Annotated in this window: 55 protein-coding genes, 2 tRNA genes, 1 CRISPR repeat array and 1 riboswitch (1 of these 59 cut by a window edge); of the genes, 22 read left to right on the top strand and 35 right to left on the bottom strand. The window is 72.5% G+C overall.

Features of this window, described 5'->3' with window-relative positions; translation table 11 throughout:
* The first annotated feature begins 270 nt into the window (after positions 1–270).
* Entirely contained in the window at positions 271–1,056 is a 786-nt protein-coding gene (locus K1J57_RS13445) for a DUF4239 domain-containing protein (protein WP_220564766.1), read from the top strand.
* Between the two features lie 61 nt (positions 1,057–1,117).
* On the opposite strand, the gene K1J57_RS13450 is transcribed toward K1J57_RS13445, so the two are convergent.
* The 7 genes from K1J57_RS13450 to K1J57_RS13480 all read right to left on the bottom strand — a co-directional run bounded on the left by K1J57_RS13450 (position 1,118) and on the right by K1J57_RS13480 (position 8,856).
* Positions 1,118–1,831 (bottom strand): hypothetical protein, encoded by a 714-nt coding sequence (locus K1J57_RS13450; RefSeq protein WP_220564767.1) that lies wholly within the window; start codon positions 1,829–1,831, stop codon positions 1,118–1,120.
* A gap of 271 nt (positions 1,832–2,102) precedes the next feature.
* A complete protein-coding gene (locus tag K1J57_RS13455) occupies positions 2,103–3,755 on the bottom strand; it encodes a cation acetate symporter (RefSeq protein ID WP_220564768.1) in 1,653 nt (550 codons plus the stop codon).
* Positions 3,752–4,384: a hypothetical protein gene (locus K1J57_RS34160; protein WP_370634656.1), complete on the bottom strand. Its 633-nt coding sequence runs from the start codon at positions 4,382–4,384 to the stop codon at positions 3,752–3,754. The genes K1J57_RS13455 and K1J57_RS34160 overlap by 4 nt, the downstream gene beginning before the upstream one ends.
* Complete coding sequence (locus K1J57_RS13465) at positions 4,381–5,211, bottom strand: LytTR family DNA-binding domain-containing protein (RefSeq protein ID WP_220564769.1); 831 nt, start codon at positions 5,209–5,211, stop codon at positions 4,381–4,383. Before K1J57_RS13465 ends, K1J57_RS34160 begins: the two co-directional genes overlap by 4 nt.
* Positions 5,208–6,224 (bottom strand): sensor histidine kinase, encoded by a 1,017-nt coding sequence (locus tag K1J57_RS13470; protein ID WP_220564770.1) that lies wholly within the window; start codon positions 6,222–6,224, stop codon positions 5,208–5,210. Before K1J57_RS13470 ends, K1J57_RS13465 begins: the two co-directional genes overlap by 4 nt.
* Positions 6,225–6,688: 464 nt before the next feature.
* Complete coding sequence (locus tag K1J57_RS13475; protein WP_220565512.1) at positions 6,689–8,368, bottom strand: cation acetate symporter; 1,680 nt, start codon at positions 8,366–8,368, stop codon at positions 6,689–6,691.
* Positions 8,369–8,472: 104 nt separating this feature from the next.
* Entirely contained in the window at positions 8,473–8,856 is a 384-nt protein-coding gene (locus tag K1J57_RS13480) for a DUF485 domain-containing protein (RefSeq protein WP_220564771.1), read from the bottom strand.
* A 404-nt stretch (positions 8,857–9,260) separates the two neighbouring features.
* A riboswitch (guanidine-III (ykkC-III) riboswitch) is annotated at positions 9,261–9,324 on the top strand.
* A 36-nt stretch (positions 9,325–9,360) separates the two neighbouring features.
* Between K1J57_RS13480 and K1J57_RS13485 the strand changes: the two genes are divergently transcribed.
* Positions 9,361–9,675, top strand: coding sequence for a multidrug efflux SMR transporter (locus tag K1J57_RS13485; protein ID WP_220565513.1), 315 nt, complete (start codon positions 9,361–9,363; stop codon positions 9,673–9,675).
* A gap of 778 nt (positions 9,676–10,453) precedes the next feature.
* Here the strand turns inward: K1J57_RS13485 and K1J57_RS13490 are convergent.
* From K1J57_RS13490 to K1J57_RS13525, 8 genes are all read right to left on the bottom strand, one after another.
* Positions 10,454–11,257, bottom strand: coding sequence for an HAD family hydrolase (locus K1J57_RS13490; RefSeq protein WP_220564772.1), 804 nt, complete (start codon positions 11,255–11,257; stop codon positions 10,454–10,456).
* Positions 11,258–11,265: 8 nt separating this feature from the next.
* The gene (locus K1J57_RS13495) at positions 11,266–12,123 is read right to left on the bottom strand and encodes an STM4011 family radical SAM protein (RefSeq protein ID WP_220564773.1); all 858 of its coding nucleotides are present in this window, start codon (positions 12,121–12,123) and stop codon (positions 11,266–11,268) included.
* A complete protein-coding gene (locus K1J57_RS13500; RefSeq protein ID WP_220564774.1) occupies positions 12,123–13,442 on the bottom strand; it encodes an STM4012 family radical SAM protein in 1,320 nt (439 codons plus the stop codon). The genes K1J57_RS13495 and K1J57_RS13500 overlap by 1 nt, the downstream gene beginning before the upstream one ends.
* On the bottom strand, positions 13,439–14,284 hold the full coding sequence (locus K1J57_RS13505; RefSeq protein ID WP_220564775.1) for an STM4013/SEN3800 family hydrolase: 846 nt from the start codon (positions 14,282–14,284) through the stop codon (positions 13,439–13,441). The genes K1J57_RS13500 and K1J57_RS13505 overlap by 4 nt, the downstream gene beginning before the upstream one ends.
* 8 nt (positions 14,285–14,292) lie before the next feature.
* Positions 14,293–15,414 carry an STM4014 family protein gene (locus K1J57_RS13510; protein ID WP_220564776.1) on the bottom strand — a complete coding sequence of 374 codons (1,122 nt, stop codon included), beginning with the start codon at positions 15,412–15,414 and terminating at the stop codon, positions 14,293–14,295.
* Positions 15,411–16,472 (bottom strand): STM4015 family protein, encoded by a 1,062-nt coding sequence (locus K1J57_RS13515; RefSeq protein ID WP_220564777.1) that lies wholly within the window; start codon positions 16,470–16,472, stop codon positions 15,411–15,413. Before K1J57_RS13515 ends, K1J57_RS13510 begins: the two co-directional genes overlap by 4 nt.
* A 5-nt stretch (positions 16,473–16,477) precedes the next feature.
* A complete protein-coding gene (locus K1J57_RS13520) occupies positions 16,478–17,527 on the bottom strand; it encodes an STM4015 family protein (RefSeq protein ID WP_220564778.1) in 1,050 nt (349 codons plus the stop codon).
* Positions 17,528–18,254: 727 nt separating this feature from the next.
* Entirely contained in the window at positions 18,255–18,986 is a 732-nt protein-coding gene (locus K1J57_RS13525; protein ID WP_255647030.1) for a GntR family transcriptional regulator, read from the bottom strand.
* 370 nt (positions 18,987–19,356) lie between these two features.
* Here K1J57_RS13525 and K1J57_RS13530 point away from each other — a divergent pair, with 370 nt between their 5' ends.
* Genes K1J57_RS13530 through K1J57_RS13545 form a run of 4 tightly spaced genes read left to right on the top strand, consistent with a single transcriptional unit; the run spans position 19,357 to position 20,467 of the window.
* Positions 19,357–19,875, top strand: a complete 519-nt coding sequence (locus K1J57_RS13530) for a hypothetical protein (protein WP_220565944.1) — start codon at positions 19,357–19,359, stop codon at positions 19,873–19,875.
* Complete coding sequence (locus K1J57_RS13535) at positions 19,875–20,093, top strand: hypothetical protein (RefSeq protein ID WP_220564780.1); 219 nt, start codon at positions 19,875–19,877, stop codon at positions 20,091–20,093. Before K1J57_RS13530 ends, K1J57_RS13535 begins: the two co-directional genes overlap by 1 nt.
* On the top strand, positions 20,090–20,320 hold the full coding sequence (locus tag K1J57_RS13540) for a hypothetical protein (RefSeq protein ID WP_220564781.1): 231 nt from the start codon (positions 20,090–20,092) through the stop codon (positions 20,318–20,320). Before K1J57_RS13535 ends, K1J57_RS13540 begins: the two co-directional genes overlap by 4 nt.
* Before the next feature lie 3 nt (positions 20,321–20,323).
* Positions 20,324–20,467 carry a hypothetical protein gene (locus K1J57_RS13545; protein ID WP_220564782.1) on the top strand — a complete coding sequence of 48 codons (144 nt, stop codon included), beginning with the start codon at positions 20,324–20,326 and terminating at the stop codon, positions 20,465–20,467.
* A 214-nt stretch (positions 20,468–20,681) separates the two neighbouring features.
* Positions 20,682–21,076: a CRISPR direct-repeat array (repeat unit 29 nt; unit sequence CTGCTCCCCGCGCACGCGGGGATGGTCCC).
* A 41-nt stretch (positions 21,077–21,117) separates the two neighbouring features.
* Here the strand turns inward: K1J57_RS13545 and K1J57_RS13550 are convergent.
* The 8 genes from K1J57_RS13550 to K1J57_RS13585 form a co-directional block, all read right to left on the bottom strand.
* The gene (locus tag K1J57_RS13550; protein ID WP_220564783.1) at positions 21,118–21,915 is read right to left on the bottom strand and encodes a hypothetical protein; all 798 of its coding nucleotides are present in this window, start codon (positions 21,913–21,915) and stop codon (positions 21,118–21,120) included.
* A 1,245-nt stretch (positions 21,916–23,160) separates the two neighbouring features.
* Positions 23,161–24,255 (bottom strand): STM4015 family protein, encoded by a 1,095-nt coding sequence (locus K1J57_RS13555; RefSeq protein ID WP_255647031.1) that lies wholly within the window; start codon positions 24,253–24,255, stop codon positions 23,161–23,163.
* 2 nt (positions 24,256–24,257) lie between these two features.
* A complete protein-coding gene (locus K1J57_RS13560; RefSeq protein WP_220564784.1) occupies positions 24,258–25,277 on the bottom strand; it encodes an STM4015 family protein in 1,020 nt (339 codons plus the stop codon).
* Between the two features lie 168 nt (positions 25,278–25,445).
* Positions 25,446–26,444, bottom strand: coding sequence for an STM4015 family protein (locus K1J57_RS13565; RefSeq protein WP_220564785.1), 999 nt, complete (start codon positions 26,442–26,444; stop codon positions 25,446–25,448).
* A gap of 67 nt (positions 26,445–26,511) precedes the next feature.
* Positions 26,512–27,504: an STM4015 family protein gene (locus K1J57_RS13570; protein WP_220564786.1), complete on the bottom strand. Its 993-nt coding sequence runs from the start codon at positions 27,502–27,504 to the stop codon at positions 26,512–26,514.
* A gap of 175 nt (positions 27,505–27,679) precedes the next feature.
* Entirely contained in the window at positions 27,680–28,702 is a 1,023-nt protein-coding gene (locus K1J57_RS13575) for an STM4015 family protein (RefSeq protein WP_220564787.1), read from the bottom strand.
* Between the two features lie 102 nt (positions 28,703–28,804).
* Complete coding sequence (locus K1J57_RS13580; protein WP_220564788.1) at positions 28,805–29,842, bottom strand: STM4015 family protein; 1,038 nt, start codon at positions 29,840–29,842, stop codon at positions 28,805–28,807.
* A gap of 240 nt (positions 29,843–30,082) precedes the next feature.
* A complete protein-coding gene (locus K1J57_RS13585) occupies positions 30,083–30,574 on the bottom strand; it encodes a MerR family transcriptional regulator (protein WP_220564789.1) in 492 nt (163 codons plus the stop codon).
* Positions 30,575–30,651: 77 nt separating this feature from the next.
* Here K1J57_RS13585 and K1J57_RS13590 point away from each other — a divergent pair, with 77 nt between their 5' ends.
* The 4 genes from K1J57_RS13590 (at position 30,652) to K1J57_RS13605 (ending at position 34,367) form a co-directional block, all read left to right on the top strand.
* Positions 30,652–31,269: a class I SAM-dependent methyltransferase gene (locus tag K1J57_RS13590; RefSeq protein WP_220564790.1), complete on the top strand. Its 618-nt coding sequence runs from the start codon at positions 30,652–30,654 to the stop codon at positions 31,267–31,269.
* 52 nt (positions 31,270–31,321) lie between these two features.
* Positions 31,322–32,107, top strand: coding sequence for a class I SAM-dependent methyltransferase (locus K1J57_RS13595; RefSeq protein ID WP_220564791.1), 786 nt, complete (start codon positions 31,322–31,324; stop codon positions 32,105–32,107).
* 137 nt (positions 32,108–32,244) lie between these two features.
* Positions 32,245–33,480 (top strand): phosphatidylserine/phosphatidylglycerophosphate/cardiolipin synthase family protein, encoded by a 1,236-nt coding sequence (locus K1J57_RS13600; RefSeq protein ID WP_220564792.1) that lies wholly within the window; start codon positions 32,245–32,247, stop codon positions 33,478–33,480.
* Positions 33,481–33,593: 113 nt separating this feature from the next.
* Entirely contained in the window at positions 33,594–34,367 is a 774-nt protein-coding gene (locus tag K1J57_RS13605) for a class I SAM-dependent methyltransferase (protein ID WP_220564793.1), read from the top strand.
* A 156-nt stretch (positions 34,368–34,523) separates the two neighbouring features.
* On the opposite strand, the gene K1J57_RS13610 is transcribed toward K1J57_RS13605, so the two are convergent.
* A complete protein-coding gene (locus K1J57_RS13610) occupies positions 34,524–34,754 on the bottom strand; it encodes a calcium-binding protein (RefSeq protein ID WP_220564794.1) in 231 nt (76 codons plus the stop codon).
* A 101-nt stretch (positions 34,755–34,855) separates the two neighbouring features.
* Complete coding sequence (locus tag K1J57_RS13615) at positions 34,856–35,140, bottom strand: hypothetical protein (protein WP_220564795.1); 285 nt, start codon at positions 35,138–35,140, stop codon at positions 34,856–34,858.
* Positions 35,141–35,322: 182 nt separating this feature from the next.
* Here K1J57_RS13615 and K1J57_RS13620 point away from each other — a divergent pair, with 182 nt between their 5' ends.
* On the top strand, positions 35,323–35,928 hold the full coding sequence (locus tag K1J57_RS13620; protein ID WP_255647032.1) for a DUF4352 domain-containing protein: 606 nt from the start codon (positions 35,323–35,325) through the stop codon (positions 35,926–35,928).
* A 579-nt stretch (positions 35,929–36,507) separates the two neighbouring features.
* Here K1J57_RS13620 and K1J57_RS13625 read toward each other — a convergent pair.
* Positions 36,508–36,580: transfer RNA gene (locus K1J57_RS13625), tRNA-Arg, on the bottom strand.
* 433 nt (positions 36,581–37,013) lie between these two features.
* Between K1J57_RS13625 and K1J57_RS13630 the strand changes: the two genes are divergently transcribed.
* Entirely contained in the window at positions 37,014–38,126 is a 1,113-nt protein-coding gene (locus K1J57_RS13630; protein WP_255647033.1) for a D-alanyl-D-alanine carboxypeptidase family protein, read from the top strand.
* 81 nt (positions 38,127–38,207) lie between these two features.
* Here K1J57_RS13630 and mscL read toward each other — a convergent pair whose 3' ends face one another.
* The 4 genes from mscL to K1J57_RS13650 form a co-directional block, all read right to left on the bottom strand.
* Entirely contained in the window at positions 38,208–38,615 is a 408-nt protein-coding gene (gene mscL, locus K1J57_RS13635) for a large conductance mechanosensitive channel protein MscL (RefSeq protein WP_220564796.1), read from the bottom strand.
* A 166-nt stretch (positions 38,616–38,781) separates the two neighbouring features.
* Positions 38,782–39,435, bottom strand: a complete 654-nt coding sequence (locus K1J57_RS13640; RefSeq protein ID WP_220564797.1) for an SAF domain-containing protein — start codon at positions 39,433–39,435, stop codon at positions 38,782–38,784.
* Between the two features lie 379 nt (positions 39,436–39,814).
* On the bottom strand, positions 39,815–40,156 hold the full coding sequence (locus K1J57_RS13645; protein WP_220564798.1) for an FmdB family zinc ribbon protein: 342 nt from the start codon (positions 40,154–40,156) through the stop codon (positions 39,815–39,817).
* Positions 40,157–40,328: 172 nt separating this feature from the next.
* Entirely contained in the window at positions 40,329–40,937 is a 609-nt protein-coding gene (locus K1J57_RS13650) for a 5-formyltetrahydrofolate cyclo-ligase (RefSeq protein WP_220564799.1), read from the bottom strand.
* Positions 40,938–41,075: 138 nt separating this feature from the next.
* Here K1J57_RS13650 and galU point away from each other — a divergent pair, with 138 nt between their 5' ends.
* The 7 genes from galU to K1J57_RS13685 all read left to right on the top strand — a co-directional run bounded on the left by galU (position 41,076) and on the right by K1J57_RS13685 (position 46,545).
* On the top strand, positions 41,076–42,029 hold the full coding sequence (gene galU, locus K1J57_RS13655; protein ID WP_220564800.1) for a UTP--glucose-1-phosphate uridylyltransferase GalU: 954 nt from the start codon (positions 41,076–41,078) through the stop codon (positions 42,027–42,029).
* Between the two features lie 130 nt (positions 42,030–42,159).
* Entirely contained in the window at positions 42,160–43,386 is a 1,227-nt protein-coding gene (gene glp, locus K1J57_RS13660) for a gephyrin-like molybdotransferase Glp (protein WP_220564801.1), read from the top strand.
* Positions 43,387–43,486: 100 nt separating this feature from the next.
* Complete coding sequence (gene moaC, locus K1J57_RS13665; RefSeq protein WP_220564802.1) at positions 43,487–43,990, top strand: cyclic pyranopterin monophosphate synthase MoaC; 504 nt, start codon at positions 43,487–43,489, stop codon at positions 43,988–43,990.
* The gene (locus tag K1J57_RS13670; protein ID WP_220564803.1) at positions 43,983–44,495 is read left to right on the top strand and encodes a molybdenum cofactor biosynthesis protein B; all 513 of its coding nucleotides are present in this window, start codon (positions 43,983–43,985) and stop codon (positions 44,493–44,495) included. The genes moaC and K1J57_RS13670 overlap by 8 nt, the downstream gene beginning before the upstream one ends.
* Positions 44,496–44,702: 207 nt before the next feature.
* Positions 44,703–45,422 (top strand): GNAT family N-acetyltransferase, encoded by a 720-nt coding sequence (locus K1J57_RS13675; RefSeq protein WP_220564804.1) that lies wholly within the window; start codon positions 44,703–44,705, stop codon positions 45,420–45,422.
* 392 nt (positions 45,423–45,814) lie between these two features.
* On the top strand, positions 45,815–46,402 hold the full coding sequence (locus tag K1J57_RS13680; protein ID WP_220564805.1) for a hypothetical protein: 588 nt from the start codon (positions 45,815–45,817) through the stop codon (positions 46,400–46,402).
* A 69-nt stretch (positions 46,403–46,471) separates the two neighbouring features.
* Positions 46,472–46,545 (top strand) — tRNA-Ala (locus tag K1J57_RS13685).
* An 840-nt stretch (positions 46,546–47,385) separates the two neighbouring features.
* On the opposite strand, the gene K1J57_RS13690 is transcribed toward K1J57_RS13685, so the two are convergent.
* Positions 47,386–48,111, bottom strand: a complete 726-nt coding sequence (locus K1J57_RS13690) for a response regulator transcription factor (protein ID WP_255647034.1) — start codon at positions 48,109–48,111, stop codon at positions 47,386–47,388.
* A gap of 930 nt (positions 48,112–49,041) precedes the next feature.
* Between K1J57_RS13690 and K1J57_RS13695 the strand changes: the two genes are divergently transcribed.
* A complete protein-coding gene (locus K1J57_RS13695; RefSeq protein WP_220564806.1) occupies positions 49,042–49,566 on the top strand; it encodes a hypothetical protein in 525 nt (174 codons plus the stop codon).
* 6 nt (positions 49,567–49,572) lie between these two features.
* On the opposite strand, the gene K1J57_RS13700 is transcribed toward K1J57_RS13695, so the two are convergent.
* From K1J57_RS13700 to K1J57_RS13710, 3 genes are all read right to left on the bottom strand, one after another.
* Complete coding sequence (locus tag K1J57_RS13700; protein WP_220564807.1) at positions 49,573–49,887, bottom strand: sec-independent translocase; 315 nt, start codon at positions 49,885–49,887, stop codon at positions 49,573–49,575.
* 219 nt (positions 49,888–50,106) lie between these two features.
* Positions 50,107–50,313, bottom strand: coding sequence for a cold-shock protein (locus tag K1J57_RS13705; RefSeq protein ID WP_220564808.1), 207 nt, complete (start codon positions 50,311–50,313; stop codon positions 50,107–50,109).
* A 298-nt stretch (positions 50,314–50,611) separates the two neighbouring features.
* Positions 50,612–52,261 (bottom strand): dolichyl-phosphate-mannose--protein mannosyltransferase, encoded by a 1,650-nt coding sequence (locus tag K1J57_RS13710; protein ID WP_220564809.1) that lies wholly within the window; start codon positions 52,259–52,261, stop codon positions 50,612–50,614.
* Between the two features lie 107 nt (positions 52,262–52,368).
* Between K1J57_RS13710 and rsmI the strand changes: the two genes are divergently transcribed.
* Positions 52,369–53,271: a 16S rRNA (cytidine(1402)-2'-O)-methyltransferase gene (gene rsmI, locus K1J57_RS13715; protein ID WP_220564810.1), complete on the top strand. Its 903-nt coding sequence runs from the start codon at positions 52,369–52,371 to the stop codon at positions 53,269–53,271.
* A gap of 66 nt (positions 53,272–53,337) precedes the next feature.
* Positions 53,338–54,003 (top strand): AIM24 family protein, encoded by a 666-nt coding sequence (locus K1J57_RS13720; protein ID WP_220564811.1) that lies wholly within the window; start codon positions 53,338–53,340, stop codon positions 54,001–54,003.
* Positions 54,004–54,079: 76 nt separating this feature from the next.
* Here the strand turns inward: K1J57_RS13720 and secD are convergent, their stop codons facing one another.
* Positions 54,080–55,787, bottom strand: partial view of a protein translocase subunit SecD gene (secD, locus tag K1J57_RS13725; RefSeq protein WP_255647035.1) — the 3' portion only. The gene runs 926 nt beyond the window's last position; 1,708 of the gene's 2,634 nt are visible here — the last part of the coding sequence; the start codon falls outside the window, past its right edge — the gene reads right to left on this strand; its stop codon occupies positions 54,080–54,082.

Raw genomic sequence — 55,787 nt, forward strand, 5'->3', positions numbered from 1 at the left:
TTCGGGCGGTGGGGTGTTCCGGTGGGCACAACGGGAGGCGGTGGGGCGGGGCCGTCCCGCTCCCGGGTTTCGGCGGGCGCGTTCGGGAGGTGGGGTGTTCCGGTGACGGGTGCGGCGTGCGGGGTTCCGGTCCTGGTAGCAGGGCCCGTCCGTTCGGTCCGCAACGCCAACCGAACATTTGCGGGTGTTTCCACGAACTCCCACAAGGGGATTCCGGTACGTGCTAATCATGTGACCGACAGTGACGAAATCTGCCCTCGGGAACCCCAAATGCTCACCCTGCTCCTCATCCTCGCCGTCCTGGCCGTCATGGTCGCGGGGGCCGTTCTGGCCGCCGGCCGCTTCCGGGTCGACGACGGGGAATCGGGCGGTGCCGTCGGCATCGTCGTGGCCCCCTGCGTCCTGGCCCTCTACCTCGGCTCGGCCGCCATGGGCGTGGTCATCGGATGGGAGGGCTACAAGGGCGCCGAGGACGGGGTGATGGCGGAGGTCGGCTCCGCCCAGTCCCTGTACTGGAGCACCGTCGCCCTGCCCGAGGACGAGTCCGAGGAGGTCCGCGATCGGCTGCGCGCCTACCTGAGCGCCGTGATCGAGGACGACTGGCCCGCCATGGAGGCGGCCGAGGGGCTCAGCGCGGAGGGCGACGCCGCCTATGCCGCCCTGGCGGCGTCGGTGCGGTCCCTGTCGGTCTCCGACACCGGCGACGGGCTGGACCGGCTCACCGCCCGCCAGGAGCTGAACGCCCTGGGGGAGGCCCGCCTGGAGCGCGCGGACGCGGCCACCGAGGGCATGCCCCCGCTGCTCACCGGCATCGCCGCGCTCTCGGCGATCGCCGTCGCGGTGCTGCCCTTCGCCATGCTCCGGCGCGGCTCCCGGATCGCCTACTTCTGGGCCGCGGCCAACCTGGCGTTCGTGTTCGCCACGGTGGTGCTGCTGTTCTACATGGGCCACCCGTTCAGCGGGCTCCTGGCCCACGACGCGGGCGGGTTCGAGGAGGCCCTGGCCGGCCTCGACGCCATCGACCAGGCCCTGGCCACCCCGGTGTCCGCCCACTGACCGCCACCGTAACGCAGGCGGTGGCCGCCGACAGCGGTCGGCGGCCACCGGTCACCACCGGCTACTGCCGGCCCGCGCGGGCGGCCGCCCCCGCGGACGCGCCCGCGGCCACGGCCACCACGACCAGCAGGACCGCCGACGTGCGCATCGAGCCGAAGGCCGGGGAGACGGTCGCCCCGCCCCCGGTCATGTCCGCCACCGGCAGGGCGGCGGCCGCCTCCACGGGCACCTCGCGCCGGGCGGCCACCGGGGGCTCCTCCTCAGGGGCCGCGGCACCGGGGCTCGGGGAGGCGGCGGGCTCCGCGCCGGGGGCGGGCGTCTCCCGCGGCGGCGCCGGCCGCTCCTGGGGGCTCTCGGGCGTGCGCGGCAGCCGGGGCTGCGGCTCCGGAACGCCCGGGGGCTCCTCCGCGGGCGGCTCCTCGGGGGAGGGCGGCACCGGCTTCGGCGGCACGGGCTCCGGCGGGACGGGCCGCGGCTCACGCGGCGGGCAGTCCGGGGCCCGCCCCGAGTGGACGACCACCCGGGTCCCGTCGGCGCAGATCAGGACATGGGACACGGGGGTCCGGCCGACCTCCACCTCGACGCGGTCGGGGCCGCTCACCACGTTCACGCCCGGGGCGTCCACCCGCACCCCGTCCTCCCCGGCGGAGACCGATACGGGCCCCTGGGAGACCGCGGTCCCGGGGTCGGGGACGGCGGCCCGGGCCGCAGGGGCGCCGCCGATCAGCAGTAGGCCCGTCACCAGGGCGGCAAGGGTGCGGCGGGGGGACCTCATATCACTCCTCGTGCTCGTTGTATGACACTCGGAGATCGTACGGGTTCACGGCGGCCGACGGGGCCGGAACACCACGGCGGGGGATGAGGGGGGTGAAGGGCCCGGGGAGGCCGAGGAGACAGAGGAGACAGAGGGGGCCGGGCGGGCGGGTGTCGGGTGGAATCGGGGGGCGAGCGGAAGGGGCGGGAGGGCGTAGGGGAATCCTGGACGGATGCGGACGAGAGCGGGTGGAGTCGGCTGCGGCCGGGGGTGAGGGGGCGGGCTCAGGGGCTCAGGGGGAGTGCAGGCGCAGGACCGCGTGCTCGGCCCAGTCCGGCGGCCGGGTCAGCCAGGACACCACCGCCATCGTCGCGAACGCCAACGGGATGGTCCACGCCGCCGGCTGTGCCAGCAGCACCGTCGCCCACCCCGGCGGGGTCGGCAGCAGGAGCGACCACCCCACCGCCCCGGTGGCCGTCACCCCGCCCACGGCCAGCCCCGCCGCCGCTCCGGGCAGGGTGAGCCTGCGCCACCAGATCCCCAGCACCAGCAGCGGGCAGAACGTCGACGCCGCCACCGTGAACGCCCACACCACCAGCACGTTGATGTCGATCTTCTCGGCGGGCAGGGCCAGCAGCACCGCCACGCACGCGCCCACCGCCACCGCCAGCCGCAGCCGCGGCACGCTCCCCTGGAACAGGTCGTGCGACAGCCCGCCCGCCAGCGCCAGCAGCAGCCCCGACGACGTGGACAGGAACGCCCCGAACGCCCCCGCCGCCACCAGCGCCGTCAGGATCGTCCCCACCGCACCCGGCACCGCCTGCGCGGGCAGCACCACCGCCACCGTGTCCGTCCCCTGCAACAGCACCAGATGCGGGGTCAGCACCCGGCCCAGCAGCCCGTATACCACCGGGAACAGGTAGAACAGGCCCAACAGGGCGATCACCCCCACCGCCACCCGGCGCGCGATCCGCGCCGACGGACTGGTGTGGAAGCGCATGATGACGTGCGGCAGCCCCATGCAGCCCAGCGTGATCGCCAGCAGCGTCGACCACGTTTCGAACAGCGGGTACCCGCCCGAGTCCAGCAGCGGCGTGCTCCAGCGCTCCCCGCCCAGGTCCGGCAGGCCCTCCGGGTGCGGCACCGCCGCCCCCGCCGGGAACACGAGCCGGGTCCCCTCGGCCACCGTGTGGTCGCCGGCCTCCAGGTCCACCCGCGCGCCGTCCGGGGCGGTCACCGTCACCGGCTCGTCCAGGCCGAACGTGGTGTCCACCGTGAACTCCACCGGCGTCGTCTGCGCGAAGTGCGTCCCCCACTCCGGGTGCAGCGCCTGCGCCCGCAGGTCGGCGCCCGCGTGCGCCACCAGGTAGACCGCCGGGATCGCGATGAACAGCAGCTTGACCACGTAGTGGAACGCCTGCACGTACGTCGCCGAGCGCATCCCCCCGGCCGCGATCGACCCGCTCACCACCATCCCGGCCAGCACCACGCCCACCCAGTACGGGGTGCCGCTGACCAGCGCCAGCACCACCCCGGCGCCCTTGAACTGCGGCACCAGGTACAGCAGCATGATCACCAGCACGACGCAGCCGCACAGCTTGCGCAGCCGGGGCGCGCCCAGCCGGTACTCGGCGAAGTCCGGCACCGTGAACGCGCCCGACCGGCGCATCGGCCCCGCCACCAGGGCCACCACCGCCACGTAGCCCGCGCAGAACCCCACCGCGTACCACATGGTGCCCAGGCCGTTCTTGAGCAGCAGCCCGGACAGGCCCAGCACCGAGGCGGCCGAGAGGTACTCGCCGGCGATCGCCAGAGCGTTCCAGTTCGGCGACACCCGGCGCGAGGCCACCAGGAAGTCGGAGGTGGAGCGGGCCGCGCGGACCCCGTAGATGCCGATGACGAGGCTGGTGACCAGCACCAGGCCGATGGCCAGGACGGAGATCACGGCTCGTCGGGGGCCTTTCTGTCGGGGGCTTTTCCGTCAGGGGCTTTTCCGTCGGGGTCCTTCCCGTCGGCGGGCGGGTGCTCCGTGGCGGTGTGCTCCGGGGAGCGGGGGGAAGGCGGGGGGTGCGGGGCGGTGGGGTGCTTCGTGGTGGTGGGCCCTGTGGTCTCGGGCTTCGAGGTCTCGGGCCCTGTGGTCTCGGGCTCCGTGGTCTCGTGTTCTGCGGCCGTGTGCTCCGGGGGGTGCGGGGCGGGCTGTCGGGAGGCCTGTTGTGCGGCCGCCCGCGCGGACCGCGCCTCGGCCTGTTCGGCCGACCGCACGTGCCACAGCGCCAACAGGAACAGCAGCGGGTACACCGCCGCCACGACCAGCGCCCACGACAGCGGGACACCCGCCACCCGCGACTGCGTCAGCTGCGGCCACAGCGCGAACGCCCCGCTCATCCCGAACAGCAGCAGCGACAGCAGCCCCACCGTGCGCACCGCCGTCCGGCGCTGGCGGTGGAAGAGCCGCCGCGCAGCCTCGGTGTCCACCGGCCCGGGGATCGGCAGCAGGTGCTGGGCCGGGCGGTTGCCCCGGGCCAGCGCGATCCGGGTCTGCGGGCTGGTCAGCTTCTCCCGCCGCGGGCTCATGGCGTCCGCCGCGCCGAACCGTCGGGTTCACCGTCCCGCGGCCGGGGGGCGGGGGCGGTGGTCTGGGCGTTGGCGGCGCGTCCCAGCTGGTCCCGGCGGGCCGCCTCCAGCAGCCGGGCGCGCAGGTGCCGGCCGTGCCTGCGGCTCACCGGCACGTCCCCGGCCGGGGTGCCCGCCACCAGCCCGGAGGAGGACGTCACCCGCAGGTCGCGCACCCACGGGATGGCGATGAGGAAGCCCCGGTGCACCCGGACGAACCCGGCCGACGCCCACACCTCCTCCAGGTAGGACAGCGACAGCCGGATGAGGTGGCCGCCCTCGGCGGTGTGCAGGCGCACGTAGTCGCCCTGCGCCTCGACGAACTGCACGTCGTCGCGCTTGACGAACACCGTCCGGCGGCCCGTGTCGATCTGCACCACGTGCAGGTCCTCCGCCGGGGGAGCGGCCGCCTCGGGGCGGCGCAGCTGCGCGATCCGCCCCACCGCCTCGGCCAGCCGCTCCGGCCGGATCGGCTTGAGCAGGTAGTCCACGGCGCCGATGCCGAACGCCTCCACCGCGTGCGCCTCCGACGCCGTCACGAACACGATCGACGGCGGCTCGGACATGACGCTCAGCACCCGGGCCACGTCCATGCCGTCCAGCCCCGGCATGAGGATGTCCAGGAACGCCGCGTCGATGCTCTCCACCCCGAGCAGGCGCACGGCCGCGGCGCCGTTCTCGGCCACCAGCACCTGCGCCACCTCGGGCATGTCGCCGAGCAGCGCCGCCATCTCCTGGCGGGTGGACGCCTCGTCCTCCACCACCAGGACGCGGAGCGCGGACTTCACTGCGCCACCACCCCCCTGGTGAACCTCGGAACGCGCACGGTCACCTTGGTCCCTTCCCCCAACGCGGTCTCGATCACCAGACCGTACTCGGGTCCGTAGACGGCGCGCAGCCGCTGGTCCACGTTGGCCAGGCCGATGCTGCGCGACTCCGGGCCGGTCCCCGCCAGCAGGGCGCGGGCCAGGTCCGGGTGCATGCCCACGCCGTCGTCCTCGATCTCGATGACGCACAGCGGCCCCTCGCCGAACCCCGAGACGCTGATGTGTCCGCGCCCCTCCTTGCGCTCCAGGCCGTGCCGGATCGCGTTCTCCACGATCGGCTGCACCACCAGGAAGGGGATCGCCACCGGGAGCACCTCCGGGGCCATCCGCACGGTGATGTCCAGCCGGTCGTGGAACCGGGCCCGCTGGAGTTCGAGGTAGGTCTGCACCGCCTCCAGCTCGTCGGCGACCGTGGCGTAGTCGCCCTTCTCGGAGAAGCCGTACCGCAGGTAGTCGGCGAAGTCCGACAGCAGGTGCCGGGCCCGGTCCGGGTCGGTGCGCACCAGCGCCGCGATGACGGCCAGCGCGTTGTGCACGAAGTGCGGGGAGATCTGGGCGCGCAGGGTGCGCAGGTCGGCGGCGGCGATCCGGGCCCGGGCCCGGCGCAGCGCCGCGTGGTCCAGAGAATCGGAGACGAGGGCGGCCGCCGCCTCCACGTCGGCCTCGACCGGGTCGCCGGAGGCGAGCAGGGCCCCGGAGATCTCGTCGGCGACGTTCAGGGGGACGGCGCAGACCGTGGTCCCGTCCTTGAGCCGGGTCCGGACGTTGCTGCCGTATTCGAACACCTGGGAGAGCAGGGAGTCCACCTCCTCCGGCTCCGGACGCCTCCCGTGGCCGGCCACCGGGCCGTCCAGGTCGGCCAGGACGACGCCCTCGGCACCGAGGAGCCGCCGCAGCCGCTTGGCCGCGGCGGGCACGCTCCTGCCGTGCAGCCCGTCCCGGAGGTCGACGCCCAGAGCGTGGACCTGGCGCATCAATTCGACGCTCGCCAGCGTCTCCGACGACTCGGGACGGCGACGTCGGGAGGGGGACAACCACGACGGCCACCGGTACGACACATGACGACGATATCCCAGCAAAGTGTGTCGGCGCTCACGTTGTCCGGGTCACCTTTCGGTCGCTGTGGGGAGCTCGCTCGGGATGTGGGGAGGGGACGGACGGGAGGGGACGGACGGGAGGAGAGCTCGGGAAGGAGAGGGCGGGATGGTGCGGGGTGGTGCGGGATGGGGAGGGCGAGGGGTGGCATGGAGCGGGCCCGCCACCCGTGGGGGTGACGGGCCCGGTGGGAAGGGGAGCCGGGGCGGTGGCCGATGACCCGGAGGCAGGGTGCACCCCCGGACGGGAGTGCGGCCACCGATGGCGTCCCGGATCCTCTGTGGGTCCATGGGGCGGGGTCATGGGGCCGGAACCCCGGTGAGGGGTTCCGGCCCTGGGCGGGCTAGTGGTCGGCGGCCTTCTCCGCGCCCGCGCCGGACAGCGCGCGGACCTGGATCTGGGCGAACTTCGCGAAGTCCTGCTCCTTGGAGGTGAGCGTGCCGATGATCGCGCAGAGCAGGCCGATCGGGACCGAGAACAGCGCCGGGTTCGCGATGGGGAACCAAGAGAAGTCGGCGGTCGGGATGAGCGAGGTCTCGGCGCCGGAGACCACCGGCGAGAAGAACACCAGGCCCACGGCGGCGATCAGGCCGCCGTAGATGCCGGACACGGCGCCCCGGGTGTTGAAGCGCTTCCAGAACAGGCTGAGCAGGATCGTCGGCAGGTTGGCCGAGGCGGCGATGGCGAAGGCCAGGGCCACCAGGAAGGCCACGTTGAGGCCCTGGGCGAAGACCGCCAGGATGACCGCGACCAGGCCGATGCCGCCCGCCGCGAGCTTGGCGACCCGCACCTCCTCGGTGTCGGTGGCCTTCCCCTTGCGCAGGACCGAGTTGTAGAAGTCGTGCGCCAGCGAGGAGGAGGACGCGATGACCAGGCCGGCCACCGTCGACAGGATTGTTGCGAACGCCACCGAGGCGATGAGCGCGAGCAGTACCGCTCCGACGAGCTCCCCGCCGAAGTGGGCGCCGACCGCCTGGGCCAGCTGCGGGGCGGCGGCGTTGCCCGCCGCGTCCTGGGCGGTGATCGCCTCGTGCCCCACGATGGCCGCCGCGCCGAAGCCCAGGACCAAGGTGAACAGGTAGAAGGTGCCGATGAGGCCGATGGCCCAGTTGACCGACTTCCGGGCGGTGACCGAGTCGGGCACCGTGTAGAAGCGGATGAGGATGTGCGGCAGGCCCGCCGTGCCCAGCACCAGGGCCATGCCCAGGCTGATGAGGTCGAGCTTGTTCCACAGGGTCTGGACCGGGTCGCCCGCGACTTCCACGCCGTAGCGCAGGCCCGGCTCCAGGAACGCCGCGCCCTGGCCGCTCGCCTCGGCCGCGTCGCTCATCAGGGCGCCGAAGTTGAAGCCGTAGATCGAGAGCGTCAGCAGCACCAGGAGCGCCGCGCCCGTCATCAGCATGACGGCCTTGACGATCTGGACCCAGGTGGTGCCCTTCATGCCGCCGAAGGAGACGTAGATGGTCATCAGCATGCCGACGACCACGATGCCGACGATCTTGGCGGCCTCACCGGACATGCCCAGGTAGGTCTCGCCCGGCTGGATGCCCATGAGGAGGGAGATGAGGGCGCCGGCGCCGACCATCTGCGCGAGCAGGTAGAAGATCGACACGGTGACGGTGGAGACCGCCGCCGCGGTGCGCACCGGACGCTGCTGCATGCGGTAGGACAGCACGTCGCCCATGGTGTAGCGGCCGGAGTTGCGCAGCAGCTCGGCGACGAGCAGGAGCGCCACCAGCCAGGCGACGAGGAACCCGATGGAGTAGAGGAAGCCGTCGTAGCCGAACAGGGCGATCATGCCCGCGATGCCCAGGAAGGAGGCCGCGGACATGTAGTCGCCCGCGATCGCGAACCCGTTCTGGGTGGCGTTGAACCCGCGGCCGCCGGAGTGGAAGTCGGTGGCGTTGTGGGTGCGGCGGCTGGCCCACACGGTGATGTAGAGGGTGGCCGCGACGACCAGGCTGAACAGCACGATGGTGACGGCGCGGCTGGTGTCGCTGACCGCGCTCGTCTCGGCCGCCAGGTTGGTGAGGGCGGGGGAGGAGGAGAGGGAGGGGAGGGAGGAGAAGGTGGGTGCGAGGGTGCCGCTGAGGGCGAGGTCGGAGCCGAGGCTCAGGAGAGGGGCGTTCACCGGTCCTCCGCCTTCTCTTCCAGGGCCTTGCGGACGTCGGCGGCCGCCGGGTCGAGGTTCTTACGCGAGTACGACGAGTAGGCGATCGCGATCCCGAAGGTCGTCACGAACTGGAGCACGCCGAAGACGAGGGCGAGGTTGAACTGACCCAGGACCGGGGTGCTCATGAGGTCGCGTGCGAACGCCGACATGAGCACGTAGAGCAGGTACCAGGCCATGAAGGCCAGGCTCATCGGGAAGATGAAGCGGTACAGCCGCTGCTTGAGCAGCACGAACTTCGGGTCGCTGTGCATCGCGATGACGTCGGCTTCCGACAGCCCCCCGTTGGCGGGGGACGAGGTCCCCTCCGCCGGGGGTTCGGGCGGTTGCTTCGTGGCCATGTGTGGGTCGTACCTCCGGGGGATGGCAGCGGGGCGGGACGGACGGTGCGCTGGTGGAGCCGGTGCTCTTCTCAGGTGTCACATCCGTATTTCCTGGGTGTGACGTGCGTTACTCGGCACTGTAAGGAGTCGCACTGTCCGACCAGGAGGGGGCGCGCGGGCGTGCGCGCCGAACGCGGGGGCGGCGCGGCGAGCGGTCGTCGACCGTGCGGTGAACGGTCGTGATACGGGACGAACGGTCGGCCAGCGGTTGGGGGTGGGGAGGGGTGGGGGGAGGGGAGGGGAGCGTTCGGGGCGGCGGGCGGGTGGCGGGGGGTGGTGAGGGGGATCTCCACGGGGGGTGGAAGGGCGCGGGCGGAGGGGCCGTTGTAGCTTGTACATGACCAACACCGCGCCAAGGCGCGGTTCCGGTTCCCAGAGGACCCCGGACGAGGTGCGCCGTACCCGGTCAGGACAAGACGGCGTCGGAATGACCGTTCTCGTCGTGGAGGGTTGGAACCGATGATCGCCTGGATCGTGCTGATCGTATCCGGACTGTTGGAGACCGCCTGGGCCATCTCGCTCAGCGCGTCGAAGGGATTCACCCGCCTGTGGCCGACCGTGACCTTCGGTGTCACGCTGGTCGCCAGTATGGGCGGCCTGGCCTATGCCCTGCGCACCATCCCGGTGGGCACGGGGTACGCGGTGTGGGTGGCCATCGGCGCCGTCGGCACCGCGCTGGTGGGCATGTTCTTCCTGGGTGAGGGGTTCAGCCTGCCCAAGGCGCTGTGCCTGCTGCTCATCGTCGCCGGTGTGATCGGCCTCAAGCTGCTGCACTGACCCGGTTCGCCGGGCGGGAGTACTGAGTCGGTGGGGCGGCCGGACCGGCCCGTTGTTGGTCCGTGTCGGTGCGTGCCGGTCCATCGGCTTGGGAAGGCCGTTCGGGGCCGGAGGCTTGTTCTTGTCCTTTGCCCGTGTGTGCGCCGGAGGCGCAGACACGGGCAAAGGTGTTCTCGGGGTGGGTGTGTGCGGCCTTCGCCCCCTGGGGCGAGGTGCGCGGTCTTGTGCCCGGTCTGGGGCTGAGGTCGCGGGAACGTGCGGGTTTCACCCCCGGCACTGACCGGTACCGCGGTCATCCGCGGGAGTAGGCGGCAGCGTGGAGCCCCCTCACCGCCGCCGGCGCCCCCAACCTTTCCAGCCGGTGCGGGTGTGCGCGCTCCGCGTGCACCCGGCTCCGGCATATACACCCCCACCGCTGGGGGCGTGCGCCCAACGCACCGGTCTGGAAAGCTGCCGGGCGCCGACTGCGGCCGGGGCCGGGCCCACCCGGCGCGGACCGCCGTTCCCAAGCGGCTGAGCTCTTGGAAACCTACAACTACCTCGGCGAAGACCCCCTATGGCCAGGGACCCCACTGGCCTGACACGGCTGGAGCGGAGGTTTCCAATCGGGTGAGAAACCCCCTGGGGCAGAGGTGCTGCGACGCCTTCCGGCTGTGGCGGAGGTCCCGGTCGGGTGGGGAACCCTTGGGACGAGGGTGCTGCGATGGCCTCCGGGGGTGGCCGGTCTCCGGGTGGGGGATCCCGGGGCGGAGGAGCTGCGATGCCTCCGGGGGTGGTGTCAGGTGAGGAGTTGTTCGACGATGCGGCCTACGCCGTCCTCGTGGGCGGGGGGTGCGGTGCGCAGGCCCAGGGCGGGGTCGAGGAGGGCGGGGTGGCCGCTCGCCATGGCGTAGCCGGCGCCGGCCCAGGAGAGGGCGGGCAGGTCGTTGGGCATGTCCCCGAAGGCCACGACCTCGTCCGCCGACACCCCCCAGCGCTCGCACACCATCGCCAGGGTGCTGCCCTTGTCCACGCCCGAGGCGCTCATCTCCAGCAGGCCGAAGCCGCCCGAGTAGGTGACCTCGACCATGGTGCCCACGGCCTGGGCGGCCGTCTCGTGCAGGATGTGCACCGGGACCCCCTGGGAGCGGACGAGGAGCTTGGTGATGGGGCGCGCCCGCTCCAGGAGGGTGTCGGTGGAGTCGACCACCTCGCGCACCCAGTCGCGTGGCACCCAGGGCTCCAGGTCGTAGTGGGGGTCGTGGTAGAAGTCCGTTCCCGTCTCCACGCCGAAGCCCACGCCCGGCAGGGCGCCGCGCAGTTCACCGATGACGGTTCCGGCCGTGGCGGTGTCCAGCGCCCGGATGAGGGGGTCGGCCCCGGGCAGCTGGGCCACCGCGCCGTTGCCGCAGAGCACCGCGGAGCAGGTGAAGAGGGAGGCGATGTGGTGGGTGGTGCGCGGCGGGCGCGCGGTGGACAGGACCAGCTTCACGCCGGCGGCCACGGCCGCGGTCAGGGCTCGGCGGTTGCGTTCGGAGACACGGCCGTCGAGGCCGAGGAGGGTGCCGTCGAGGTCGGTCGCGATGACCCGGGGAAAGACCATGTTCCGGATTATGTCCGGATCCGGTGACGCTCCGGTATCGGGATGCGTTCCAGTACGCCGCCGCGGAACACGTCGTAGAGGTCGAGCGACTCCAGGTGCACGTAGCCGATGTGGCAGTCGCAGGTGGCGAGCGGGCAGCCGCTGCGGCCCAGCTTCTCCCGGAACGAGCCGTCGTAGAGGTTGCCCATGGGGATGTCCACGAAGTGGCAGCGCCGCACGTTGCCGTCGCCGTCCACGGAGAGCACGCTGTCGCCCGTCCGGCAGGGCACGCCCAGGCTGGGGTGCGGGTGGCGGCTGTAGTGGAAGTGCGGGTCGAGCGCCTGCCATCGGGCGGCCTCGTCGTCGGTGTAGGTCCGGCCCTCGGCGGCGTTGACCCACAGGTACACGTCCTCGGGCAGGTCGGCGCGCATGCGCCGGGCCGCTTCGAGGTGCTCGGGCTCGCCCACGACGCCCACGCTGAACCGCACCCCGAGTTCGACCAGGCGGCGGGCCTTGGCGACGAAGCGCTCGTGGGTGACCTGGCCGGGGTGGTAGGTGGTCCACAGCGCCGTCGAGGAGAGGTCGCAGTCGGCCAGCCATTCGAGGCGGCCGCTCAGGTTGGTCTGGATGGCCACCCTTTCCACGTGCTCCAGGGCGCTCAGCCGGACCAGGGCCCTGCGGTACCAGGACCGCACCAGCCCCTCGCCCCAGGGGGTGAACAGCACCGAGATACGGGTGTCGGCGGCCGCCACCCAGTCCTCGAACCGCTCCAGGGCGGCGCGGTCGGCGCGCAGCGTCTCCGGGTTGTCGCGGCGCTTGGCGAACGGGCAGTACGGGCAGTCGTAGTCGCAGCTGGCCAGCGGCCCCCGGTACAGAAGGGTCAGCATCAGCGGGCCTCGTATTCGGTCATGAGGGCGTTCACCCGGTCGGAGAAGAACAGCGGTCCGACGGCGTCGGAGTGCGCGAGGCCCTCCTCGGTGAGCAGTAGATCGTCGCCCTCGGCGAGCCAGCCGCGCCGGTCCAGGGCGGCGAACAGGTCCGGGAAGTCCTCCCGCGGGTGGGAGCCGAACCGGGACGTGTAGTCGGCGGCGGCCATGCCCTCGGTGCGCAGCAGCGACTGGAGCAGGTGGCGGCGTCGGCGTTCGTCGTCGTCCAGCAGGAAGCCCACCTCGGCGCGGGCGAAGTCGGCGGCGTCGCGCCCGATGTAGTCGGCGATGATCGAGCGCACCTGGCCGATGCCGACGGCGTAGTCGAAGGAGTAGTGCGCGGCGGTGGTGTAGGAGCGGGCGCCGCAGCCCAGGCCCACCATGCCGTCGGTCTGGCAGCAGTAGTCCGGGCCCTGGGCCTGGGGGGCGTCGGCGCGTCTGAACATGCGCATCGACACCTGTTCGTAGCCGCGTTCGCGCAGGTGGTCGCGGCCCTGCCGGTACAGGCCCAGCCGGTGGTCGTCCCAGGAGCGGCCGCGCCGGCCCAGCCCGGTGAGCGGGCGCACGTAGAGCGGGTAGAGGTAGACCTCCTCCGGCGCGTGCTCCAGCGCCGTGTCCAGGGAGTAGGCCCAGGTGCGCTCGTCCTGGCGGTCGATCCCGTAGATGAGGTCCACGTTGAGGTCGGCCGTGGTGTGCGCGCGGATCAGTTCGAGCGCCCGGTCGACCTCGGCGCGCTTCTGCGGGCGCCCGGCGGCGTGCGCCTCGGAGTCGATGAAGCTCTGCACGCCCATGCTGATCCGGGTGACCCCGCGCTTCTCGAGCACCGCGAGGCGGTCGGCGGTGGCGGTGGCCGGGGAGGTCTCCACCGACATCGGGACGGCCGTGAGGTCCACCCCGAAGGCCGACTCCAGCACGTCGTACACCCGGGTCAGCTCGTCGGCCTCCAGGTAGGTGGGGGTGCCGCCGCCCAGGGCGGCGCGGGCGAACCCGGCGCCGTCGGGCAGGGTGGCGGCCACGGTCCCCGCCTGGCGCTCGAACGCGTCCAGGTAGGCGGAGACCTGTTCGGCGGGCGGGGTGGAGCGGGTGAACAGGTTGCAGAACCCGCAGCGCATCTCGCAGAACGGGATGTGCAGGTACAGCGACAGCGCCCGCACGTCCTCGTCCCGCCACAGGTCGGCCAGCAGGGGGCGGTCGGCGAAGGGGCGGTAGGCGCTCTTGTGCGGGTAGGCGTACACGTAGGAGCGGTACGGGGAATCGGTGGCCAGGGGCAGGGTCGTCACGCGGTGGCCTCCTCGGCGGTGGTGTATCCGTGCGGCAGGAAGAAGTGGGCGTAGGGCACCGTCCACACGACCTCGTGGCCGATCCGGTGCCCGGTGTGCCCGTCCTCGCCGTAGGCGGTGCCGTGGTCGGAGCACACGATCGCGAAGCAGGGGCGGCGGGCCGCCATCGCCTCCAGTACCGGGGGCAGGTGACGGTCGACGTACTCCAGGGCGGCGGCGTGGCTCTCCCGGGTGTCCCCGGCCTCGCGGGTCGCCCCCGGCAGGTGGAACCAGTTGGGCTGGTGCAGGGCCGCCACGTTGAGCAGCAGGAACAGCGGCCGCTCCCCGGACCGGGCGACCTGTACGGCCCGCGCCGCCTGGTTCTCGAAGGAGTGCGGGTCGGCGACGCCGAACGACTCCTCCCAGTGGCTCTCCTGGAACATGTCCGGGATGACCGAGCCCACGGCCGACCTGCGGTTGAAGAACCCGGTGCCGCCCACACAGGCCGTGCGGTACCCGGCGGCCGCCAGCCCCGAGGCCAGGTCGGGGGTGTCGAACGTCCACGTGCGCGGGGCGGTGGACACGCTCCCCGGGAAGGCGGCGGCGAACAGCCGCGGGTGCGGTCCCGGCGCGGCGGGCGTCGGCAGGAACCCGGCGAGCATCGCCAGGTGCGAGGCGTAGGTGAAGCTGCCCGGGGCGTGCCGCTCCTCCCACCGGCCGCCCGGCAGGAGCCGGGCCAGGTGGGGGATGCGCCCGGCCTCGGCCAGCTCGACGGCCACGTCGTAGCGCAGGGTGTCCAGGGTGAGCAGCAGGATGTCGTGCGTGCCCACCACGGCGTTCATGTCCGGAAGGGTGGTGTCCATGTTCTCTCTCAGGATGCGCTGCCGACCGGTGCGGGCGGGACGGGGCGGCGGCCGGTGTCCAGGGCGTGCAGCTGCTCGGCGTAGGTGTCGCGGCCCTCGTGCAGGACCCCGGGGATGAGGTCGCCGAACGCGTTGACCTCGCACACCGCGAACGACCGCCAGCCGGGGGTGGCCATCAGGTCCACCCCGGCGTGCAGGGTGTCGAAGCACCCGGCGGCGGCCTCGGCCACGGCCATCGCCGCGTCCCAGGCGGCCGGGCCGACCTGGGCCTTGAGGGCCTCCAGGTCGCCGCGGGCGTTGCCCAGGTGCAGGTTGGTCATGGGGGTGGCGGAGGAGCGCACCACCACGTGGTGCGCCTTCCCGGCGGTGACCACGACCCGCAGGTCGATGGTCTTCCCGGCGAACCCGGCCTTGGGCACCCACCGCTCCACGTGCAGCCCGTCCGGGGCGAGGGCGTCCACCACGGCGGCGACGTCCTCCTCCCGGGTGTAGGTGCACGGCTTCAGGCTGTTGAACAGGGCGGGGCGGCCGTCCCCGTCCCGGGTCAGGTGCGCGGAGGTGATGGCGCGGACGCGGCCTCCCGGGGCGGTGGCCAGGGCGATCACCCCGGAGGCCGAGGAGCCGTGCGCGGGCTTGACGAATACCCGGGGCCAGCGGTGCCGCTCCATGGCGGCGCGCAGCTCCCGGTAGTCGCGGACCGGGGTGTCCGGAGCGGGCGGGACCGGGACCCCGGCGGCCTCCAGGCGGGCGTGGCAGCGGCGCTTGTCGCACATGACGACCAGGTCGTCCACGTTCTGGAGCAGGTGCGCGCCGGGGGCCGCCGCGACCGCGTCTGCGAGGCGGGCCAGGGCGGCTCGGAACCCGGCGTGGTGGTCGCCGGTGCCCTCGGCGCGGTAGAGGTCGGGGTCGTGGTCCCAGCCGCGCAGCAGGCGCTCGGTGGCGACGTCGCCGCCGGGGGAGTCCACCCGGACCAGGGCGCCGGCCGGGACCTCCACGGGGCCCGACGCCAGGTCGTACCAGGGCAGGACGGTCGGCTCGGGCCACCCGGAGGCCGCGGCGGCGGCCCGGAACAGGTCCAGGCGCCGGTTGCCGGGGACGCCGACCACCACGAGGGGGCGTTCGCGGATCATTCGGACACCACCGTGTAGTAGTGGAGCTCGGTCGTGTCGCAGTGGTCGTACACCTCGGGCTCCTGGGGCGCGGACAGGTTCACGTCCACCCCGGGCAGGGCGGCGCGGATGCCCGCCTGCACGTCCTCGGAGAGGAAGTGGTGGTGCAGGCCCAGGCGTTCCAGGTGGGCGAAGGCGCCGGCGTGCTCGATGATCGCGCGGCCGCCCTCGTCGGTGAGGTCGCCCAGGTCCAGGCCGAGCGAGCGCACCCGGGCCAGGACCTCCGAGCCCGCCAGCGGCGCGACCCAGGAGTCCGCGCCGCGGGTGTTGAGCAGGCCCAAGTGCTCCAACTTGGGGAAGGCACCGCCGGACAGCAGCGGTGCGAGGTCGTCGGGGGTGGCGCCGCCGCCGTAGTCCTCGTCTCCCAGCCACAGCTCCAGGCTCCGCAGCCCGGGCAGGTCCGAGGCGCACACGTCCCGCACCACCTCCGGGCGCAGGCCGCCGCTCTCCACCGTCAGCTCGCGCAGCCACCGGTGCTCGGGCAGGCGCAGGCCCAGCTCCCGGGAGCCCCCGCGCACCACCAGGCGGCGCAGCTTGGGGAAGGCGGCGACCAGCGGCGCGAGGTCGCACAGGTCGATCCAGGAGATCTCGTTCTCCTGCTGGAGGACCTCCCCGAAGAACAGCGACCGGACCTCGGGCCACCCCCCGGCGCGCCGCACGAGCTCCCCGACGACCCGCTCCGCGTCCATGTCGTCCTCGTCCTCGACCAGGTTGCCGACCACCAGGGCGCGGAGCTTCTTCCCGGGGACGAGCGAGGTGAAGCGGTCGAGGTACTCGGGCAGCGTCTCGAAGGGCCTGCGGTAGCGCGGCGAGACCGTGCGCAGCCGCCAGGCGTACGAGCCGGGGTCGGCCAGCGCCCGGAAGAGGGGCTCGTAGGACGGCGGCAGCTCCTCGTGGAGCTCCCCCCGGTTGTGCGCCCAGCGCATGGCGGTGTCGAAGTCGTCGCGGATGCCCTCCCAGGAGGCGAACTCCGCGACGGGCAGCCCCGCGAACTCCTCGATGTGGTGGCTGTTGGGCATGCGGATCACTCCGAGACGGCGCAGTAGTAGAAGAGTTCGTCCTCGTCCTCGTCCTCGGGCTCCCTGGGATCGGACAGGTCGACGTCCACCCCGGGCAGGGCGTCGGCGACCAAGGCGCACATCTCCTCGGAGAGGAAGTGGTGGTGCAGGTCCAGGCGCTCCAGGTGGGCGAAGGCGGCGGCCCGGTCGACGATCCCCTGCGCCCCGTCGTCGGTGAGGGTGCCCAGGGAGAGGTCGAGTTCGCGGACGCCGGAGAGCACGGGGGCGTCGGCCAGCGCGTGGACCCAGTCGTCCAGGCCCCGGACGTTGCGCACGCCCAGGCGCTCCAGGCGGGGGAAGGCCTTCCCGGACAGCAGGGGCGCGAGGTCGTCGGGGGTCGCGCCGCCGCCGTAGTCCTCGTCGCCCAGCCACAGCTCCAGGTTCCGCAGCCCGGGCAGGTCCAGGCCGACGATCCGCCGCAGGAGGTCCGGGTCCAGGCCCCCGCTCTGCACGACCAGCTCCTCCAGGTGCTCGTGCCGCCCGAACCCGATGCCGAAGCCGTCGGCGCCGCCGCGCACCGTCAGGTGCCGCAGCCGGGGCAGCGCGGCGACCAGCTCCGCGATGTCGTACTTCCTGATCCAGGAGACCGACCGCTCCGCGGGGAGGATCTCGCCGACGAACAGCGAGCGCAGCCCGGCCAGCCGGCCGGTGCGCTCCAGGAGGACGTCGACGGTCTCGTCCATGCGGGTGTCGTAGTCGTGGCCGGGCAGGTCGGCCAGGATGAGGGCGGTCACCTCCTCGACGGCGACCTCCGCGAAGAACCGGTCCAGGTAGCCGGCGACGGTCTCCAGGTGCGGCAGGCGCACCCGGCCGGCCTCGTCGCCGCGCCACACCTGGGGGGAGGAGGCGGTACGCAGCCGCCACGCGACCGACCCGGCGGCGGGCAGAGCGGGCGCGGGGGAGGGGGGAGCCCAGTCGTCCCGGACCGGGTACTCGGACCCGCGCAGAACTTCCCAGGAGGGGAAGTCGACGACGGGAAGCCCGCCGAACTCGGTGATGTGGTGATGGATGGGCATGGGGACCTCGGGGCCGGGACGGTGGAGGGAGCACGGCGGAACGCACTCCGCCAGCTGGGGTTTCGGGGGGTTCCAGGTTTAGCAGCCCCCGGCGACGTTCCGCCCCCCGGAGGGGTGGATGCACGAAAGCCCCCGCCCCACCAAGGGACGCATCCGCTCGCACCCCGGAGGAAGAACCCCGCCCGGCCGCCCCGCCCCGGACCCGAAAGCGGATAGGTGAATCAGCTGTTGTTGCTGTGCTTGGCCGCTACAGTGAGCAACACGTTCCCGGGTGGAATGTCCGTTTCTTGAGAACTCATGAATCCGACCGGTTGACGTCGCAATCCGTGCAGGTCAACAAGTCTGCTCCCCGCACACGCGGGGATGGTCCCATGGCGCACCACGGGGCGCCATTCATTCCGAACTGCTCCCCGCGCACGCGGGGACGGTCCCGGAACGGGCGGCACCCGCCAAGGGGTGCCGCCCTGCTCTTCACAGCCGTGACCGGCTGCTCCTCGCGCACGCGGGGATAGTCCCGTTCGCGTCGGCGCAGAACGCCGCGACGAACACTGCTCCCCGCGCATGCAGGGATGGTCCCTTGACCGGGCGGAGCGGCTTCGGCCGGGTGTCCTGCTCCCCGCGAATGAGAGTCGTGGCTCCCTCAGCGACCTCCACGCAGTTCTCCGTCGTGGCTCCGGAGTAGGAGGGCTTGTGCCAGATAGGGGATCGCATCGTTCACCCTCGCGGGTCAGAACTGGTCGCTGCCGACGGCCTGACCGATCGGGAAGGTATGCCGGGAGGCGGCGCAGATCGTCTCCAGGGCGTGGATGGGGACGTCGTCAGTGGAGTGGCTGACGCGCAGCACCTGCACCACCCACTCGCCGGGGATGTCGAGCAGGTCGGCCTCGTAAGGGGTCGCCGGACGCGCGGTCAGCGTCTCGACGGCGTGGTCGAACCGGTGCCCCAGGTCCTCGATGGCGGCCTGGAGGGTGGGCAGCACGAAGCCCTCACCGTCCAGGCGGGTGTTCTCACCGACGTCCACACGGAAGTACGAGGTCGAGATCCGGACCGGGACGCCGTTGGCCCAGAACATCTTGCGGCGGGCGATCACGTTGTCCCCGGGCTCGACCCGGAGACCCAGCGCGACGTGCTCGTTCGCGGGCTCCTGCCCGACGAACAGCATCTTTCGCTCGGGGGTGAGCCCCTGCTGCTCGGCCTCGGTGAGGTAGAGCGACTTGGAACCCCGTGTGCTGGGCGGGGTCGGCAGCGCCCGCTGGACGAGTACGCGCGGTCTCGGCTCGGTGGGGCCGGTGGGGGCCTTGTGGTCGGCTCCGGCCTTCTTCATCTGGGAGACCCGGCCCGGGGAGACCCCCAGATGTCGGGCGATGTCCTCCTGGAGCATGCCGCCCTGCTGAGCCTCGATGATCGCGGCCCTGCGGATACGGGACAGTTCGACGCTCTGCCCCTGCAAGGTGGTCATGGCCGCTGACGCCGCACGGGCTCTGTCCAGCGGATCGGACATGGCGGCGATGTCGTACAAAGTCCTTGCATCCAAGGCGAATCCTCACTTCGGGGTGCTCCACGGTCGACTTTAGCCCCCCTATTGCATCGGGTGAAAGGGTGGGTTACTGTCGTCACATGCGAGGCTTTAGCCCCTATAAAGCCAGCGATTGAGCACTGGCTGGTAGGCGGTGGAGCAATCGGCGATCACACCTCCAGTGTGCCCGACCCTGCTCGGCCCGAGCGTGGCACCGGGCGGTCCGGCTTGGCGGTCATGACCGCGCGGTGTCCCTCCCGACGATTGCAGCGCCGGGACTCCTGTCCGGCGCCCTTACCGGAGGTGTGCGCGTATGGCGCGATACCGCTACCTGAACTGCTCCGAACCCGTGGCCGCCCGTTGGCCGGCAGGCGAGGCCCTGCGTCGGCGGCGTCCCCGCCGGGCCGCCCGGGCCCGCGCCTACGTCACCCACCCCGCCCGGGACCTGGCCCCGCTGGCATTGGCGGTCCGCCGGTGGCTCGCCCGGCAGAACCCCACCCCGCCGACGTTCCCGCCCTTCCTCCCCGCCGAGGACACGACGCCCCTCCGTCCGCGGGTCCCGGCGCCCCGCACCAGCCCGGACTCCGACCCGGGCTTCGCCGCCGCCCTGGCCACCCGCCCCCGCATCCGGGCCCTGCGCGAAGGGACCCGCTCCCACTCGCGCACCCGACCGGAGTCCACCACCGCCAAGAGCAGGGCCGCCGCCCGGCTGCGGGTGCGCACGGCCACCATCCGGTCCACCACCCGCCGGACCTCCGACCGGGACGGATTGTGGAAGGACTCCCTGGCCGCCGCCCGCATCCTCAAGCGCAACCTCGGAAGGGCGGCCTGATGCGGCACGTGTGCGACATCCGCCAGGTGTCCTCGATCCAGACCCTCGGCTTCTGGGCCCACACCCACCGGGTGCCGCTGCGCTACCTCGGGCCCACCCTGGAGGGCCGCGCGGTCTACGCCGCCACCAGCGGCCACACCACCCGCGTGGCGATCACCGCCGGACGCGACCCCCACCCGCACCCGCTCGTCTGGCGCAGCCCCCTGGAGGACCTGTGACCACCCACCCCGCCGAGCCGGATCCGCGGGTGCGGGTCCTGGACGACCTCATCCACGGCCGCTGGGTCCTCACCCTCGAACCCGCACCCGACGGCGGCACGGAGGTGGTCGCCTACCGGCCGCCGGGCTGGACCGGACCGGATCCGCACGAGCGCCTGGCCGCACCCGACCACGCCGGGATGCGGGAGCTGCTGGCCCGCCGCCACACGACCGAAGCGAGGGAGTAGGACATGGACGATCCCGCCTACGATCCGGCCCGGGACCCGATCCCGGACGACCTCACCGACGAGGAGAAGGAAGCGGTCCGCCGCCAGGGCGAGTTCCTCGCCTGGCAGCGCTCCCAGCGTGGTGGTACCGGCCCGGAGGGGGACTGAGCCGCTCTCGGAGCGATAGGGACCGTATCTGCTCGCGACCGAGAGGAGGCCGCCCCGTTGCTCCGGCCCCGGACCTGAAAGCGGATGGGCGAATCAGCTGCTGGCGCTGTGCTTGGCCGCTACAGTGAGCAGCACGTTCCCGGGTGGAATGTCCGTTTCTTGAGAACTCATGAATTCGGCTGGTTGACGTTGTAATCCGAGCAGGTCACCGAGTCTGCTCCCCGCGCACGCGGGGATGGTCCCTTCGCCGGGCACTGGCCCGACGAGATGAGCGGCTGCTCCCCGCGCACGCGGGGATGGTCCCAAGTTGTTGACGTTTTTGATCATGGCAGCCATCTGCTCCCCGCGCACGCGGGGATGGTCCCCGCGCGAGGATGAGCGCGCGGTCTTCCCACGTCTGCTCCCCGCGCACGCGGGGATGGTCCTATGCAGGCGTCGTTGGGGACGACCGCGACCCACTGCTCCCCGCGCACGCGGGGATGGTCCCCCACCGGTAACACCGGTGCCGGCCGCTATGGTCTGCTCCCCGCGCACGCGGGGATGGTCCCAGCGACTACATCAGCCCCTCGGAGCTGACCGGCTGCTCCCCGCGCATGCGGGGATGGCTTCGGGCTGGCCCCGAAGCGCTCCGGTTCGTGTCCGGGAAACCCCTATCCCGCGTACCAGGGCGGCTCGCGGTCCAGGTGCGCGGGAAGCTCCGTCTCGGCGGGGTCCCAGGTCAGCTTGAGGTCACGGCGAAGCCGGTGCAGCTCATGGTCCGGAAACCGGCGCTGCTGCCAATACCCATCAACGTAAGGAACCGACACCCGCCCCGCGCGCCAGTAGTCGGTCGGTATCCCACCCACCACCACTTGCTTGCTCGGCGGAACCTTCCCGGCCTCGACCAAGGCACGACACGAACCGCAGGCCGAGACGGTACGGTCCGCCCCGCCCTCCGGGTTGAACCGGACCTTGTCCGTGAGCGGCCCGTGCGCGGGATCGAAGAAACAGGGCGCACCCCGGTGCGGCCTGGGCCCGCCCCGGCCGAGTGCTTCAGCGACCGCAAGAAGGTACCGGGCTTCGGCGATGTGACCGCTCGCCCTGGTGATCCCGTCAGCGGTCCGCACGGGAGCCTCCTGGTTGAAAAGCACCTGTTCGGCGGCCCAGAGGTGCCCGGTCAACACATCGCGGTCAACGACATCCCCCGCCCCGGACAGCCGCTTCGCCTCCTCGGCGGCCTGTGACCATTCGGCGGTCAGCACCGGAAGATAAGCCGCGACGACCTCCGCGTCCTTCGGCCCCTCACGAAGCTTGAACAGCACGAACCCCACCGCCGCCACCACGACGGCGACCACCACGGCGCCGGCCGTGACCAGGGCGGCCCCTATCCCTGGCCCGAGCCAGAACACGATCAGGAACGCACCCACCGCCAGCACCACCGCGGCCGCGGCCGTGGTCTGCACGACCACGGCCAGATTCAACTCCCGACGTCTGCTCACCCCAGCACCCTAGGCGATATGCGTATTTGCTCCACCGATCGTTCTGACCGCCCCCCAGCCGTTCGTCCACCCGACCGGGACCCTCAACCACCCCCGGAGGGCGTCGCTCGGCCTCCATCGCAAGGGGCGAAGGCGGCACGTACCTGTGGGGCCTGACCGAAGAGGGTTGCTCACCCACCTGGAGCCCTCAGCCACTGCCGGAGGGCGTCGCTGGGCCTCCGCCGCAGGGGGTGAGGGCCGCACGTGACCTCCTGCCCCGACCCCAGGGGGTTCGGGTAGGGCGGTACTCGGCCCGGGCTCCAGGGGGTGAGGCGGACTGTGAGGTTTCCAGGACGTCCGCCATGTGGGAACGGCGGTCTGTGGTCGCAGCCACAGGTGACTGGTTTCCAAGAGCTGAATCGCTTGGGAAGGTACAGCCGCGGAGCGTGGATCCGTCCCCGCGCAGTCGGCGTTCGGCAGAGTGCCGGGCGGTTTCGTTGGGCGCACATCCTCAGTAGTGGGGGTGCGCTTTCCGGGGACGGGTCCGCGCGAGGCGCGCACACCCGCACCGCCTGGAAAGGTTGGGGGCGCCGGCGGCGGTGCGGGCGCTCCACGCTGTCGCCTACTCCCGCGCGTGACCGCGGTACGGACGGGAGTGGGGGTGAAAGCCGCACGCACCCGCGACATCAGCCAGAGGGGGGTTGGGGAGGAAGGACCGCGACCCCCACCCCAGGGGGTGTGGCCGCACGTTCCCGCGACCCCGGCCACAGGCCGGACACCAGACCGCGCACCTCCGGCTCAAGGGGGTGAAGGCCACGCGCTCCCGCGACCTCAGCCAGTGGGGGGTTGGAGGAAGAACCGCTGCCTTTGCCCCAGGGGGTGTTGCCGCACGTCCCCTCCACCCCGGCCACAGCCCGGGCACCGGACCGCACACCTCCACCCACGGGGTGAAGACCACCCGTACACGCGGCATCAGCTATATCCATCCGGAGACGTAGAGGCGGTCCGGCTCCGCCCACCGGGCGAACGCCGCCGGGCACGCAGCCAGGTACCCCCGGGAGCCGTCCACTCCCTCAGAGAGTTCCCCGCCAGGACTCCCTCTCGCGCACAGCCACCCGCACCCAGCAGCCAGGCGAAGTCCGCAGAAGGAAATGACCGCCGCCCGAACCACCCTGTGCGGCTGGTGGGCGTGAGCCCGGACGCGGACCGCGCCCCACTCACCACCCCACCCACCACCTACTCGGTGACGGCCGTGTACCGGTGCGGCCCGTCCTTCCACTGCGCGGGCTCGCGTCGCCCGGACACGTCCACCACCGTGCCCCGCCGCCGGAACACCCCGGCCACCTGCTTCTCCACCTCTTCCGACAGGTAATGGTGGTTCAGGTCGAGGTGCCGAAGCCTTCGGAAAGCGGACGCACCGTCCACCAACGCCTGCGCGCCCTCGTCGGACAGGTCCCCCAGGGACAGGTCGAGGACGTCCAGCTCCCGGACCACCGGAGACCCCGTCAGCACCGGGATCCACTCATCGAGCCCCGGGACGTTGCGCAGACCCAGGTGCCGCAGCCGGGGGAACGCCCCACCCGACAGCAGCGGCTCCAGGCCCTCCGGCGTAACCCGTCCGCCCGCGTGCCACTCGCTCCCGAACCACAACTCCAACCGGTGCAGCGCGGGCAGCTCCGAGGCGCACACGTTCTCGACCACCTCCGGGCGCAGCCCCGCACTGTGCACGGTGAGGCGTTCCAGCGACCGGCTCTCCAGCCGTAGCCCCAGCTCCTCCGAACCGCCGCGCACCACCAGTTCGCTCAGCCCGGGCAACACGGCCACCAGCGGGGCCAGGTCGCACAGCCGGATCCAGGAGAGCTCCTGCTCCTCCGACGTGACCTCGCCGAAGAACAGCGACCGCAGCCCGGCCAGTCTCGGGGCCGCTCCGACCAGCGCCTCGACGACCGGTTCGGCGAGCATGCCGTAGGAGTCGTCGTACTCGGACAGGTAGCCCACGATGAGCGCCCGCAGCGCTTCCAGGGGCACCTGTTCCGTGAACCGGTCGAGGTAACGGACGATGTGCTCGCGGGCGTATCCGTCCTCGTCGTCCTCCGCCTCGCCCGCCTCGCCCGCCTCGCCGTCCGCCCCCTCGGGATCGTCCCTCCACGGCTCGGAGACGGTCAGCCGCCACGCGAAACCGCCAGGGTCGGCGAGCTCCGCCTCACCCGCCTGGCGCGGGTGGACGACACCCTCCTCCTCGTCCGGCACCGACAGCGGGTCCGTGAACTCCACGACCGGCAGCCCGCCGAACTCGGCCACCCGGCTCAGGTGCGACCGCGGCCCGAGCACGGTCACTCCGTCACCGCCGGGAAGCGCCAGTCCCCGTCCTGCTCCTGCCGGTCGCCGACGTTGATCTCCACACCCGCCTCTGCGAAGGCGGCGCCGACGCGGGCCTCCATCTCCTCCGACATGTAGTGGTGCTCCAGGTCCAACTTCCCCAGCTCCCGGAAGACCGGGGTGTCCAGCAGCACCTGCGCGCCCTCGTCGGTGAGGGTGCCCATCGACAGGTCCAGGGAGCGCACCCGCCCCACCACGGGCGCCTCGGCCAGGGCGCGCACCCACCGGTCGGTGTCCTCGGCGTTGCGCAACCCCAGGTGGTTCAGCTGCGGGAACGCCTCGCCCGACAGGGTGCGGGCCAGGTCGGCCGGGGTGGTGTCGCCGCGGTAGTCGTCGACGCCCAGCCACAGCTCCAGGTTCTCCAGCGCGGGCAGCTCGGCGGAGTCGATGCTTCGAGCGATCCTGGCCGGCAGGCCGCCGCTCTCCACGGTGAGGGAGCGCAGCGCGTCGTGCCGCCCGATGTCCAGGCCCAGCTGGCTCTTCTCGTGCATGTAGGGATCGCCGGTGCCGCGCACCGCGAACTCGGTGAGCCACGGCAGGGCGGCCAGGACCGGGGCCAGGTCGGGCTGGTGGATCCAGGAGATCTCCTGCTCCTCGGCGGTGAGGTCCCCGATGAACAGGGACTCCAGGCCGGTGAACGCCGCGGCGTGCTCCACGAGGGCGTCGCGGGCCGGGGCGCCGGGCTCCGGCGATTCGGAGGAGCCCGAGGCGCCGATCACCATGGCCCGGACCAGGGCCGTGTCCGCCTCCTCCACGAAGGAGGCGAAGTATTCACGGAACTCCTCCTCCGGCTCGTAGCTGTCGACCCCCAGCCACCAGGCGTAGTCGCGCACGGTGCGCAGTGCGGCGAGCCGCGCCAGGGCGTCGGGGGCCGGGCGCCGGCCGTACCGATCCGGCTCCGCGGCCATCCCCGCCGGGGAGATGTACTCGAACACCGGCAGTCCGCCGAATTCGCTGAGGTGATCGCCGATCATCAGGGTCGCTCCTGGTACAGGGGTATCGGGTGAGTCATGTGTAGCAGCCTGCGGTGACGGATCGGGGCGCCGACCCGCCGCCTATCCGACCCCCACCCCGCCGCCATCCGACCTGTCACTCCCAACTCGCCTCCACCAGGCTCACCGCGCCTGCCTCACCTCCTCCACCTACTCGGAGACCGCCGGGTAGAGCCGCCCCGGCGCCTCCCCCATACGCTCCTCCGCGTCGACCTCCGTCCCCGCGGCGGCGAAGACCTCGCGGACCCGGGCCGCCGTCTCCTCCGTCATGTAGTTGTGGTGCAGGTCGAGGCGGCGCAGCCCCCGGAATCCCGGGGTCTCCATGAGCACCCGCGCGCCCTCGTCGGTGAGGGTCCCCAGGGACAGGTCCAGCACCTCCAGACGCTCCAGGACCGGGGAGCCCGCGAGCGCCAGCACCCACTCGTCCGTCTGCTCGGCGTTGCGCAGGCCCAGGGACCGGACTCCGCCGAGGACCCGCCCGTCGAGCAGCGGGGCGAGGTCGTCGACCGTGACGGACCCGCCGTACTCCTCCACGCCCGGCCACAGCTCCAGGTGCTCCAGGGCGGGCAGGCCCGCCCCCATCACGCTGCGGGCCGTGGCGCCGGGCATGCCGCCGTTCTGGAGCGTCAGCGACCGCAGTGAAGGGTGCTCGGTCACGCCCAGGTTCAGTTCGTCCCCGCCGCCGCGCACCGTCAGGTCGGTCAGCCCCGGGTAGGCGTCCAGCAGCGGCACCATGTCGCACTGGACGATCCACGAGATCTCGCTGTCCCCGGTGGTGTACTCCGTGAAGAACAGCGACCGCAGCCCGGTGAGCCGGTCGGCGTGGTCGACGAACAGGTCCCGGTACCCCGCGGTGCTCTCGGACACCTCCAGCCCGAACCCGCCCGCGATGAGCGCCCGCACCCGCGCGGGGTCCACCCGGCCGAAGAACGCCTCCAGGTGTTCATCGAAGTCCTCCTCCCGGCACCGGCACCAGGGCCCGTGCTCGGCACAGCCGGGGTCGTGCGGCGGGCCCAGCCGCCAGGCGACCGACGCGGGGTCGGCGAGGGCCGCGGCGAAGCGCGGCTCGTCGGGACGGTGCCGCAGTTCGTCGAACGCCACCACGGGCAGCCCGGCGAACACGGGGGTGTAGTCCCAGAAGTCGACCATGTCCTCGTCCTCCTCCTGCTCTGCCTGCTCTTCCTGCTTTGCCTGCTTCGCCTGCTCCGCTCTCAGGTCATTCGCCGACGGCCGGGTAGGGGTGGCCGTGGCGGGCGTCCACGCGCTCGGACACGTCGACCTCGACCCCGGCGGCGGTGAAGGCCTCGACGACGCGGGTCCCCATCTCCTCGCTCATGAAGTGGTGGTGCAGGTCGAGGCGGCTCAGTCCGCGGAATCCGGGGACGTCGAGGAGGATCTGCGCCCCCTCGTCGGTGAGCGTGCCCAGGGACAGGTCCAGGACCTCCAGGCGCTCCAGGACCGGGGAGCCGGCGAGCGCCCGAACCCAGGGGTCGGTCTCCTCGGCGTTGCGCAGGCCCAGGGACCGCACGCCGGCGTGCACCTCGCCGCTCAGCAGCGGGGCGAGGTCCGCCGGGGTGGCGTCGCCCTCGTAGTTCTCCATGCCCAACCACAGCTCCAGGTGTTCCAGGGCCGGGTAGCGGGAGGCCAGCACCTGCCTCATCAGCGCCGCAGGGAGCCCGCCGCCCTGAAGGGTCAGCGAGCGCAGGGAGCGGTGCTCCTCCACCGGCAGGGAGAGCTCACCGGTCCCGCGGACGTCCAGGCGCTCCAGGCCCGGGAGGGCGTTCAGGACGCCGGACAGGTCACCGTGGTTCAGCCAGGAGACCTCGTACTCCTCCGCGGTGACGTCGCCGTAGAACAGCGAGCGCAGGCCGGTCCAGCGCGGCGCGCAGGCCAGCACGGCGTTCCGGACCGGCTTCGGATCGGCGGCGTTCATCGTGTCCTCGAGACTGCCGAGGACCAGGGCCGTCACCGCGGCCGGGTCCACGTCGGCGCAGAACCGCTCGTAGTACCGGGTCACGTACTCGCCCTCCTTGGACTCCAGGCGCCCGGCATCGGCCAGCCGCCAGGCGTACGCGCCCGGTGTCCGTGCGGCCGCTAGCACCGCGAGCGGGTCCCCGGCCCTGGCGCCCCAGGCGGCCAGGGCCTCCTGGGAGCGGTACTCGAACACGGGCAGTCCCGCGTACTCCGTCAGGTGGGAGCCGAAACTCAAGTCAGGGCCTTTCCAGGTCGTCGGGGGTGGTCACAGGGGAGGTTCCGGGGGCAAAGCCGGGTACAGGCTCGGATACAGGACCGGACACCCGGCCGGAGGCGAACGCGGACACCGGACCGGGCGCGGGGGCAGGCCCGCTCCCGCCCCCGGACCCGCGCCCGCCCCCGGGACGGGTTCACTCGGTGACCGTGGGGTAGATGTCGCCCTTGCTCCCCTTGAAGCGTTCGGAGGCGTCGATCCGGACGCCCGCGGCGGTGAAGGCCTCGACGACGCGGGCCTCCATCTCCTCGGACATGTAGTGCTGGTGCAGGTCGAGGCGGCTCAGCTCGCGGAAACCGGGCACGTCGAGGAGGATCTGCGCCCCCTCGTCGGTGAGCGTGCCCATGGAGAAGTCCAGGGCCTCCAACCGCTCCAGGACCGGGGCGTCGGCCATGGTCCGGACCCAGAGGTCGGTGTCCTCGGCGTTGCGCAGGCCGAGGGACCGCACGCCGACGTGCACCTCGCCGTTCAGCAGCGGGGCGAGCACCCGGGGAGTGGTGTCGCCGCCGTAGTTCTCGATCCCCAGCCACAGGTCGAGGTGCTCCAGCGCCGGGTAGCGGGAGGCCAGCACCTGTTCCACCAGCGCCGCCGGGAGCCCGCCTCCCTGGAGGGCCAGCGAGCGCAGGGAGCTGTGCTCCTCCACCGGCAGGGAGAGCTCACCGGTTCCGCGGATGGTCAGGCGCTCCAGACGCGGGAAGGCGGCCGGGATGACGGACAGGTCGCCGTGGGTGAACCAGGAGGCCTCGTACTCCTCGTACGTGAGGTCGGCGTAGAACAGGGAGCGCAGACCGGTCCAGCGGGGCGCGCACGCCAGCAGGGCGTCCCGGATGAGCTCGGGCTCGTCCATGTCCATGGTCTCCTCGTAGTTGCCGACCACCAGGGCCGACACCTTCTCCGGGGGGACCTCGGAACAGAAGCGCTCGTAGTACCGGGTCACGAACTCGCCCTCCCGGGGCTCCCAGCCCTCGGAGTCGCGCAGCCGCCAGGCGTACGCCCCAGGGGTGCGCAGGGCGGCGAGCATCGACAGCGGGTCCGTCATCTCGCGGTGCCCCCGGGGGTACTTCTCGGTCCAGGCGCGCTGCGCGGCCATTCCCTCGGGGGAGCGGTACTCGAACACCGGCAGTCCGCCGTACTCGGTCACGTGTTCGTTGAAGGCCAAGGTCGGCGCCTTTCGGGTGCGCGGTTCGGGGGGCGGGGGTGCAGAGAAGTCCAGGGTGCTTCGGGGAGGCTCAGGGTGGCGCGGGGCGGGGGAGGAGACCTCTCACTCGCCGACGGCGGGGTAGTACCGGAGGGTCCAGTCCTCGTCCTCGTCGTCCTCGGGGTCGTACTCCTCGTCTTCGTCTTCCTCGTCGTAGTCGTCGTCGGGTTCCTCCCGCTCGGACACGTCGGTCTCGACGCCGGCGGCGGTGAAGGTCTCCAGGACGAGCCGCTCCATGTCCTCGGACATGTAGTGGTGATGCAGGTCGAGGCGGCGCAGTTCGCGGAAACCCGGGACGTCGAGCAGGACCCGCGCGCCCGCGTCGGTGAGGGTGCCCTTGGACAGGTCCAGCTCCTCCAGGCGCTCCAGGATCGCGGAGTCGGCGAGCGCGCGGACCCACCGGTCCGTGTACTGGGCGTTGCGCAGCCCCAGCGACCGGACCCCGGTGTGGACCTCGCCGTTCAGCAGCGGGGCGAGGTCCTCGGGAGTGGTGTCGCCGCCGTAGTCCGGTACGCCGATCCACAGCTCCAGGTGCTCCAGGTTCGGGTAGTGGCCCGCGACCACCCGCCGGGTCAGCTCTGCCGGGAGGCCGCCGCCCTGGAGGACCAGGGAGCGCAGCGCGGGGTGTCCGTCCACCGCCAGGGCCATCCCGCCGGTGCCGCGCACGGCGAACCGCTCCAGGCCGGGCAGGGCGTCCAGGACCGGGCCGAGGTCGCCGTGGTTCAGCCAGGACACCTCGCTGTCGCTGTAGGTGAGGTCGGCGAAGAACAGCGAGCGCAGCCCGGTGAGCCGGGGCGCCTGCGCGACCAGCGCGTCGCGCACCGTCGCGGAGTCGTTCACGTTGATCGTGTCCTGGATGTTCCCGATGACCAGGGCCGTGACCTCCGGCGCGGCCGACTCGGCGGCGAACCGCTCGAAGTACGCCCCGACACCGCCCCGGTCCTTCGACGTCTCGGAGCCGTCGTCGTCGGCGAGCCGCCAGGCGTACGCCCCCGGGGTGCGCAGGGCGGCGAGCACCGCCAGCGGGTCGGCCGCCGTGTCCTGCGGGCGGTACTCGAACACGGGAAGCCCCGCGAACTCGGTCAGATAGGAGTTGAACATGAGGGGGTTCCTCGGAGTAGGGGGGAGCAGGGAACCCAGGAATAGCAGAGCCGGGTGACGAACGCGGACCGGCCGGTCGGTCCCGTGCCGCCGTGTGCCCGGTCCCCGCGGCCCTCACCGTGCCCACCGTCCTCACCGTGTGCCGGGTTCCCGCCGCCCCGCCGTGTGCCCGGCCCCCGTCGCCCTACCGCGCCCGCCGCTCCCACGGTGTGCCCGGCCCCCGCCGCCCTCACCGCGTGCCTACCGCCCCACCGTGTGCCCGGCCCTCCCCGCCCCCGCCCGCACCGCGTGCCCGGCCCTCCCCGCCCGGGCGTGGCAGCCGGACTCCACCGCCTCCTCCAGCATCCGCCGCAGGTTCGGGCACTCCAGCACGTCCCCGGACTCGCACGCCACCGCGTGCGCCACCATCTCCCGGGCCGCCCGCAGCCGCTCCAGGCGCTGGTCCAGTTCGGCCAGGTGCTCGGCCAGCGCGGCCCCGCGCCGTTCGGAGTCGGCCCCGCCCAGCTCCCGGATCCTCTCCAGGCTCATCCCGGCGTCCTGTGCGCTCAGCACCAGCGCCACCTGCAACCGCTGTTCCGGGGCGTACCGGCGCTGCCCGCCCACCCGGCGGACGGGGACCAGCACCCCCATCGCCTCCCAGTGCCGCAGCACGTGCGGACCCAGCCCGAACTCCGCGGCCAGGTCCCCGATGGACAGTTCCCCGCCGTTCCGCTTCCCGGTGCTTGACCTCATGTCCACATGAAGTTCCACACTGGGGTCCCGTGTCAAGGGGTGTTGAACGGGCATCCCGGAGAAAAGGGGAGACGACCATGGACGAGCACACGGAACGGGTCCGCGGCGACTGGAACCGGATGGCGGCCGGATACGACCGGGGCGAACGCGTGCAGCGGCTGGTCCTCGGCGGCACCCGGGCCCGGCTGTGCGGCCTGGCCCGCGGCCGGACCCTGGAGGTGGCCGTCGGTACCGGCCACGACCTGCCGTACTACCCCGACGGGATCGAGCTCACCGGCCTGGACCTGAGCCCCGCCATGCTCGCCCGGGCCCGCCGCCGGGCCGCCGCGCTCGGCCGCCCGGTCACGCTGGTGGAGGGCGACGCCCAGGAGATGCGGTTCGACGACGGGGCGTTCGACACCGTCCTGTGCGCGCTGTCCCTGTGCGCCATCCCCGACCAGCGCCGGGCGCTGGCCGAGATGTACAGGGTGCTGCGCCCCGGCGGGCGGCTGCTGCTCGTCGACCACATCGAGTACACCAAGGCCCCCTGGCGCCGGCGCGAGGCCCGCAAGGAGCGGCCGCGGCGGCTGCCCCGCGCGGTGGCGCTGGAGGTCGGGTTCGAGGTGGACCGGCACGACCGGACCGCCCTGGGATTCCTGGAGAGGGTCGTCGCCCACCGCCCCGGGCCGGCGGGGGAGGGGCCGATCGCCGGATGACACGCGGTGTCGTGGCGGGACATCCGCGCCTCCCCGGTGTGAGAGTGGTGCCATGGCCACACACAGTGAACTGCGCGATTTCTGGGAGCGCCGCCTCGAGGGCGACTGGACCGAGAGCGGTGTCGGCTACCGTGCCCTGGGGCGTCCCTTCAACACCTGGATGTACAAGGTCCGGGAGGAGGTGTTCCTGCGCCGGGTGGGGCGCCTGGGCCTCATCGACCCGAGCGTCCTGGACGTGGGCAGCGGCACCGGCTTCTACGTCCGGCTCTGGGACCGGCTGGGCGCCGCCGACGTCACCGGCTGCGACATGACCGACGCCGCCGTTGCGCGGCTGCGCGAGCGCTTCCCCGACCACCGGTTCGTCCGCCAGGACGCCTCCGACCTCGAGGCGTTCGAGGACGCCTCCTTCGACGCCGTGTCCTGCATGGACGTCCTCTTCCACATCACCGACGACGACCGCTACACCTCGGCGGTCGGCGAGTTCGCCCGGGTGCTGCGCCCCGGCGGGACGCTCGTCATCTCCGAGAACTGCCTCCAGCGCCCCGAGCAGCGCGGGGAGCACCAGGTCAACCGCACCCTGGAGTGGATCGCCGGGACCCTCGACAAGGCCGGGTTCGACCTGCGCCTGCGGGTGCCCATGCTGGTGCTCATGAACGCCCAGGTGGACGCGGCCGCGCCCTGGCGCAAGGCCTGGGGCGGGGCGCTGCGCGCCGCCACCCTCACCGCCCCCACCGGGTGGCTGGCCGGGGCCGCCCTCTACCCGCTGGAGCGCCGCCTGGTGCGCGAACGCAGGGAGAGCCCCACCACCGAGCTGCTGGTCTGCCGCCGGCGCGGCTGACACGAATCCGGACATGACGGGGTGTGCCGTCCCGGGAGGGTGGCCGCGCGTTACGGTGGGGGTCCACCTTGTGCCGGGAACGGCGGTCACGGGGACCGGACGCCCGGCGCGGCGGACGTCCTGCTCGGGAGGCGACTTTGCGACGCTCCACCATCAAGTCCGCGGTCAAATGGGGGCTGCTCGGCCTCCTGGCGACCCAGATCGCGGTGGCGGCGACGCTCATGGGCGTCAACCACTGGCGGCGGAAGGTGCGCCCGCACCGGGCGTACTTCCCGCGCACCGCCCCGGAGGCGCTCCCCGTCGGCGACACCACCGCCACGGTGTACACCTACGGCGAGGACCTGTACGAGGACATGCTCGCGGCGATCCGGGGGGCCCGGCGCCGGGTCCTCTTCGAGTCCTACATCGTCAAGGACGACCGGGCGGGGAACGAGTTCAAGCAGGCGCTCATCGACGCCGCGGAGCGCGGCGTCGAGGTGTACGTCATCTACGACGGGTTCGCGAACCTGGTGGTGCCCCGGTCGTTCTTCGACTTCCCGCCCGAGGTCCACGTGCTGCGCTACCCGGCGTTCCGGCCCGGGGTGCTGCTGTTCAACATCCGCAAGTCCGGCCGCGACCACCGCAAGATCCTCACCGTCGACGGGGAGATCGGGTTCGTCGGCGGCTACAACGTGGGCTCCCTGTACGCCACCGAGTGGCGCGACACCCACCTGCGGGTGGACGGCCCGGCGGTGTGGGAGCTGGAGAACGCGTTCGTCGACTTCTGGAACGCGAACCGGGGGGCGCGCCTGCCCGAACCCGGCATGCTGGGCGACCCGCAGTGGGACGCCCGGTTCCGGGTCCACCGCAACGTGCCCGAGCAGCTCATCTACCCGATCCGGGCGATGTTCCTGGAGGCCATCGACCGCGCCAAGGACCGGATCCTCATCACCCAGGCCTACTTCATCCCGGACCGGGAGCTGCAGCGGGCGCTGGTGGACGCGGCCGGGCGGGGGGTGGACGTCAACATCCTCATCCCGGAGAACTCCAACCACGTCCTGGCCGACTGGATGGCCCGCGGCCAGTACTCCGTGCTGCTGCGCGGCGGGGTGCGGCTGTGGCTGTACCAGGACGCCATGGTGCACGCCAAGACCGCGACGGTGGACGGGCGGTGGAGCACCATCGGCACCGCCAACGTCGACCGGCTGAGCCTGACCGGCAACTACGAGATCAACGCCGAGATCTTCGACGAGGGGGTGGCCCGGCACCTGGAGGACGTGTTCGCCAACGACCTCACCAACGCCCGGGAGCTCACCGAGCAGGAGTGGAGACGCCGGCCGTTCGCCGCGAAGTTCAGCGAGATCGTCCTCGCCCCCTGGCGGCCCTTCCTCTGAGGACGGGCGCCGGCGGATGCGTCACCGGCGGATGCCGACACCGGCGGGTGCGGGGGCGTTCGCGCTGGTAGGTTCGGTGCTTTCGGCACCCGGCTGGAAGGGCCCCGCGAACAATGGCGTTCGAGTTCGACTTCGACGACCCGTCCCTGAAGGCCGCGCTGGCCCTGCACGAGGACCAGGAGCGCCAGGGCCCCGGCTCGCGGGCCACCACGGAGCTGCTGCTGTCGCTGGCGGGCCCGCTCCCGGAGCACCCGCGGGTGCTGGACCTGGGCAGCGGGACCGGCGCGGCCTCCCTGGTGCTCGCCGAGCGCCTGCCCGGGGCGCGGATCACGGCGGTGGACATCTACCCGCCGTTCCTGCGCCGGCTGGAGGAGGCGGCAGCGGCGGCGGGCGCCGCCGACCGGATCACCGCCCGCCAGGGGTCCATGGAGTCGCTGGACGACCTGCCCGACGGGTCGGTGGACCTGGTGTGGAGCGAGGGCGCCGCCTACAACATCGGGTTCGGCGAGGCGCTGCGCTCCTGGCGGCGGCTGCTCTCGCCCGGGGGCGCCCTGGTGGTCACCGAGTGCGGGTGGACCACCGACGAGCCCTCCGCGGCGGCCCGGGCGTACTGGGACGCCGCGTACCCGCTGCACACCACCGCGGAGAACGTGGCGGCGGCGACGGCGGCCGGGTACACGGTACTGGCGACCTACCTGCTGCCCGACGCCGACTGGCTGGAGTCGTACTACGCGCCGCTGGAGGCCCGCGCCGCGCGGTCCGATCCCGGCGACGCGCACGCGGCGGCGGCCGCCGAGGACGTGCGCCGCGAGGCGGAGCTGTACCGGGCGCACGGCGGCGAGTACGGCTACGTCGGCTACGTGCTGCGCCCCCGCCGCCGGCCCTGACGCGGCGCCTGCGGGCGGGGAAGTCTCTGCCCGGCGGCCTGTCCTCCACGGCGCCCACGGGCGTCTGGGCGGCTGCTCAGCGGCGGCGCGAGCGGGGAAGCCTCCGTTCGGTGCGCGCGGGTCCCCCGTGGCGCCCACCGGCGTCCGGGCGGCCGCTCAGCGGCGGCGCGGGCGCTCGCCCGGGGGCGGGACCAGCTTGCTGGAGAAGAACGGGTCCGGGTCGGCCTTGCGCGGGCGCGGGCCGCCCCAGTGCTGCGGACCGGGGTGCGGGGTGCGGCGCAGGGCCCCGGCGATGGCCGACGGCGAGCCGCCGCGCCGGCTGGACCGGGTCTGCGACCTCGGCTCGTCGTCGTGGTCGTCGCGGCGCGCTCCGCCCGCATCCTTCATCCCGTGGCCCCCCGGATGGTGCTGCTGCTCCCGCAGCCATCATCGGTCGGTCACTCTGCGTTGTCATCACGACACGGCGTGCCGGGGAGAAGTCCGTGCCGTCACCTGGCGAACGGCCGACCGGGGCCGGGGCGCTCCGCCGCGGCGGGTCGGGTCCGGGCGGGCACGCGGCCGAAGTCCTCGTCTACGAGCCGGGAGGCCCGGCGGCGCAGGACCTGTTCCACCGGCGGGCGGGCCGGGCCCGCCGCCCGCGACAGGCGGTCGGCGGAGGCGGTGGCGTAGCGGTCCCCGGAGAGGAGCGGGAGCCCCTCCGGGGCGACCCCCGTCAGGGCCCGCGGCGGGCGGCGCACCAGGGCGACCGGGACGGACAGGCGCGGGCGCGCCACCCCCGGGAAGGACTGCCCGGAGGGTGCGACGGAAGGGGTTCGTGTCCAGTATCAGCCATTCCGCCACGCGTACCCCGTTCAATCAGGTACCGTCTGCCCCACTACTGTGCGTCCCGCTCAGCGCATGGCCCATCCCCCGCGGCCCCCGCTCTGCCGCTCCATACACGACCTGGAGCACGCCCATGTCCTACGGCGCCTATCCCCCTCCTCCCCCTCCCGTTCCGCCCAAGCCGGGCATGTCCACCGGCGCCAAGGTCGGTTTCGGCTGTCTCGGCTGCTTCGGCCTCTTTCTCTTCCTCGCGCTCCTGGGCGGCTGCATGTCGCTGCTGTCCGGCGACACCGCCGACACCTCCGCGCCGGCGGCCAGCTCTTCACCGGAAGAGCCCCCGGCCGAGGAGGCCGCCGCGGAGGAGGAGCCCGAACAGCCCGCCGAGGAGCCCGAGGAGGAGCCCGCGGTCACCATGACCGCCACCCACGGGGGCACCACCGGGGACACCCTGGACGACACCGTTTACACGGTGGTCAACGTCGAGATCGTCAACGACAGCGAGGACTCGATCGAGGTCAACCCCATCTACTTCTCCGCCGAGCTGGCCGACGGCACCGTGGTCAGCGACTGGTCGGACGCGATCTTCGCCGACCTGGACAACCCGCTGGACGCCGTCACCCTCCAGCCCGGGCAGAAGGCATCCGGCCAGATCGCCCTCGTCGGTGAGGTCGACGTGGCCGCCGTGACGATGGAAGAGCTGTTCGGCCTGGAGGACCCGGTCACCGCCACCGTCGAGTGACCCCCGCCCCCGCGGAGCCCCGGCCGTTCTCCGGTCGGGGCTCTCGTGTCGCCGGTGTCGTATGGCACGCGAGGGTCTTACGACATGAGGCGAACGATCGTGCAGGGCGATGAGGCGCGCACGCGCTTCCGCCATCTGCCCGACGAGGTGGAGGCCGACGGCTTCGTCGGGGCGCGCCGCTACGACACCCCGACCGGCGGGCCCGGGAACGCCGCGAGGGATCCGGCGCCGCACGGTGCCCACCGGCGGGATGGCGGCCACCCGCGCCGAGGCCGCCGAGTCCGGCGAGGCCCGCGCCCAGCGGGTCACTTCCACGGGCACACCGCGGCGGCCCTGCCGACGGAGCCGGGCGCGGACGCGCGCACCGTCCAGGAGAACCTCGGCCACTCCCGGATCGGCCGGACCAGGCGGTACATCCGCGCGTCCGGCGCGCTCGCCCGCGGCGGCATCGACCGGAGGGGGTCGGCACTGCTGGATGACGCGCAGAGACGTGTGGAGCCCCGGGGGTCGCGACCGGAATCGCGACCCACGGGGCTCTTCCCGCGTTGACTCTGCGATGTCCTCGCAGGTCACACCATGCGGCCCCAGCAGGATTCGAACCTGCGACACCCGCTTTAGGAGAGCGGTGCTCTATCCCCTGAGCTATGGAGCCATGCTTCGGTGGGCGGCCGACGCAGGTATGCGTTGCCCCGCCACCGGGCCAAGCCTAACCCAGGATGGGCGTACTCGGGGTGTCGAAGAGTGTCACGGCCCTCCGAGTGGGGGACTCTGCGTGCATGGCGGAGTACTCTGACCTACGATTGGTTGTCCTGGTGGCGGTGTGATGTTGTTCACGAGGGCTGTCTGGTTTGGTTCCGTTCCGTCCCCGCGCGGCGTGGTGCGGGCGGTTCGTGTGACCTACGGCACCGCAATGACCAGCGACGACATCGGCGGCCGAACGGTGCGCGCAGAACGGGGTGTTGTGCCCTCCCGGATTACGCGCGACTCGGCCGACCGTTCTCGCGTGACCGCAAGTGGACATGTAGTACGTTGCGTTGCGGCCACGGGTAGGCGTTCGAGGATTAGAAGCAGCCGGAGGAGCATTCGTGCCGTTCACCTCTGATTCGGCGCGGCGGGGACCCCGCGTATCGGAACCGGCGGATGGTGCGCCGTCCGCGGTCTCCCACCGCGGCTGGCACGCCGGGCTCGCCCGGGCCCTCACCCTGTTGCTGGTCACCGGTCTGATGGTGGTCCCGCCGCCGCCGGTGGCGATCGCGCCGGCCGCCGCCAGCCTGGAGGAGCTGCGCGAGCAGGCCGAGGCCGCCGCCGAGGAACTGGAAGACGCCACCGCCGAGTACACGGAGCGGCAGGAGGCGCTGGAGGAGGCCCAGGGCGAACTCGTGGAGACCATCCACGAGCTGCAGCAGACCGAGCTGGAGCTGGGCGAGATGCGCGAGCCGCTGGCGCAGCTGGCCAGCACCCTGTACCAGCAGCCCAGCGCCGGGCCCCTGGGCGTCCTGGTCGCCGGGGACCTCGACGAGGACCTGCAGACCCAGTCGTACGCGGCCAAGCTCTCGGAGAACAACGAGGTGCTCATCCAGGACGCCACCGACCTGCGCGACGAGCAGGTGGAGCTGGCCGGGCAGGCCCAGGAGCTGCAGACCACCACCCAGCTGGAGCAGGCGGCGCTGGGGGCCGAGGTGGAGCGGCTGCGCACGCGGTCGGAGGAGAGCACGCAGGCGCTCACCGACGAGCTGGAGGCGCGCGGCATCGACCCCGACTCCTACATGGCCGCCGCCAACTGCGACCCGAGCAAGGCCGAGCTGGCCAGCGGCTACCCCAACGGCCTGCTGCCGTCGGAGGCCCTGTGCGAGCTCTACGACGGCAAGTTCCTGCGCGCCGACGCCGCCGTGGACTTCCTCGAACTCAACGTGAAGTACATCGAGCGCTTCGGCGAGAACATGTGCATCAACAGCGCCTACCGCGACCTGCCCAACCAGCACCGCGTCTACGCCGAGCAGCCCCCCGGCTTCGCCGCGGTCCCGGGCACCAGCAACCACGGGCTGGGGCAGGCCATCGACCTGGGGTGCGGCATCCAGAACTTCCGCTCGGAGAGATGGAACTGGATGGAGACCAACGGAGCCGACCACGGCTGGATCCATCCGGCCTGGGCCAAGTCGAGCCCGTTCGAGCCCTGGCACTGGGAGTACACCCGCTGAGACGCGCTCCGCGGACCCGCCCCGGGCGGGGGCCGCGGGGATGGACCGGGGGCGGCCCGACGGGGCCGCCCCCGCGGCGTGTCAGACGGCGGTCTCCGGGACGACCTGGCTGGTGCAGGCCGGGCAGCGCTCGGCCTTCTTGTTGATCTCGGTGAAGCAGTGGGGGCACTCGCGGGTGGTGGCCTCCTCCGCCTTGACGTAGCGCTCCATCAGCTTGGCGACCGGCAGCACCACGAAGAAGTAGACGATCGACGCGGTGAGCAGGAACGAGATCGCCGCGTCGATGAACGCGCCGTACAGGAAGCGGCTGCCGTTGATCTCGAAGTAGAGGTCGCTGAAGGTGGGGATCCCGCCGAAGATGCCGATCAGCGGGGTGATGAACCCTTCCGTGAACGCGGTGACCAGGTTGGCGAAGACCGTGCCGATCACGACCGCCACCGCGAGCTGCACCAGGTTCCCCTGGAGCAGGAACTTCTTGAATCCATCCATGGCAAAAGCCCTACGTGTCTCGTTTGCTGTGCGGAACGCGCCCCCGCCGGGGGTCCGTGGCCGCACGCGCCGGGGGCACGGGACGAGGCGGGCGGGGCGCCCGGCCAGCTTTCACCACAAAAGGTCAGTGGTCAACTGCGGATGGTGATGGACGCAAGGTCAGCGGTCAGCCGCGGATGGTGATGGAAAGCCGGGAGTCGACGGCGTGCCCGGCCAGTTCCCTGGCCTCCTGTGGGCTGGCCGCGATGAGGATCAGTGCGCCGCCCTCGCCGCCGTGGTCGCTCTCGGACGGCACGGCCAGCACCGGGCGGCCCTCGACCACTTCCGCGGCCGGTCCGGCGCGGGCGGGGGCGAACTCGTCGCGGCCCCGCGCCGCCAGTACGTCCACCCGGTCGCCGGGGGAGAGCAGCGCCACCGCCCCGGGGTCGGCGACCCGCACGGGCACGGCGACCAGGCCGTCGCCGTAGGGCAGGGCGGGCGGGTCGGCCAGCCGGGCGTCGGTGACGACCTCCCCGCGGCGGACGGGGGCGTTGAGGGACCGGCCCGCGGTCGCGGCGTCCGGCTCCAGGGCGCCCCGCGGGGCGAGGGCCGTGGGCAGGGAGGCGGGCGCGAGGTCGCCGGCGGCCAGCGGCCCGGAGGCGTCCAGGTCCCGGGCGGCCACCAGGACCTCGACGGTGGCGGGCGGCGGTGGGCGCACCGCCAGGACGGCGGCGGTCAGCGCGGCGACGGTCAGCAGGGCGGCGAGGGTCCGCCGGTGCCGGTCCACGAAGCGGGTGAGCGCGCCGCGGTGCCGGTAGGGAGGGCGAGGGGGCTCGGTCATGCCCCCAAAATAAGTCCGCCGGACCCGCCCGGACGGGTTGTCCACAGGCCCTTTTCCGCCTCTTCCGGGCCCCTGCCACATCCCTGCCCCGCGCGCCCAGGGGCGGCCGGAGAAGGCCGGGTCGTTCCGCCAGGGCCCTGGAGCGATCCCGGCCGGTACGGGGTCGAAGCGGCCTCCGGAACCGCCCACGGCGTTCCCGGTAGCGGCTTCGGAGCGATTCCGGCAGGGGTGGGGGCGGAGGGGGCTTCGGAGCGGTCGGCCGACGCGGACCGCGGCGCGGTCACGGCCGAAGGAGGTTCGGAGGCGATCGGGGCCGGACGCACCGCGCGCCGCCGAGTCACTCGGCGGCGCGGAGGAGTTCGGTCAACGGCCGGCGACCTCAGCCGCCGGTCGCGGCGGTGGTCGCGGTGGCGGTGCTGCCGCTCGTGCTCTCGCTCTTGGCGGAGGAGGACGACGAGGAGGACTCCGAACCCGTGGACTCGGCCTTGCCGGAGGCGGGGGCGGTGGTGGCGCTGGAGCCGGTCAGGGAAGAGCTGTTGGAGGTCTTGCCGCTGTCGGTGCGGTAGAAGCCGGAGCCCTTGAAGACGATGCCCACGGCCGAGTAGACCTTGCGCAGTCGGCCCTCGCACTCGGGGCAGACGGTCAGGGCGTCGTCACTGAAGCTCTGCACGACCTCCATCTGGGCGCCGCACTCGGTGCACGCGTACTGGTACGTAGGCACTGTTCGGGTCCTCCTTGCTGGCACTCTCGCCCGTTGACTGCTAAATAGTACGCGCTCGACGACCGGGGACGTGACAGTGGGGACACCGGTCGCGGGCGTCGTCGCCGACCGGAGCGCGATCCTCCCTGTCAACGCCCTCCGGCGCCCGCTTAATCCCGCCGCCCGGCGGCGGCTACCGGCGGTCCGGCCACACGCCGGACCCGAACACGTGCAGGCCGCCGGGGGTCACCACCGCGTCCACCCGGAGGTCGTGCTCCTCGCGGGGCACCGCGTCCACGAACTCGCCGTCGTACACCACGGCGATCGCCGGGCAGTTCGGCCCGCGCAGCGACAGCGCCCGGTCGTAGCACCCGGCGCCCCGGCCCAGCCGCCCGCCGGAGCGGTCCACGGCCAGCGCCGGGCACACCACGGCGTCCGCGGTGGCCAGGGCCCCGGTCCCGTAGCGGCGCCCGGTGGGCTCCAGCAGCCCGTGCCCGGCGGGCTCCAGGCTCTGGGGGCCGTCGTAGGCCGCCCAGTCCAGGTTCCCGTCGGGCAGGAAGACCGGCAGCAGCACGTACGTGCCCCGCTTCCACAGCGCCGTGACGAGCCTGCGGGTGTCCGGCTCGGTGCCCACCGAGTAGTAGCAGGCCACGGTCCCGCTCATGGCCAGCCACGGCAGCGCGGTGAGGGTGTCGCGCACGGCCGACCCGGCGCGTTCGCGCTCCCCGGGGTCCATCGCCCGGCGCGCCGCCAGGACCTCCCGCCGCATGCGCCGCTTCTCCGACCGTGTCGTCTCGTCCATGCGGCCAGTCTGTCAGCGCGCCGCCGGTGAACGGCGGGTGGCTTTCGCCCTACCCGGACCCGAAACAACCGGAACTTCTCGACACCCGGAACACCGGGGTGCATCGTGGACGGCCGGAGACTGTCCTAGAGTGCCGACATGAATCCCAGCGACCTGCCAAACCCCGATCCCGCCCCCGTGACCAAGGCGGTCGTACCCGCGGCCGGTCTGGGGACCCGCTTCCTCCCGGCCACCAAGGCCACCCCCAAGGAGATGCTCCCGATCGTGGACAAGCCCGCGATCCAGTACGTCCTGGAGGAGGCGGTCGCCGCCGACCTGAACGACGTCCTCATGATCACGGGCCGCAACAAGCGCTCCATCGAGGACCACTTCGACCGGGCCTACGAGCTGGAGGAGGCGCTGGAGTCCAAGGGCGACGCCGAGCGGCTGCGCTCGGTCCGCGAGCCCAGCAACCTGGCGCAGGTCCACTACGTCCGCCAGGGGGAGCCGCGCGGCCTGGGGCACGCGGTGCTGTGCGCGGAGGCGCACGTGGGCGACAACCCGTTCGCGGTCCTGCTCGGCGACGACCTCATCGAGTCCGCCGAGCTGCTGCGCCGCATGATCGAGGTCCGCGCCAAGCACGGCGGCAGCGTGGTCGCGCTCATGGAGGTCGAGCCCGAGCAGGTCTCCCTCTACGGCTGCGCGGGCATCGAGGCCACCGACGAGGACGACGTCGTCGTGGTGACCGACCTTGTGGAGAAGCCCGCCCCGGAGCAGGCGCCCAGCCGCTGGGCGATCATCGGCCGCTACATCTGCGACCCGGCGGTCTTCCCGGTGCTGCACGAGACCCCGCCCGGCCGGGGCGGCGAGATCCAGCTCACCGACGCCCTGCGCGAGCTGGCCCGCCGCAAGCCCGAGGACGGCGGTGTGGTCCACGGCGTCCTGTTCCGCGGCCACCGCTACGACACCGGCAACAAGGCCGACTACATCCGCACCGTGGTGGACTTCGCCTGCCGCCGCCCGGACCTGGCCGACGAGCTGCTGCCGTGGCTGCGCGAGTTCGTCGACCGGCACGCCCCGGCGGACGGGCGGGGGAGCGGCTCCGGGGAGTGATCCCCCGGCGGTGCGGCGGGCGTGACGCACGGACCGGGGGCGGGTGACCGCCGGCCGGCCCGTGCCCGGCCACAATGGGCGTGGGCGCCCCCGGGCGCCCGCACCCTGGCCGCGAATCGGAGGAGCCCCCGTGAAGAGCGTCGAACAGCACATCGCCGACATCCTGGCCGTGGTGGACGACCCCCGGCCGGTCGAGGTCGACCTCTTCCAGGCGCACGGCACGGTCCTGGCCGGGACGGTCGCCTCCCCGGTCTCCCTGCCCGGCTTCGACAACTCCTCCATGGACGGCTACGCCGTGCAGGCCGCCGACCTGGCGGACGCCTCGCCCCAGGCCCCGGTCCTGCTCCCGGTGGTCGCCGACATCCCCGCGGGCGACCCGTCCCCGACGGCCATCCGCCCCGGCATGTGCGCCCGCATCATGACCGGCGCGCCCCTGCCGGTCGGCGCCGACGCGGTCGTCCCGGTGGAGTGGACCGACGGCGGCACCGCCCGGGCCGCCTTCTCCCGGCCGGTCCGGGAGGGCAACGCGATCCGCCGGGCGGGCGGCGACATCGAGGCCGGAACGGTGGTCCTGGAGCCCGGCGCGCGCATCGGCGCCGGGGAGATGGGCGTGCTGGCCGCCGTGGGCCGCCGCACCGTCCCGGTCTTCCCCCGCCCGCGCGTGGTGGTGCTCTCCACCGGGGAGGAGCTGGTGGAGCCCGGCCGCCCGCTGGGCCCCGGCCAGATCTGGGAGTCCAACAGCTTCATGGTGGCGGCCGCCGCCCGGGACGCGGGCTGCGAGGTGCACCGCCACGGGTTCGTCGGCGACGACCCGGCCAAGGTTTTGGACACCCTGGAGGGCCTCCTGGTCCGCGCCGACCTGCTCATCACCACCGGCGGGGTGAGCATGGGCGCCTACGACGTGGTCAAGGAGGTGCTCAGCGCCCAGGGCACCGTCGAGTTCTCCCAGGTGGCGATGCAGCCGGGCAAGCCCCAGGGGTTCGGCGTCATCGGCCCGGACCGCACCCCGATCATCACCCTGCCGGGCAACCCGGTGAGCGCGTTCGTCTCCTTCCAGGTGCTGGTCCTGCCGGTGCTGCGCCGCCTGCGCGGCCTGCCGCCGGCCTCGCTGGAGGGCGTCCGCGCCCGGCTGGCCGCGCCGGTCGCCTCGCCGCCCGGGCGCCGCTCCTACCTGCGCGCCGTGCTGGAGCCCGCCGTCCCGGGGCGGGAGGCCGCGGTGGCGCCGCTGACCCGGCAGGAGTCGCACCAGCTGACGGCGCTCACCACCACCAACGCGCTGATCGTTGTGCCCGAGGACGTCACGGAGCTGCCGTCGGGGGCGGCGGTGGAGGCCCTGGTCCTGCCCGAACCGGTCTGACCCCGCCGGGGTCCGGGGGGCGCCCGGTGCCCGTGTGCCGTACCTTCATGGAGGGCCCGACGGGCCCGGAGGGCCACGGACACGGAAGGACCGACGGACCATGAGCGACACCCCACGGGCGGACGGGAGTCCCGGCGGACTCACCCACCTGGACGCGTCGGGGGCGGCGCGCATGGTCGACGTCTCCGCCAAGGACGTGAGCGCCCGCACCGCCACCGCCACCGGCCGCGTACTGCTCAGCGCCGAGGCCGTCGCCGCGCTGCGCGGCGGCGGGGTGCCCAAGGGCGACGCCCTGGCGGTGGCGCGGATCGCCGGGATCCAGGGAGCCAAGCGCACCCCCGACCTGGTCCCGCTGTGCCACCCCATCGCCGTGCACGGCGTGGACGTGGAGCTGACCGTCGTCGACGAGGGCGTGGACATCCGGGCGACGGTGCGCACCGCGGACCGCACCGGGGTGGAGATGGAGGCGCTGACCAGCGTCATGACCGCCGCCCTGGGCCTGGTGGACATGGTCAAGGCCGTCGACCCCGAGGCCGAGGTCACCCGGGTCCGGGTGGAGGAGAAGACCGGCGGCAAGAAGGGCCACTGGAGGCGCGGTGAGTGACGCCCCCGCGCGGCGCGTGGCCGTGGTGACGGCGTCCAACCGGGCGGCGGCGGGGGTGTACCCCGACCGTTCCGGACCGGTGATCGCCGACCGTCTGCGGGCCCTGGGCTTCGAGCCGCTGGGCCCCTGGGTGGTGCCGGACGGCCCGCCGGTCGCCGAGGCCCTGGAGCGCGCGGTGGCCGAGGGGGCCGACGCGGTGCTGACCACCGGAGGCACCGGGGTCACCCCGCAGGACCTCACCCCCGAGGCGACCCGTTCCCTGCTCGCGTACGAGGTGCCCGGGATCGCCGAGGCGATCCGGTCCGCGGGACGGGAGAAGGGCGTACCCACCGCGATCCTCTCGCGCGGCCTGGCCGGGGTGATCGTGCGCGGCGACCGGCGGGTCCTGGTGGTGAACCTGCCCGGGTCGCGGGGCGGGGCGAGCGACGGAATGGACGTCCTGGAGCCGGTCCTGGGCCACGCCCTCGACCAGCTGCGTGGCACGGATCACCCGCGTTCCGAATGAACCGGACAATGACGGGAATCACATCTCGGGCATTCCGTTCAGAGAGAATTCCTTGACCTCGGCACTCCTTTCCGGTGCGGAACCAGTGCCATTAGGGACCATCCGTTTCCGGGGCCAGGGTGACTCCCGACACGCCGTGTCCGAGGAGTGGAATACTGGAGTACCCCGCCGGAGCCGGAACCGGCGGGTGCCGGCGAAGGGACGGTCGTGAATCGCAGACAAGGGTGGCCCGTCACCCTGCGGGAGGGTCCGGTCGAACTCCGGCCGCTCCGGCTCCGCGACGCCACCGCACTGCGTGACACCCGCGCCCGCAACGCCGAATGGCTGCGGCCCTGGGAGCCGACCTACCCGGAGATGCCGCTGCGCGGCACCGGGCTGTCCCCCTACGTCGCCATGATCCAGGCCATCCGGCGGGAGGCCCGCCAGGGCCTGTCCATGCCCTGGTCCGTGTACTACGGGGGCCGCTTCGTCGGGCAGCTGTCCGTCGGCGGCATCGTCTGGGGCTCGGCGCGGTCGGCGCAGGTGGGCTACTGGATCGACGGCGCCCACGCGGGCCGCGGGATCACCCCGACGGCCGTGGCGCTCGCGGTCGACCACGCCTTCTTCAAGGTCGGGCTGCACCGGGTCGAGGCCAACATCCGCCCCGAGAACCGGGCCAGCAGGCGCGTCGCGACCAAGCTCGGCTTCCGGGACGAGGGAGTGCGCAGACGCCAGCTCCACATCGACGGGGCCTGGCGGGACCACATCTGCTACGCGCTCACGGCCGAGGAGGTGCCGGACGGGCTGCTGCACCGGTGGCGCCTGGGCAGAGCCTCGGGGACTCCGCCGGAGTCCGATTCCGGTCCCGGTTCCCCATTGGGGCCACAGGACCCGAACGGCGGCGGAGATCCCCGCCACCCGGCGAGTCCGAGCCCCGGGCCGAACTGAACGTGGCACCATCACGGGTGTGACCGGAACTTAAACCTCTCTTTAACGACATTGATCAATTACTTTGCGTTGAAATGGCATTGCTCTGCGCAGTCACCCTCTGACCTGCGTCGACGCTCAGCCGTGCCGGACGACCGAAACTGAGGGTCCACAATCTTGCGACACTCCGGTCAGAATGTGGCGCATTTATGGACACGGGGTCGTACCGTGCGGAACATAGACGCATTGACGATGCGGGCAGCGCGCGGATATGCCCGGGAGACCTCCCGGACAGGTCCGAGGTCGGGAACCACGTCCCCGGGACGGACGTTCCCCTCCCCGGACGGACCGCGCGGGGCGGTGTCGACGAAGTGTCGGACAACGTTCAATGGCCGTCATCGTGAGGAGGGGTGATGAGCAGCTCTCCTCTGTACCTGGCCATCGTGGTCGTATGGCTCATCGTCCTCGTCCCGATGCTGCTGCGGAAGGACTCGGTGGACGCCGTCCCCGAGGAGCCGCGGCGCGAGGACGAGGACACCGGGACCGAGGCGGAGGCCGAGGTCCCCGAGGGCGAGGACGAGGACTACGAGGAGGAGGCGGCGACCGCCGCCGAGCCCGCGCCGCTCCCCGCCGTACGGGCGAACGAGCGCCGCTCCCGGGTCATCGCCCGGCGGCGCCGGCGCACCACCGTGCTGACCCTGCTCACCGCGGGCACGGCGATCGCCGTCGCCTTCGGGCTGGGTCCCTGGTGGGTGACGATCCCGCCGGTGCTCCTGCTGGGAGGACACCTGGTGCTGCTGCGCGAGGCCGCCAAGGCCGACGCCGAACAGCGGGCCGCGGTCCTGAGGGCGCGCCGCCGCGCGGCCCTGCGGGCCCGCAGGTTGGCCGAACGGCAGGAGCGCGAGGCCGAACGCGAGGCGGAGATCATCGCCCTGCGCGACCGCCGCAGCCAGGTCTACGACCAGTACGCCGACGCCCGCCTGCGGGCGGCCGGGGACTGACGCCCCGGGGGTGCTCCGGAACCGGTTCGGAGCATCCCCGGAAGCCTGCTAGGCTTAACTCGTCTTCAAGGGGCTATGGCGCAGTCCGGTAGCGCACCTCGTTCGCATCGAGGGGGTCTGGGGTTCAAATCCCCATAGCTCCACAGGACTCGGGACGACCCTGCTCGGCGGCCTTCGGCCGCCTCGCGGGGTCGTCCTTCGTGTTTACCGGGGGGAGACCCCCCGAACCCCCCGAGGTGACCCCCTGGGGCGGGGGTTGCGTGCCCGGATCCGCGGGTGGGGCGTTCTCTTGCATCGGCCACGGGCGGTGCCCGTGGGTGGTCTGAGAACTGCCTGTGGGGCGCGTGTGTCCTGAGGTTCCTGAGGCTGTCGACAGGGACCCGTGCCGGTTGTGGGGTGTGTTCGGGGTGACTCGGGGGCTGCTCTGCGGCAGGGCGTCTGTGCCGGGGCTGCGCGCGGGTTCTCTTGTGCGGGGTGTGGGCCGGGCCGGAGGGTGATCTGAGGGTGCTCCGGGCCGTGTGTGTCCGGGGGGCGCCCGCGCCGGGTGTGGCCGGGCCGAAGGGGCGATCTGGGGAAGCCCTGGGCCTTGTGTGCGCTGGGGCTCCCGCGCCGGGTGCGGTCGTGCCTGTGGGGTGGGCCGGGCCGGGGGAGGCTCGTGGGGCGCGTGTGCCCGGGCCCTTGTGCCGGGTGTGGTTGCGCCCGGGGGCGATTTGGAGAGGCTCCTGGGCGGTGTGTGCGCGGGGGTTCTCGCATGGTCGTGGCCGTGCTCGTGAGGGCTCGAACCTGGGAGGCTTCCTGTCGCGTGGCAGGGCCTCGGGGGTGGGCGGTTCTCGGGGTGGCCGGGGGCCGTGCGTGGCACGGCCCCCGGCGGGGCCGGTCGGATATCCCCTTCGGCGGGGTCTCGATTCCGGACCGGAGCCCCGAGTGTCACCGGCGAAGCGGCTATCCCCTGTGCGGGGGCCGGTACGGAGCCAGGATAGCCCTCAGGACGCGTACTGGGCGCGGACGGCGTAGATGGCAGCCTCGGTCCTGGAGTGGACCTGGAGCTTCTCCAGGATGTTGCGGACGTGGTTCTTCACGGTGTTCTCGGTGATGAACAGGCGCTCGCCGATCTCCCGGTTGTTGAGCGACCGGGCGACCAGCTTGAGGACCTCGGTCTCCCGGGGGGTGAGCTGGGGGATGGCCGCCGGCTCCGGCGTGCTCTCCTGCTTGGCCAGCTCGGCGAACTCGCCGATGAGGCGGGTGGCCATGGTCGGGTTGATGAAGGAGCGGCCGTCGGCGATGCTGCGCACCGCCCGGGGCAGGTCTGTGACGGCGATCTCCTTGAGCAGGTAGCCGCTGGCGCCGACCTTGAGCGCGTCGAAGAGGTCGGACTCCTCGTCGCTCATGGTCAGCATGATGAACTTGGTGTGCGGCACCGCCTCGCGGATGCGCGGGCAGGCCTCGATCCCGCGGGCGTGCGGCATCCACACGTCCATGAGGACCACGTCCGGGCGGGAGTCGGCGGCGAGCCGGACGGCCTCCTCGCCGTCCCCCGCCTCGCCGACCACGTCGATGTCGGCCTCCTCGTCCAGGACGGACACCAGGCCGCGCCGGAAGAAGGCGTGGTCGTCGACCACCATGACCCGGATGGTGCGGTCGGCGCCGTCGACGGGGACGCCGTCGGGCGAGCGGGTGTAGGGCGGCGGACTCGGGGGGTGCGGACTCACGACGGGTGCCTTCCTTGCACGTGGCGGCCGGGAGGGAGACTCCACGTCCCGCTCGGACCCCGTACGCCGGGGACTCGGGCGGGTCCCTCCTACTTTAGGCAGGCTTTCCGTGATCCGCGCGGACGATCCCGGAACTTACCCGGTGGTATGCGGCGCAGTACGCCAGAAAACGGGCGGACCGGCGATGCCGGGGAAGGGTGACGTGAGGCTTTCCCCTGAAAGTGACTGGCAATATACCGAGGTTTAGTGCGTCCATAACAGGGGACCGAAGTCCCGGGATTCCCCTGGGGTCCGAGAACCTCTGTCGCAAGGTGATCACGGAGAGTATCGGCCCTTCGGGGCGCCTTGCCCGGGCGCGGGATCGCCGTGTTCCGGGAGGTTTATCGGCGGGCTCCCGGTGTCCAGGGAAAAGACTCCGAATTTCGGGCTCCGGGGCGGCGGTGAATGGGAATGGGGTAATTCCCGCGAGGTCACTCTCGGTGAAGGGGGCTGGGGTCTTTTTGCCGTTGGCTGATCCTGTTTTTGCAGGTGGTCGGGGAGGGTGTGAACTGCGATCGCGAAGGCGGTGCCGCTGAACTGGGGTTCCGGAGGTACTCGCTCCGCTGATTCGTCACCCTTACGTCCCTTGTGTCCATATGTGTCATAAAAGGGTGAACATTCGGATGAGGGTCTTGTCGGGGGCGGGCGGGTGGTCCAAGGTGGTCCAGGGATGGGCTGAAAACGCACGAAAGGTACATGCCATGATCAAGCAGACCGCGCACGCCCAAGAGAGCGGTTGGGTTTGGCTGTAGGCGCGAGCAGCCCGAGGCCCGGTCGTTCGGCGACCGGGCCTTCTCACGTGGGGGGATTTGACACCGGCGGGCTCCGGGTAGGGGAGGGGCGAGAGTCCCCGGCCGCAGGCCGGACAGCGCCGACCTGAAGGGGCGGACCGTGTCCGACTCCCCCCAGCACCCCGGTGGCCACCAGTACCCGGAGGGCCCCGAGCCCGTCGGAGGGTACGAGCCGCCGCCCGAGCCTCCCCGTCCCCGCCCCGAGCCGCCCCCGCCGCCCCGGCCCGAACCGCGGCCCATGGCGGCCGAGCGCTTCCGCCGCACCACCCCGGCCCGGCTGCGCGACATCCCCGTCGAACGCGGTCACGGCTACTGGCGCCTGGCCACCGGGACGGTCCTGTACGTGATGGTCGTCGGCGGGATGGCCGACTACACCGAGCCCTCCGCGAGGATCGTCGCCCACCTGCTGTTCTGGGCGCTCATCGCGCTCGCCTTCGGTGTGACCGTCGCCCGCGAGCGCCGCAACGGCTGGTCGCCGGAGGCGCGCTGGCCCTGGGCGGCGGCCGCGATCGGCGGGGCGATGGCCGCGGAGGTGCTCGTGCTGGCCTTCGGCTCGCCCGCCGTCATCGTGGGCTCGCTGATCCTGCTGGGGCTGGGGCTGTTCGTCCTGATGCTGGCCGGCTGAGGCCGGTCAGGTCGCCTCGTCGTCGAAGGGGGGACGGCGGCCGTTGAGCCGGGCGGCCGGCTTGAGCTGCGGCTCGTCCTCGCCCTCCTCCCAGAAGTGCTTCTGCACGAACCGCTTGGGGTTGAGGTCCTGGACCTCGAAGTCCTTGAACTCCGGCCCCAGGCCCTCCTTGATGTCCTTGCTGGCGGAGTTCGCCATCGTGCGCAGCTGGCGCAGCACCCGGCCCACCTGCTGGGCGGCCTTGGGGAGCTGGTCGGGGCCGAAGATCAACAGCGCGAGCAGAAGGAGGACGACGAACTCTCCTCCGCTGATGTTGAACATGCGCGATCCTCGTTCTCGGGATACCGACCGGCTTCAAGCAGGTTAACCGGTATCGGTGCGCTTGGGTAACCGTGCCCGGATCACAACGCGGACACCCGTGGAACAGCCGGGACGCGGCCGGCCCCCGCCCCTGGGGAGGGGCGGGGGCCGGGAACGCCTGTGGAGGGAAACGCCCGCCTGGACGGTTCCGCCGGGCCGCCGGGACCCGCCACGATCTGTCTAGGCGATGGGGCGGACGTCCGCGGCCTGCGGGCCCTTGGGGCCCTGGATGACCTCGAACTCGACCCGCTGGTCCTCTTCCAGGTTCCGGAAGCCGGTCCCCGCGATCGCCGAGTAGTGCACGAACACGTCGGGCTGGCCGCCCTCGACGGCGATGAACCCGAAACCCTTTTCAGAGTTGAACCACTTCACGGTGCCCTGAGCCATGTGCTCTCCCTTGGGGACTACAACGGGGCCGCACCCTGCTGGCCCCGGGTCGCCGGGCGCCGAAGTGAAGAGAACGGTCCCCCGCAAAAGCGCCCACGTGAAGTTCCGCGAGGCGCCTCGGGCATCCATGGAAACTACAACAGCAACCAGTTGCAGACAGTACCAGGGAGGGGGGTCCCCTGCCGAGGCTTTCGGCAGGGGAATCCCCGTCGGCGGTCTGTCCTGTTTCGGCTACGCGAAAGCATTGATTTCTTTCGGTGCTGCCACTAATGGAGAACGCCCGGTCCTCCCGCACGGGTCACGCCAGCGCGTCGCGCCCGTAGATCCACACCCGGAACCACAGCCGCTCGTCCCACATCTCCTGGTCCAGCGGATAGGCGGCCAGCACCGGGTACAGGTAGGCGAAGTGCGCGATGATCAACAGCATCACCACGCCGAACACGATTCCGCCCAGTGCCCGCAGATACGGCGAGAACCGCGGGCTCTCCTCCCCGGCGCCCATCACCAGGCCCAGCATCAGCACGATCGCGAGCACCAGGAACGGCAGCATCGGCAGCGCGTAGAACAGGAACATGGGGCGGTCGGGGAACGCGAACCACGGCAGCCAGCCGGCGGCCACGCCCAGCAGCACGGCCCCGGCCCGCCAGTCGCGGAAGGTGACCCACCAGCCCACCAGCACGGTGAGGGCGAGGATGGACAGCCACCAGACGACCGGCGTCCCGATGGAGACGATCGAGGTCACGCAGTCGCCGCTCGGGCAGCCCACGGCCTCGCCGTTGTAGTGGAACATCACCGGCATCCGCATGATGATCCACTCCCACGGCTGGGAGATGTAGGTGTGGTCGCTGCTGAGGTTCTCGTGGAAGCCCATCATGCGCGTGTGGTAGTTCCACAGGCTCAGCAGGGCCTCCACCGGCGCGGCCAGGAAGCCGGGCAGGAAGTCGGGGGCCAGGCCGTCGGCGTAGTCCCGGTTGTACCCGCCCCGGGTGAACAGCCAGCCCGACCACGACACCAGGTAGACGATCCCCGCCACCATCACGGTCTGTACGAACGCCGGGATCGCGTCGAAGCCGAGCCACCGCAGGCCCGGGCGCTTCTGGCCGGCGCTGCTGCGCGCCCCGTAGTCCCACGCCACGGTGAGCAGGCCGAACGCGGCGATGAAGAACAGGGCCGACCACTTGGTCCCCACCGCGAGACCGAAGCACAGCCCGGCGGCCAGCCGCCACCAGCGCATCCCCAACCAGCCGACGGAGGCCGCGTCCACCCCGGCCTCGGCCAGCCGCACCAGGCGTTCCCGTGTCTTGTCCCGGTCGATCACCAGGCACGCGAACCCGGCCAGGATCCACAGGGTGAGGAAGATGTCGAGCATCGCGACGCGGCTCAGCGTGAAGTGCAGGCCGTCCAGCGCCAGGATCACGCCGGCGGTGCAGCCCAGCAGCACCGAGCGGGTCATCCTGGTGGCCACCCGGACCAGGATGAGGACCGAGGCGATGCCGGCCAGGACCGAGGCGAACCGCCAGGCCTCGGGGGTCATCGACTCGCCGAACGGCAGCGCCCCCCACAGCAGGTCGCCCAGCGCGATCATCCACTTGCCGACCGGCGGGTGGACGATGAAGTCGCCGCCGCCGGTGAAGATGTCCGCCGTCGCGCCGTCCTGGAGCAGGGCGTCGGCGTCGACGGGCTCCTCGACGGTCTCGTGTTCGTAGCCGTAGTTCAGGAGGCCGTAGGCGTCCTTGGCGTAGTACGTCTCGTCGAAGTAGATCCGGGGGGGTTCCCCGAAGCCGACGAACCGGAGGGCCCCGGCGAAGGCGGCGACGAGCACGGCCCCCAGCCAGGCGATCCACGCCGGGGTCGGGTCGGCGGGCAGGAACCTGGCACGCAGGGGCGAGGGGCGTGGGGGAGCGGGTGGGGTCGACTCGACCTCGGAGGAAAATGCGGTGGTGGTCATCTCGGCTCGTAGGTTGGGGTCGGAGAGGGTTGTGTCCCTTTGTGGACGGACCGTGAGACAGGTTTCGGGTGGCGTGATAGATGCCACCGTAGCGTGACAGGACGGGGATGACAGTGGTTGAGGGCGAAGCTAAGCGGAGGGTCGGAACCCTGACCCTGGCCGGGCTCCCCATCGGCAACCTCGAGGACGCGCCGCCCAGGCTGCTGCGCGTCCTGGAGGAGGCCCGGGTCATCGCCGCGGAGGACACCCGAAGGCTACGCCAGTTCGCCACCCGGGCCAGCGTGCGCCCCGGCGGTGCCGAGGGCGCCCGGGTCGTGTCCTACTACGACGCCAACGAGAGCCGCCGCACCGACGAGCTGCTCACCGACCTGCGCGAGGGCCGGGACGTCCTGGTCGTCACCGACGCGGGCATGCCCGGGGTGTCCGACCCGGGCTACCGGCTGGCCGCGGCCTGCGCGGCCGAGGGCATCCCGGTCACCGCCGTGCCCGGGCCGTCGGCGGTGACCACCGCGCTGGTGGTCTCCGGCCTGCCCACCGACCGGTTCTGCTTCGAGGGCTTCCCCCCGCGCAAGGGTCTGGCGGGGTACCTGGCGGAGCTCGCGGCCGAGCGGCGCACCATGGTGTTCTTCGAGAGCCCGCACCGGGTGGCCGCCACCCTGGCGGCGATGGCGGAGGCGTTCGGGCCGGACCGCCGCGCGGCGGTCTGCCGCGAGCTCACCAAGACCTACGAGGAGGTGCGCCGCGGCGGGCTGGCCGAGCTGGCCGACTGGGCGGCCCGGGGGGTCAGGGGCGAGATCTCCGTGGTGGTCGAGGGGGCCCGGCCCGCGGGCGGGGCGGCCGCCGACGGCGACCTGCTGGCGGCGGTGCACGCCCTAGAGGAGGAGGGCGTCCGCCGCAAGGACGCGATCGCCCGGGTGGCCAAGGAGACCGGTGTGCCCAAGCGCCGTGTCTACGATTTGGTGCACGGCGTCACAGGAGACGCCGAAGTCACAGGAGACACCGCGGGGTGAACGGGAACTTTTCCCTCCGGGAGGCGTCCAACCCGGCGGGACACCGTTCGCGATGAGAGGACAAGCATGCGCAGCCAGCTCTTCCAGCAGGCCCAGGAGATCAGTCAGCCCGGGATGCACCTCCAGAACCACAAGATGCTCCGGGTGGGCCTGAACGGGGAGATCTTCGCGCGCCAGGGCGCCATGATCGCCTACCAGGGCCAGGTGGACTTCGACTACCAGGGGGCGGGCGGCGTCGGCCGTTTCCTCAAGAAGGCGTTCACCGGCGAGGGCATGCCCCTGATGAAGGTGAGCGGCCGGGGCGACGTCTTCCTGGCCCGCGACGCCTGGGACGTCCACCTCATCGACCTGGAGGGCCACGACTCCATCACCGTCAACGGCGACAACGTGCTGGCCTTCGAGCCGGGCCTGGCCTGGGACATCAAGCGCGTCCAGGGCGCCGGGATGGCGGCCGGCGGGCTGTTCAACACCACGTTCACCGGCCAGGGGCGCATCGCCATCGCCTGCCACGGCACCCCGGTGCTGCTCAACATCGACCAGCCGACCTTCGTCGACACCGACGCCGCCGTCGCCTGGTCCAGCACCCTCCAGACCGGCGTGCGCCGCACCATGAAGGCCGGCGCGCTCATCGGCCGCGGCAGCGGCGAGGCGTTCCAGCTGTCGCTCCAGGGCCAGGGCTTCGTCCTGGTGCAGGCCTCCGAGGGCGCACCGGTCCCCGTCCAGGCGGGCTGAGCACCACACGGGGAGGGCCCCCGGGGACGTCGCGTCCCCGGGGGCCCTCCGCTGTTCCTCCCGCGAGCGGGGAGCGCTAGACGACGGCTCCGTCGTCGGCCTCGCGGGCCGCCTTGGCGGCGACGCGCTGCTTGGCCTTGCGCTCCTTGATGACGTGCGGAGGCGGGGTCTTGTCCCACTTCTGCAGCCACACGGCCAGCGGCACGGCGACGAACACCGTCGACGCCACGCCCGTGGTCAGACCGACCAGCATCGCGATGGAGAAGTCCTGGAGCGAGGACCCGCCGAGGAAGGTCAGGAAGCCCAGGATGATCCAGCCGCCGACGGTCGTGTTGACGGTACGGGGCAGGGTGTTGATGATCGCCCGGTTGGCGATGACCGTGAACGGGGACTTGTCGTCGCGGGCCCACTCGTCGCGGACGCGGTCGAACACCACGACCGTGTCGTTGACGGTGAAGCCGATGACGCTCAGGATCGCGGCGAGGAACACGCCGTCGATCGGCTTGCCCAGCCAGATGAACAGGCCGATCACCAGCAGCATGTTGAACGCCAGCGACAGCATCGTGGAGACGCCGAACGACCAGCGGAAGCGCCAGGCCAGGTAGATCATCTGGAGGGCCAGCGCCGCGCCCAGCGCGATCAGCGCCCGGTTGCGCAGCTCGTCGCCCATGCTCGGGCCGATGAGCTCGTCGCTCACCACCTCGACGCCGCCGGTCTCCTCCGCGAGCGCGTCGGTGATCGACGCCGCGTCGGTGTCGCTGAGCTCGCCGGTGCGGACGGAGATGTCGCCGTCGCCGGCCTCCTGCACCACGGCCGTGTCCGAGCCGGGGAAGCCCAGCCCGGAGACGAGCGCGCGGGCCTCGTCCACGCTCACCTGGCGGTCGCCGGTGATCTCGTACTCGAGGACCCGGCCGCCGGTGAACTCGACGCCCAGGTTGACGTTCTGCACCAGCGGGGCGACCAGGGCGACCACCACGAGCAGGCCCGCGGCGATGAGCCCCTTGGAGCGGTGCTTCATCAGGTCGGGGCTCTTCTCGACCAGCCAGGTGCGGACCGGGCCGATCCGGTCCAGGCCGCTGATGGCCGGGTGCTTGCGGATGACCGCGCGGCGCACGGCCCACTCCACGAACACGCGGGCGATGACCAGGGCCGAGAACATCGACACGAGGGTACCGATGCTCAGGGTGACGCCGAAGCCCTGGACGGTGCCCGAGGCCAGGAAGAACAGCAGGCCGGCGGCCAGCAGCGTGGTGACGTTGGTGTCGAGCACCGCGCTCCACGCCTTGCCGGTGCCCTCCACGAAGGACTTCTCCAGGCTCGGCGGCACGGCACGGCGCCGGCGGCGGGCCAGGGCGCCGCCGCCCTTGCCGTCGTCGTCGCCCTCCTTCATCCCGGACGCGCGGTTGGCCTGGTAGACGGCCTGCTGGCGCTGGTACTCCTCGCGGGCGCGCTCGAAGATCAGCACATTGGCGTCGATGGCCATACCGATCGCGAGCACGAAGCCCGCCAGGCCGGGCAGTGTGAGCGTCGCCCCCAGCGCCACCAGGGCGCCGTAGGCGATCAGGGTGTAGAACGCCAGGGCCAGCGACGCCAGGAAGCCGACCAGGCGGTAGACCAGCGTGATGTACAGGGCGGTGAAGGCGATGCCCAGGATCGCGGCGATCGCGCTGGCCTGGATGGCCTCGGCGCCCAGGGTCGGGCCGACCGTCTGGCGCTGGACCTCGGTCACCGGCAGCGGCAGCGAGCCGCCCTCGATGAGGACGGCCAGCTCGTTGGCGGACTCA

The organism is Nocardiopsis sp. MT53 (assembly GCF_019598965.1).
Lineage (GTDB): Bacteria > Actinomycetota > Actinomycetes > Streptosporangiales > Streptosporangiaceae > Nocardiopsis > Nocardiopsis changdeensis.

Excerpts from the sequence above, each read along its gene's own strand:
- K1J57_RS13445 (WP_220564766.1), top strand. The coding sequence starts at position 271 with ATGCTCACCCTGCTCCTCATCCTCGCCGTCCTGGCCGTCATGGTCGCG.
- K1J57_RS13450 (WP_220564767.1), bottom strand. The coding sequence starts at position 1,831 with ATGAGGTCCCCCCGCCGCACCCTTGCCGCCCTGGTGACGGGCCTACTG.
- K1J57_RS34160 (WP_370634656.1), bottom strand. The coding sequence starts at position 4,384 with ATGAGCCCGCGGCGGGAGAAGCTGACCAGCCCGCAGACCCGGATCGCG.
- K1J57_RS13470 (WP_220564770.1), bottom strand. The coding sequence starts at position 6,224 with ATGCGCCAGGTCCACGCTCTGGGCGTCGACCTCCGGGACGGGCTGCAC.
- K1J57_RS13480 (WP_220564771.1), bottom strand. The coding sequence starts at position 8,856 with ATGGCCACGAAGCAACCGCCCGAACCCCCGGCGGAGGGGACCTCGTCC.
- K1J57_RS13490 (WP_220564772.1), bottom strand. The coding sequence starts at position 11,257 with ATGGTCTTTCCCCGGGTCATCGCGACCGACCTCGACGGCACCCTCCTC.
- K1J57_RS13495 (WP_220564773.1), bottom strand. The coding sequence starts at position 12,123 with ATGCTGACCCTTCTGTACCGGGGGCCGCTGGCCAGCTGCGACTACGAC.
- K1J57_RS13505 (WP_220564775.1), bottom strand. The coding sequence starts at position 14,284 with ATGGACACCACCCTTCCGGACATGAACGCCGTGGTGGGCACGCACGAC.
- K1J57_RS13510 (WP_220564776.1), bottom strand. The coding sequence starts at position 15,414 with ATGATCCGCGAACGCCCCCTCGTGGTGGTCGGCGTCCCCGGCAACCGG.
- K1J57_RS13515 (WP_220564777.1), bottom strand. The coding sequence starts at position 16,472 with ATGCCCAACAGCCACCACATCGAGGAGTTCGCGGGGCTGCCCGTCGCG.
- K1J57_RS13520 (WP_220564778.1), bottom strand. The coding sequence starts at position 17,527 with ATGCCCATCCATCACCACATCACCGAGTTCGGCGGGCTTCCCGTCGTC.
- K1J57_RS13525 (WP_255647030.1), bottom strand. The coding sequence starts at position 18,986 with ATGACCACCTTGCAGGGGCAGAGCGTCGAACTGTCCCGTATCCGCAGG.
- K1J57_RS13530 (WP_220565944.1), top strand. The coding sequence starts at position 19,357 with ATGGCGCGATACCGCTACCTGAACTGCTCCGAACCCGTGGCCGCCCGT.
- K1J57_RS13535 (WP_220564780.1), top strand. The coding sequence starts at position 19,875 with ATGCGGCACGTGTGCGACATCCGCCAGGTGTCCTCGATCCAGACCCTC.
- K1J57_RS13545 (WP_220564782.1), top strand. The coding sequence starts at position 20,324 with ATGGACGATCCCGCCTACGATCCGGCCCGGGACCCGATCCCGGACGAC.
- K1J57_RS13560 (WP_220564784.1), bottom strand. The coding sequence starts at position 25,277 with ATGATCGGCGATCACCTCAGCGAATTCGGCGGACTGCCGGTGTTCGAG.
- K1J57_RS13565 (WP_220564785.1), bottom strand. The coding sequence starts at position 26,444 with ATGGTCGACTTCTGGGACTACACCCCCGTGTTCGCCGGGCTGCCCGTG.
- K1J57_RS13580 (WP_220564788.1), bottom strand. The coding sequence starts at position 29,842 with ATGTTCAACTCCTATCTGACCGAGTTCGCGGGGCTTCCCGTGTTCGAG.
- K1J57_RS13585 (WP_220564789.1), bottom strand. The coding sequence starts at position 30,574 with ATGAGGTCAAGCACCGGGAAGCGGAACGGCGGGGAACTGTCCATCGGG.
- K1J57_RS13590 (WP_220564790.1), top strand. The coding sequence starts at position 30,652 with ATGGACGAGCACACGGAACGGGTCCGCGGCGACTGGAACCGGATGGCG.
- K1J57_RS13595 (WP_220564791.1), top strand. The coding sequence starts at position 31,322 with ATGGCCACACACAGTGAACTGCGCGATTTCTGGGAGCGCCGCCTCGAG.
- K1J57_RS13605 (WP_220564793.1), top strand. The coding sequence starts at position 33,594 with ATGGCGTTCGAGTTCGACTTCGACGACCCGTCCCTGAAGGCCGCGCTG.
- K1J57_RS13610 (WP_220564794.1), bottom strand. The coding sequence starts at position 34,754 with ATGAAGGATGCGGGCGGAGCGCGCCGCGACGACCACGACGACGAGCCG.
- K1J57_RS13620 (WP_255647032.1), top strand. The coding sequence starts at position 35,323 with ATGTCCTACGGCGCCTATCCCCCTCCTCCCCCTCCCGTTCCGCCCAAG.
- mscL (WP_220564796.1), bottom strand. The coding sequence starts at position 38,615 with ATGGATGGATTCAAGAAGTTCCTGCTCCAGGGGAACCTGGTGCAGCTC.
- K1J57_RS13640 (WP_220564797.1), bottom strand. The coding sequence starts at position 39,435 with ATGACCGAGCCCCCTCGCCCTCCCTACCGGCACCGCGGCGCGCTCACC.
- K1J57_RS13650 (WP_220564799.1), bottom strand. The coding sequence starts at position 40,937 with ATGGACGAGACGACACGGTCGGAGAAGCGGCGCATGCGGCGGGAGGTC.
- galU (WP_220564800.1), top strand. The coding sequence starts at position 41,076 with ATGAATCCCAGCGACCTGCCAAACCCCGATCCCGCCCCCGTGACCAAG.
- moaC (WP_220564802.1), top strand. The coding sequence starts at position 43,487 with ATGAGCGACACCCCACGGGCGGACGGGAGTCCCGGCGGACTCACCCAC.
- K1J57_RS13680 (WP_220564805.1), top strand. The coding sequence starts at position 45,815 with ATGAGCAGCTCTCCTCTGTACCTGGCCATCGTGGTCGTATGGCTCATC.
- K1J57_RS13700 (WP_220564807.1), bottom strand. The coding sequence starts at position 49,887 with ATGTTCAACATCAGCGGAGGAGAGTTCGTCGTCCTCCTTCTGCTCGCG.
- K1J57_RS13705 (WP_220564808.1), bottom strand. The coding sequence starts at position 50,313 with ATGGCTCAGGGCACCGTGAAGTGGTTCAACTCTGAAAAGGGTTTCGGG.
- K1J57_RS13710 (WP_220564809.1), bottom strand. The coding sequence starts at position 52,261 with ATGACCACCACCGCATTTTCCTCCGAGGTCGAGTCGACCCCACCCGCT.
- rsmI (WP_220564810.1), top strand. The coding sequence starts at position 52,369 with ATGACAGTGGTTGAGGGCGAAGCTAAGCGGAGGGTCGGAACCCTGACC.
- K1J57_RS13720 (WP_220564811.1), top strand. The coding sequence starts at position 53,338 with ATGCGCAGCCAGCTCTTCCAGCAGGCCCAGGAGATCAGTCAGCCCGGG.